Below are 54,914 nucleotides of genomic sequence, written 5' to 3' on the forward strand. Positions count from 1 at the left end.
GGGTACTGCGGGACGTCGTCCAGCTCCTGGTCCAGTCGCTGCTGATCGTCCTCCTCGGCACCGCCTTCGGGCTGCGCGCACCCCTCGCGGGCGTCCTGATCGCCTTCGTCTTCGTCGCCCTGCTGGGCGCCTCCCTGGCCTCGCTGTCGCACGCGTTCGCCATGCGCGTCCACACGGCACAGGAGTTCGCCCCCGTCGTCAACTCCCTCAACATGCCCGCGATGCTGCTGTCCGGCATCCTGCTGCCGATGTCCCTCGCGCCGGGCTGGCTCGACGCCATCTCCCACTTCGTGCCGTTCCGCTACGTCGTCGACGGCATCCGCGCGGCGTTCGTCGGGCACTACGGCGACGCGGCCCTCCTCCAGGGCACGCTGGCCTCGGTCCTGCTCGCCGCCGTCTGCATGACGGCCGGTCTGCGGCTGTTCGGCAAGACCGACTCCTGACCGCCGCTCCCCGGGCCCTCTACCCTCGGACCATGGTCAACCTGACGCGGATCTACACCCGCACCGGAGACACCGGCACCACGGCCCTCGGCGACTTCAGCCGCACCGCGAAGACCGACACCCGCATCGCCGCCTACGCCGACGCGAACGAGGCGAACGCCGCCATCGGCACGGCGCTCGCCCTCGGCGACCCGTCCGAGGACGTCCGCACCGTCCTCGTCCGGGTGCAGAACGACCTGTTCGACGTGGGCGCCGACCTCTCCACCCCCGTCACCGAGGACCCGGCCACGCCGCCACTGCGCGTCACCCAGACGTACATCGACCGCCTCGAAGCCGACTGCGACCGGTTCCTGTCGGAACTCGAACCGCTCCGCAGCTTCATCCTCCCCGGCGGCACCCCCGCCGCCGCGCTCCTGCACCAGGCGTGCACCGTCGTCCGCCGCGCCGAACGCTCCACCTGGGCCGCGCTCGGCGAACACGGCGAGACGATGAACCCGCTCACCGCCACCTACCTCAACCGCCTGTCCGACCTGCTGTTCATCCTCGCCCGCGTCGCCAACAAGGAGACCGGCGACATCCTGTGGGTCCCCGGCGAGAACCGCTAGGCGGGCCCCCGGTTCTCCGCCGCGCGCTCCGGCGGGCGCTTGGGCCAGATCGAGTACGTGGCCGCGACGATCCCGTGAAGCACCACCACCCGCAGCGCGGTCACCCGGGACGCCTCCAGACGCTCCCGCCCGTCCACATCCCCGACCAGCCACAACATCAGCTGGAGCACGCCCGCCGCGACCAGCCCGCCCACCAGCGTCATCGCCCAGACGCGCCACTCGTGCCGCGCCCGCCCCGCCCCGTACCTCGGCGGCTTCGGCGGGCGCGGACCGCCCCCGAGGCGGTGCGCGGCGTGCCCGTCCGCCCAGCGGACCAGGTAGTGCCCGTACGCCACGGTGAAGCCGAGGTACAGCGCGGCCAGGCCGTGCGCCCATGACGCCTCGCCGCCCGACCGCAGATCGACGACCGTCACCGCCAGCAGCGCCGCGTCCACCAGCGGCACGCACAGCAGCAGCACCTTGCCCAGCCGCCGCATACGCAGCACGTACCGCGCCACCAGACCGCCGCCGAGCACGACCCAGAACGCGACCTCCGCCGCCACGATCAGCCCGAACCCCATCGGCCCCCGCCCTTCCACAACCAGGACTCCCCCGTCCCGTCCACCCTCCCCGCCACGCCACCCGCCCCCCTCGTCGCCGGTGACGATTCCCACTACACCTTTCGATGTACTCCCGGCCGCACGCCCGCCACGCCATGCTGAGATGAACACCATGCCGGGACCACCGCGCCGCCCCCACCGCACCGACGCGCTCATAGCCGCCACCGGCATGGCCGCCGGTCTCGTCATGTGGTCCCTCGGCCTCTACTCCAGCCCCGCCCTCGCACAGGACCGCGGCGACTGGGCGCTCCTCCCCCTCGCCGCCATGTGCACCGCTGAACTCCTGCGCCGCGTCTGGCAGCCCGGCGCCCTGCTGCTGGCCTGCGCCGCGTTCGCCGCCGACCAGGCGACCGGCTCCCTGCTGGTGACCGTCGCCATGTTCACCGACCTCTGCTACGCGGCGGTGATGTACGGGCCGCCGCGCGTCGCCCGCGTCGTCCCCCCGGCGTTCATCGCCGTCAGCATCGGCAGCACCGCACTGCTCCTCGCCCTGCTGCGCGACGCCCAGGCGCTGCTGCTCGGCGCGATGATCGGCCTGCTCACGGTCGGCTCCGCGTTCACCGGCCTCATCACCCGCGCCCACCGCGACGCCGCCGCGGCCGAACGGCTCCGCGCCGAGCAGACGCGGCTGCTCGCCGAGATCGACCGCGCCCAGGCCGTCACCGCCGAACGCTCCCGCGTGGCACGTGAACTGCACGACGTCGTCGCCAACCACCTCTCCGCCATCGCCCTCCACTCCACGGCCGCCCTCTCCCTGCGCGAACCGGACACCACCCGGCGCGCCCTGCGCGTCATCCGCGAGAACTCCACGCAGGGCCTCACCGAGATGCGCCGCCTCATCGGCCTCCTGCGCGACGGCAGCCCGGAGACCCCGGCGCCCACGCCCAGCCTCGACGGCCTCGGCGCCCTCGTCACACAGGCGGACGAGGCCGGCGCCGCCCGCGGCCTGCGCTTCACCGCCGACGACCGCCGCACCGGCACCCCGCTGCCCGCCCCCGTCGAGCTGGCCGCGTACCGCATCGTGCAGGAGTCCCTCGCCAACGCCGTGAAGCACGGCGCCCCCGGCCCCGCCGCCGTCCACCTCGACCTGCGCGACGACACGCTGCACATCGCCGTCACCAGCCCGCACAGCCAACGGCCCGCCCCCGCCGTCCCCGGCACCGGCAGCGGCCTCACCGGGATGCGGGAACGGGCCGCGCTGCTCGGCGGCGACCTGACGGCCGGGCCCCACGGCGGCGTGTGGCACGTACGCGCCGCGCTGCCCCTCGAACCTCCCCTCCCGTCCCAGCACCAGCACCAGCACCAGCACCAGCCGGAGAGGACCGCCCGCCCATGACCCTCCGCGTGCTCGTCGCCGACGACCAGGCCGCCGTACGCCAGGGCATCGTCCTCATCCTGGGCTCCGCCCCCGGCATCGAGGTCGTCGGCGAGGCCGCCGACGGCGAGGAAGCCGTGCGCCTCGCCCGCGCCCTGCGCCCCGACCTGGTCCTCATGGACGTCCGGATGCCGCGCCTCGACGGCGTCTCCGCGACCGCCGCCGTCACCCGCGAGCAACTGGCCGAGGTCCTGGTGCTGACGACGTTCGACTTCGACGCGTACGTCTTCGGCGCCCTGCGCGCGGGCGCCGGGGGCTTCCTGCTGAAGGACAGCGACGCGGACACCCTCGTCGCCGCCGTCCGCACCGTCGCGGCGGGCGAGGGCACGATCGCGCCCGCCGTCACCCGGCGGCTGATCGCCGAGTTCGCCCGCACCGCCCCCCGTACGCCCTCCCCCGCCGCCGCGCGGCTGTCCGCGCTGACCCCGCGGGAACGCGAGGTGCTCGCCCACATCGGCGCGGGCCTGTCCAACGGGCAGATCGCCCGCCGCATCGGCGCCGCCGAGGCCACCGTGAAGACCCACGTCAGCCGCCTCCTGGCCAAGCTCGACCTGCGCAGCCGCGTCCAGGCGGCCGTGCTGGCACAGGAGTCGGGCATCACCCCGGAAACCTTCTGACGCGGCGTCCCCGGACGGCCCAGCACCACGCGCCGAGCGACCCCGGCGTCCCCAGACTGAGGCCATGGCAGAACACTCGAAACGGCACGGCCCGTCCGGCACGGCCGAGCGCGTACGCGGCCCCGAAGGCGCCGCACGCCGTGCCAGCCGCCGCCTCGAACGCCTCACCGGCCACCCCGTGGACGGCGTCTCCGGCGTCTCCGCCGAGGAGCACGGCTGGCGCGTGGCACTCGACGTCCTCGAAGTCCCCCGCATCCCGGACACCACCAGCCTGATGGCCACCTACGAGGTGGACCTCGACCGGCACGGGAAACTCCTGCGCTTCCGCAGGGTGCGCCGCTACCGGCGCGCCGCGTCCGACGACTGACGCACCCCCGCCCCCCGCGAAGGAGCACCCGCATGACCGTCACCACCGCCTACCCCGCCGCCTACCCCGACGGCGTCGCCTGCTCGCCCCGCTCGGGGACGCTGTACGACGTCATCGACATCATCCTCGACCGGGGCATGGTCATCGACGTCTTCGTCCGCGTCTCACTCGTCGGCATCGAGATCCTGCGCGTGGACGTCCGCGTCGTCATAGCCAGCGTGGACACCTACCTCTACTTCGCCGAGGTCTGCAACCGCATCGACCTGGAGTCGGACGACCGCGCGCAGTCCCTGCCCAACATAAGGGGCGGCGCGCAGGCCCCCCACCCGCCGACAGCCCGTCAGCAGGCGGCCAAGAGCCTGAAGAAGAAGGCGAAGAAGGCGAAGGAAGCCCTCAAGCCCAGCCACCACCGGCCGCACCGGCACCACCACGACGAGGACGACGGTAAGAGATGAGCCCGCTGTACGTGTACGGCTTCGTCCGCCCGGGACACCCCGTCCCCGCCCTGGCACAGGGCGTCGGCGACCCCCCGGCGCGCGTCCGCGTCGTGGGCGACGGCACGCTCGCCGCCGCCGTCAGCAAGGCGCCGCCCGACCTGCTGGCACGACGCCGCGACCTCACCGCGCACCGGGAGGTCCTGCTCGCCCTCGCGGCGGACGGCCCCGTCCTGCCGATGCGCTTCGGCGTGGTCGCGCCCGATCGCGCCACGCTCCGGGAACGGCTCGCGGAGTCCCCGGAGACCCACCTCCGGACGCTCGAACGGCTCGACGGGCGGCTGGAGATGAACTGCAAGGTCTTCCCCGTCGAGGCCGCGCTCGCGGGCCTCCTGCGCGCGGACGCCACGCTGCGCGCGCTCCGCGACCAGGCGCGCCGCCGCCCGGGGTACGAGACCAGCGTCCGCCTCGGCGAGGCCGCCACCGACGCGCTGCGGCGCCACGCCACGACGGCCGCCGCCGGTGCGGTACGGGCCCTCGCCGCGTACGCGGAGGCCGTCGCGCCGGGACCCGAGGTGCCCGGCTGTGTCGGGAACACGTCGTTCCTCGTGCCGCGCGCCGCCGTCGCCGGCTTCAGGACCGAGGCGGCCCGCCACACGGCGGCGCTCGCGGACCGGGCCGAACTGCGCGTCACCGGCCCGCTGCCCTGCTTCAGCTTCGTCACCCCCGGCGCGGCACCCGCCGCCACCGCGGCGGCGGCCATGGGGCAGGCCTGACATGGGCCTGCTCTCCGGACTGATCCTGCTGCCGCTGGCCCCCGTGCGTGGCACGGCCTGGGTGGCCGAGCGGATCGCCGAGGCGGCGGACAAGGAGACCAGCGATCCGGCACCCGTCCTGGCCCGGCTCACCGAGCTGCACCGGGCGCTCGACGAGGGCGTGCTCGGCGAGGAGGAGTTCGAGCGCGAGGAGGAGGCCCTGCTGATCGAGCTGCGCCGCCGCCGCGAGGCCGCCACGCCACCCGCCGCACGACCGGTCCACACCCACCCACCGAGCAGGAAGGTCCCCGACTGATGGACTCCCACAAGGCGGCCGTCGCGGCGGGCATCGCGGGCGGCTATCTGCTGGGCCGCCGCCACAAGGCGAAGCTCGCCCTGGTCGTCGCCACCTATGTCGCCGGACGCCGCTTCCGCCTCAGCCCCACGGGGCTGGCCGTCGCGGGGCTGCGCAGGATCCAGGACAACCCGCAGTTCGCGGAGGCCACGGAGCGGCTGCGCGGCCAGGTGCTCGACGCCGGCCGTACAGCGGCCCAGGAGCGCATCAGCGCGCTCACCGACACCCTCCGCGAGAGGACCGAGGCGCTCGGCGGCGCCCTCGGCAGCGGCGACGGCGCAGACGACGAGGACCGGGAGGAGGAGCAGGGCGCCGGGCCGGAGCGGCACGACAGCCACCGGCACCGCGACCGCTCCCACCGCAGGCGCGCCCAGGCGGACGACGAGGACGACGCAGCGGATGCAGAGGAGGAGGACGAGGCCCCGGAGGACCGCGAGGAGCCGCCGCAGCGCAAGCAGCGGAAGAAGGCCGCCGCGGCCAAGGCGGCCCACACGAAGAAGGCGGCCGGCGCCCGCAAGCGCGCCGCGCGCTCCACGTCCCGGTCCCAGCGCGAGAGGTGACGGACATGGCGAAGAGAGACACGGCCGGGCAGGACGGCGGAAGCGGCGCGCAGGACGCGCTCGCCCAGAGCCTGGAGCGGCTCGGCAACGAGGTCACCGGCTTCCTCACGGCCCAGATCCACCGGCTCGCGGACGCCGCCCAGGCCAGGCTGGGCGACGTGGCCGGCCAGGTCGGCGGGGACGCGCTTGACCCCAAGAACCTGCCGAAGACCGGCGCGAAGCTCCTCGGCGGCAAGGCCAAGGACTCGGCGGTCGGCTCCGTGAAGAAGGCCGTCCCGGGTATGGGCGGCGGTGATGGCGACGGTGACGGCGGTGACGGCGGAGGCGACGGCGGCAAGAAGCAGGGCGGCAAGGCCGGCGGCAAGTTCACCAGCATCATCGAGACCATCGACATCGGCGTCCCGCTGAACGAGGCCTACCGCCACTGGACCTCGTACGAGGACTTCAGCGACTTCATGAAGGGCGTCCAGGGCGTCGAGCGGCCCGACGAGACGACGAGCGACTGGAAGTTCAAGGTCGGCCCGTCGAACCGGAGCTGGAAGGCCACCGTCCAGGAACAGGTCCCCTACGAGAAGATCGAGTGGACCTCCGAGGGCGCCCAGGGCAGCAGCCGGGGCGTCGTCACGTTCCACGAGCTGGCGCCGAAGCTGACGCGGATCGTGGTCGTCGTCCAGTACTACCCGTCCGGGTTCTTCGAGAAGACGGCCAACCTCTGGCGCGCCGCCGGCCGCCGCCTGCGCCTCGACCTCAAGAACTTCCAGCGCCACGTGACGCTGGAGGCGGACGAGGTGCCCGAGGGCTGGCTCGGCGAGATCCGCGAGGCCGAGGTCGTCCAGGACCACGAGTCGGAGGACGAGGAGACCGAGGACGACGAGGACGACGAGGACGACGAGGACGACGACGAGGAAGAAGAGGAAGGTGACGAGCGGTGACCCTGCCCGTGGAGCCCGTGGACACCTGCGAGACGTTCACCCACCGCCCCTCAGGACCGTCCAACCTCGCCGACATCCTGGAGCGCATCCTCGACAAGGGCATCGTCATCGCCGGTGACGTCAAGATCGACCTGCTCGACATCGAGCTGCTGACGATCCGGCTGCGCCTGTTCATCTCCTCCGTGGACACCGCGCGGAAGGCCGGCATCAACTGGTGGGAGACCGAGCCCTCGCTGTCCACCACGGCCAACCGCGACGCCCTCGTCGACGAGAACCGCCTGCTGCGCGAACGCATCGCCGACCTCGAACGGGACCGCATCGCCGAACACGAACGGGACACCCTGGACCACACATGACGACCTCCCCCACCTCCCCCGCACCCCACACCACCGCCCCCCGGCACGGCTCCGCCACCTGCGTCTTCGCCGTCTGCCCCCGCGCCTCCGCGGACGCCCTGGCCGACGCCCTGGCCTCCGTGTCCGGGCACGTGACGGCCTCAGGACCGGTCCGCGCGCTCGCCGCGGGACCGCTTGCGGCCGTGGTGCAGGACGTGCCCGCCGAGGCCTTCACCCCCGAGGCCCTGCGCGAACGCCTCGCCGACCGCGACGCCCTCGAACGGTACGCGCGGGCGCACGACGAGGTCGTCGCCGCCACGGCCGCGACCGCCCCGGCCATCCCCCTCCCCCTCGCCACGCTCTACCTGGCGGACGCGCGCGCCCGCGACGCGCTCACCGCCGACGCGCGGCGCTTCCTGACCGTCCTCGACCGCGTCACCGGCCGCGACGAGTGGGGCGTCAAACTCACGCTCACCGCCCCCGCCGCCACACCGCCGCCGGAGCCCACCCCGGCGGCCCAGGCGGCGACCGGCCGCGCGTACCTCGACCGCCTGCGCGGCCGCCAGCACGCCCGGGACGACCGGCGCCAGGCCGCGTACGACGCCGCCCGGCACGTCCGCGAGCGCCTGCGCCCCCTCGCCGCCGCGTCACGCGACCTGCGTCTCCAGGAGACGGGCACGCAACCGCAGGTGGCGAACACCGCGTACCTCGTGGACCGCTCCCGCGCCGACGCGTTCGCCGCCGCCGTCGCCGCCCTCCGCTCCGCTCCGGAGACCGCCGGACGGGTGCGCGTCGAGCTGACCGGCCCCTGGGCGCCCTACTCCTTCACCGGTGAGGACCATGACGAGAACCCTGGCTGACGCCACCACGCCCGCCTCCGGCGTGCCCACCCCGCCGGAACCCGCACCCTGGGCCGGCCCCGACGGGCCCTACGGCCCGATCGGCGTCCCGCTCGTGGACCTGCTCGACCGGGTCCTCGGCTGCGGCGTCGTCATCAGCGGGGACCTGGTGATCGCCATCGCCGAGGTCCCCCTCGTCCGGCTGTCCCTGCACGCGCTGCTGGCGACGGTGTCCGAACGGGTCCCGTCGCCCTGGGCCGACAGCGGGCCGCTGTGAGCGGCCTGCGCGCCGGCCTGCCGGACGGCACGGCCCTCGCGGCGGCGCCCGGCGCGCCCGCCCGGGTGGACATCGACGGCGAGAGCGTCGGCCGCGACCTGGCGGCGCTCGTGCTGACCGTCGTGGAGCTGCTGCGGCAGCTCATGGAACGGCAGGCGGTCCGCCGCGCCGACTCGGGCGAGCTGACGGACGAGCAGGTGGAACGCGTCGGGACCACCCTGATGCTGCTCGACCGGCGGATGGGCGAGCTGCGTGACCAGTTCGGCCTGAAACCCGAGGACCTCAACCTCGACCTCGGGCCCCTCGGCTCCCTGCTGCCCCGCGACTGAGCCCCCGGAGAACGCACGCGCCCTGGGAACGCACGCGCCCCTGGGAACGAGAAAGGCCCGGCTCAGGCGACGTTCACCCGTTGTCCGGGTGGCGCCGCCTCCAGCCAGGCCAGGAAGCCGGTGAGCGCGTCCTCGCTCATCGCCAGCTCGATGTCCCAGTCGTCATGGCGACAGCTGAGCACCACCGCCCCGGGCAGCAGCGCCAGCTCCTCCTCGCCCTCCGGCCGCCGCCGCTCGCGTACCTGGATGCGGTCGCGCTCCAGCGTCCGGCGCGGGCGCGGCGCGTAGGAGAACACGCGGAACCACTCGATGTGGTCCCCGTTGTAGCGGGCGACGCCGTAGCGCCAGCCCTTGCCCGCGGGCAGTCCGGCGCGTGCGGCGAACCGCGCGCTACAGTCGAACGTGCCGCCGGACCGCTGGATCAGCCGCCGCCGCAGTCCGAAGCCGAAGAGCCCGAGGACCGCGAGGACCAGCACCGCGCCGACGGACACGAGCAGGACGACAACCATGGGTCAACGACCTCCTCGCCTCGTACCGCCGTGTCTCGCGCCGGATACCCCTGGGTGTGCCTGGTGATGCGTCAGCGGTCCGCCGAGACAGCACGCAGGCGGACGTCGGCACGCCGCTCGGCCTCGGCGTCCTCCTCCGACCTCGCCTGCTCCAGGGCACGCTGGGCACGCTCGACGTCGATCTCGTCGGACAGCTCGGCGATCTCGGCGAGCAGCGACAGCTTACCGTCCGTGTACGACAGGAAACCGCCGTGGACGGCCACGGTGACCGTGCCCGCGCCGCTCTCACCCGCCGTGCGGATGGTCACGGGGCCCGACTTCAGGACGGCGAGCACCGGCTGGTGCCCCGGCATGATGCCGATGTCGCCCGCGGTGGTCCGCGCGACGACCAGGCTCGCCTCACCGGACCAGACCCGGCGGTCGGCGGCGACCAACTCGACGTGCAGCTCAGCCACGATGGCTCCCTCACTTCCGGATATCCGCCTGGATATCGCCGGCTAGTCGAAGAATAGATGGGGCTCGCGGACATCCGCGGGGCGGGGGCACCCCTGGGGGTGAACCCCCGCCCCGGGGTCCGGGCAGGCCGGCCGCCCGGCGTCAGGAGACGCCGAGCGCCTTCGCCTTGGCCTTCAGGTCGTCCAGGCCACCGCACATGAAGAACGCCTGCTCGGGGAAGTGGTCGTACTCCCCGTCCGCGATGGCGTTGAACGCGGCGATGGACTCGTCCAGCGGCACGTCCGAGCCGTCGAGGCCGGTGAACTGCTTCGCCGCGTGGGTGTTCTGCGACAGGAAGCGCTCGATACGGCGGGCGCGGCTGACGGTGAGCTTGTCCTCCTCGCCCAGCTCGTCCATGCCGAGGATGGCGATGATGTCCTGGAGGTCCTTGTACTTCTGGAGGATGTTCTTGACGCGCGAGGCGCAGTCGTAGTGGTCCTGCGAGACGTAGCGCGGGTCCAGGATGCGGGACGTGGAGTCCAGCGGGTCCACGGCCGGGTAGATGCCCTTCTCCGAGATCGGACGGGAGAGCACCGTCGTCGCGTCGAGGTGGGCGAACGTGGTGGCCGGGGCCGGGTCCGTCAGGTCGTCGGCGGGCACGTAGATCGCCTGCATCGAGGTGATCGAGTGGCCGCGGGTCGAGGTGATGCGCTCCTGGAGCACACCCATCTCGTCCGCCAGGTTCGGCTGGTAGCCCACCGCGGAGGGCATGCGGCCCAGCAGCGTGGACACCTCGGAGCCGGCCTGCGTGAAGCGGAAGATGTTGTCGATGAAGAACAGCACGTCCTGCTTCTGCACATCGCGGAAGTACTCCGCCATGGTCAGACCGGCCAGGGCGACGCGCAGGCGGGTGCCCGGCGGCTCGTCCATCTGGCCGAAGACGAGGGCGGTCTGCGGGAGCACGCCGGACTCGGCCATCTCCTCGATCAGGTCGTTGCCCTCACGGGTGCGCTCGCCCACACCGGCGAACACGGAGACGCCCTCGTGCAGCTTCGCCACACGCATGATCATCTCCTGGATGAGCACGGTCTTGCCCACCCCGGCGCCGCCGAACAGGCCGATCTTGCCGCCCCTGACGTAGGGGGTCAGCAGGTCGATGACCTTCAGACCGGTCTCGAACATCTCGGTCTTCGACTCAAGCTGGTCGAACGCGGGCGCCTGCCGGTGGATCTCCCACCGGTCGGTGATCTCCGCCTCGGCCTCGGGCTCGTTGAGGATGCGGCCCAGGGTGTTGAAGACGCGGCCCTTGGTCACGTCGCCGACCGGCACCGTGATGCCCTTGCCGGTGTCGGTGACGGGCGCCTGGCGGACCAGGCCGTCGTTGGGCTCCAGGGCGATGGTACGGACCATGCCGTCGCCCAGGTGCTGCGCGACCTCAAGGGTCAGCGTCTTCCTCGCGCCCGCCTGCGCCGGGTCGGCGATGTCGACGGTCAGCGCGTTGTAGATCTCGGGCATGGAGTCCACCGGGAACTCCACGTCCACCACGGGCCCCCTGACCCGCGCGATACGGCCCGTGGCCGTGGCCTGCGTGGGGGCCGACTCGGCAGCAGTAGTCATGATCAGCGTTCACTTCCCGCGGTCGCGTCGGCCAAGGCGCTCGCGCCACCGACGATCTCGGTGATTTCCTGGGTGATTTCGGCCTGGCGGGCCGCGTTCGCAAGCCGGGTGAGGGACCGGATGAGGTCCTCGGCGTTGTCGGTCGCGGACTTCATCGCCCGGCGGGTGGCGGCGTGCTTGGAGGCCGCCGCCTGGAGCAGGGCGTTGTAGATCCGGCTCTCGACGTAGCGCGGCAGCAGCGCGTCCAGCACCTGCTCGGCCGACGGCTCGAACTCGTAGAGCGGCGCAGGCTGGTTGCCGCGCTCGAAGACCTCGGCCGACTCCTCGGCCGTCGACTTCAGGGTCAGCGGCAGCATCCTGGCCTCGACCGGCGACTGCGTCATCATCGAGACGAACTCGGTGAAGACGATGTGCAGCTCGTCGACGCCGCCCTCGTCGGTGTCCCGCTGGACCGCCTCGATGAGCGGCGCCGCCACGGCCTTGGCGTCCGCGTACGTCGGGCTGTCCGTGAAACCGGTCCACGACTGGACGACCGGCCGCTCGCGGAAGCCGTAGTACGAGACGCCCTTGCGGCCGACGACGTACGCGTCCACCTGCTTGCCCTGGGCGACCAGCTCGCTCGTCAGGTGCTCGCCCGCCTTGATGGCGTTGGCGGAGTAGCCGCCGGCCAGGCCGCGGTCGGACGTGATCAGCAGCACCGCCGCCCGCCGGGGCCGCTCGGCCTCGGTGGTCAGCGGGTGCTTGACGTCCGCGCCGCGCGCCACGGCCGTGACGGCCTTGGTCAGCTCGTCGGCGTACGGAGCCGACGCGGCCACCTTGCGCTGCGCCTTGACGATGCGCGAGGCCGCGATCATCTCCATGGCGCGGGTGATCTTCTTGGTGGCCGTGACGGACTTGATCCGCCGCTTGTAAACGCGAAGCTGAGCGCCCATGGGTCAGTCCTCGCCCAGCAGCCGGCCGTCCGCCGTCTGGAACTGCTGCTTGAACTGGTTGACCGCCGAGCGGACGGCGTCGAGCGTCTCGTCCGACATCTTGCCGCCCTCCCGGATGGAGGTCATGAGGTCCTTGTGGTCACGGCCCAGGTAGTCCAGCAGCTCGCGCTCGAAGCGGCGGATCTCGCCGACCGGGATGTCGTCCATCAGGCCGCTGGTACCGGACCAGACGGAGACGACCTGGTTCTCGGTCGAGAACGGGCTGTACTGGTCCTGCTTCAGCAGCTCGACCATGCGCTGACCGCGCGCCAGCGCGGACTTGGACGCGGCGTCCAGGTCGGAACCGAAGGCGGCGAACGCCTCCAGCTCGCGGTACTGGGCGAGGTCCACACGCAGCGAACCGGTGATCTGCCGGATCGCCCTGTGCTGCGCGGAGCCGCCGACACGGGAGACGGAGATACCGACGTTCAGCGCCGGGCGCTGGCCCGCGTTGAACAGGTCGGACTCCAGGAAGCACTGGCCGTCGGTGATGGAGATGACGTTGGTCGGGATGAACGCCGACACGTCGTTGGCCTTCGTCTCGACGATCGGCAGGCCGGTCATCGAGCCGCCGCCCATCTCGTCGGAGAGCTTGGCGCAGCGCTCCAGGAGGCGGGAGTGCAGGTAGAAGACGTCGCCCGGGTACGCCTCGCGGCCCGGCGGGCGGCGGAGCAGCAGGGAGACGGCGCGGTAGGCGTCGGCCTGCTTCGACAGGTCGTCGAAGACGATCAGGACGTGCTTGCCCTGGTACATCCAGTGCTGGCCGATGGCCGAGCCCGTGTAGGGCGCGATGTACTTGAAGCCGGCCGGGTCGGACGCGGGGGCGGCCACGATGGTGGTGTAGTCCATCGCGCCGGCCTCCTCCAGCGCGCCGCGCACGGACGCGATGGTGGAGCCCTTCTGGCCGATCGCCACGTAGATGCAGCGGACCTGCTTGTTCGGGTCGCCGGAGCGCCAGTTGTCGCGCTGGTTGATGATCGTGTCCACCGCGAGGGCGGTCTTGCCGGTCTGCCGGTCGCCGATGATCAGCTGGCGCTGGCCGCGGCCGATCGGCGTCATGGTGTCCACGGCCTTGTAGCCGGTCTCCATGGGCTCGTGCACCGACTTGCGCTGCATGACCGAGGGGGCCTGGAGTTCGAGGGCGCGGCGGCCCTCCGACTCGATCTCGCCGCGGCCGTCGATCGGGTTGCCCAGCGGGTCGACGACACGGCCGAGGTACTTGTCGCCGACGCCGACGGACAGCACCTCACCGGTGCGGCGCACCGGCTGGCCCTCCTCGATCCCGCTGAACTCACCGAGGACCACGGTGCCGATCTCGCGCTCCTCAAGGTTGAGGGCGAGGCCGAGGGTGCCGTCCTCGAACTCCAGCAGTTCGTTCGCCATGGCCGAGGGCAGCCCCTCGACCAGCGCGATGCCGTCACCGGCAACGCTGACCGTCCCGACCTCTTCCCGCGAGGCCGCGTCCGGCGTGTACGACTGGACAAAGTTCTCCAGTGCGTCCCGGATCTCATCCGGCCGGATCGTGAGCTCCGCCATCTGGGTTCCCTGCTCTCCTTGTTGGGCCCGTACGTTCGTCCGTCTACGGCCCAACCGGGCCGCTGGTCCTGCAATCTTGTTCTGGCTTCTCGGCGCCGCGCGCGTGACGCTCGCGGCGCGCTCCGCCCGCGCGGTCAGCCGGCGAGGCGCCGGCTGACGTCCTCCAGGCGGTCGGCGACGGTGCCGTGGATGACCTCGTCCCCGACCCGGACCGAGATCCCGCCGACGACGGCCGGGTCCACGTCCAGGTTGAGCTGGATGGGCCGGCCGTACAGCCGGGCCAGGGCGCCGCCCAGGCGTTCCCGCTGCTGGTCGCTCAGCGGCACCGCCGTGGTGACGACCGCGACCGACCGGCCGCGGCGCGCCGCCGCCAGCGTGGACAGCGCGTCGAGCCCTGCCTCCAGGCTACGGCCTCGCGGCCGTTCCACCAGGCGCACGACCAGCCGCTGCGTCACCTCGTGGGTACGGCCGCCGAGCAGGTCGGAGACCAGCCCGGCCCTGGCCGCCACGGCGCCCGGCTCGTTGTTCCGCGCGGCGAGCGAGGCCCGCAGCTGCGGCGAGGTGGCGACGATCCGCGCGAAGCGGAACAGCTCGTCCTCCACCGCGTCCAGGCCGCCGGCCCGCTCCGCGGCGATGAGGTCGGCGCTGTCCGCCAGCTCCTCCACCGCGTCCACCAGGTCGCGGGAGGCCGACCAGCGGGACCTGACCATGCCGGAGACCAGGTCGACGGCCTCTCCCGAGACCTGCCCGGTCAGCAGCCGCGCGACCAGGCCGGCCTTCTGCTCGCCCTGCTGGGCGGGGTCGGTCAGCACCCGGCGCAGCCCGACCTCGCGGTCGAACAGGCCGGTGACCGAGGCCAGGTCGCCTGCGAGGGCGGCGGCGTCGACAGACGTGTTGTCGGCCAGGGCGTCGAGCCGTTCCCTGGCCGCCTCCAGCGCCTCGCGGCTCGCTCCGTTCATGGAGGTCACGCTTCCCTTCCGGACTGGCTGGGGACGCCGGCCTCGGCGCGGTTCTCCAGCTCGTCCAGGAAGCGGTCGATCGTCCTGCTCTGGCGGGCGTGGTCCTCCAGGGACTCACCGACGAGCCGGCCGGCGAGATCGACGGCGAGCTTGCCGACGTCCTGCCGCAGCTGCTCGGCGGCCTGCTTGCGGTCCGCCTCGATCTGGGCGTGGCCGGCGGCGATGATCTCCTCGCGCTGCCGCTGGCCCTCGGCGCGCATCTCCGCGATGAGCGCCGCGCCCTGCTCCTTGGCCTCCTGGCGCAGCCGGCCGGCCTCGTGGCGGGCCTCGGCGAGCTGCTCCCGGTAGCTCTCCAGCGTCTGGCGGGCCTCGGCCTGGGTGGCCTCGGCCTTCTCCATGCCGCCTTCGATGGCCTCGCGACGCTCCTCCAGCGTCTTGTTGATGCTGGGGAGGAGCTTCTTGTAGAAGACGAAGAAGATGACCGCGAAGCAGAAGAGCCCGATGAAGACCTCGGGCCACACCGGCAACAGCGGGCTCTGCGGTCCCTCGCTCTCCGCGAACAACATGGTGGTTGACCTCTCGTCGGTTGGGGCGGGTGGTGCTGGGATCAGATGGCGAACGCCAGCACGAAGCCCATCAGCGCCAGCGCCTCGATGACGGCGAAGCCGAGCAGCATGTTGGTACGGATGAGACCGGCGGCCTCGGGCTGGCGGGCCATGGCCTGCACGCCGTTGCCGAACACGATGCCGACGCCCACACCGGGGCCGATGGCCGCGAGACCGAAGCCGATGGTGTTGACGCTGCCTTCGACGGCGGCAAGGGTTTCGAAAGCGGACATGTCGGTGGTTCCTTCTCTGTGGTGGGCCGGTGGGGGGTTGGCCCACCGGTGGGTCGTGCGGTCGGGAAGGTCTTGCTGGCTCTCAGTGCGCCTCTTCGAGCGCCTGGGAGAGGTATGTGGCGGTCAGGACGGTGAAGACGTACGCCTGGAGCGCCTGGATGAACAGCTCGAAGACGGTCAGCACGAGTGCCAGGACCAGCGCGGGGATCGCGTAGAGCGTGCCGACGACGGTGCCCAGCATGTACCAGCTGGCCGTGATGAACAGCAGCAGCAGGAGGTGGCCGGCGAACATGTTGGCGAAGAGCCGGACGGCCAGCGTGAACGGCCGCAGGAACACGTTCGAGATGAACTCGATCGGCGTGAGGACGACGTAGATGCCCTTGGGCAGGCCGCTGGGGACGCAGAGGTTCCGCAGGCCGCCGGCGAAGCCGTTGGTCCTGAAGGTGACCGTCATGTAGACGACCCACACCGTCACCGCGAGCGCGGCCGGGAAGGCGATCGCCGAGGTGACGGGGAACTGGGCGAACGGGATGACCGCCCAGACGTTCATCACCCAGACGAAGAAGAACAGCGAGACGAGCAGCGGGACGTACGGTTCGCCCTTCTTGCCGATGATCTCGCGGGAGATGCCCCGGTGGACGAAGTCGTAGCCCGCCTCGGCGACCATCTGGAGCTTGCCGGGAACGACCTTCGGCTTGGCGAACGCGGTCCAGAAGAAGGCCAGGATCGCGACCGTGCCGAGCAGCGCCAGCAGCATGATCTTGTTGAACTCGATCGGACCGATGCTGAACAGCGGGTCGAAGATGAACGACCACACCGACGGAGCGGGGAAGCCGCAGTCCTGGAACAGATGGCAATCGGTCTCGAAGGCGAGCAGCTGATCGTTACTCACCGTGAGCTCCCTCGGCGTGACGCATGAATACGGCTACCTCGATGTGTCGGCGTGGCAGCGTGCCACGGGACGGCACTGGACTGGGTGTGGCGGAAGGCGGGCCGGTCAGCGTGCGCACGGCTGTCCCGCACAGCCCGTGCCGCGACGCCCCGGCTTCCGGCGACGGACGATAGCAGCCCGCGACGACACCGGTTATCCACCCCTCGCCCCGGCTCATCGCCGGCCGCCGGGTGGCGCCGTGCCCGACTCCGGCACGACGTAGGGCGTCTTGGACGTGACATGCGCCCGGACCGTGCCGCCGAGCCAGGCGGCGATGCCCACCACGACGCCCGCCGCGAAGGCCCGTCCGTCGAGGAACGAGGCGTCGCGCAGCAGGAGAAGGAGGACGAGCAGCAGCCCCATCTGGGTCGTGTAGATCAACAGGGCCGCGCCCATGAAGAGTTCGGGCCAGCGGTCTCCGACGGCGCTGAGCGAGACCATGCCGAGCGCGAAGAAACCGGCGGCCACCAGGACGCCGAGCGCGACCCCGACGGCGCCGTCCGTGGCGGCCGTCACCGCGCCGACGGCAACGGCGAGCACACCTACCGCGGCAGTGGGGATCGCGGCGCCGCGGATGATCCGGGCGTCGTTGGACTGCATGGAAGTGTTTCTCCGGCGGGGCTTCGGGGACGTGTCGTCTTCGACATTGGCGGTGTCCGGCGGGCTCGGGCGGTCGTGCCGGGGACGGTGCGCGATCCGCCGTGGGGGCCGGTTCGCGCGGGGCGTGACCGCCGCGCCTGACGGGCGTGTTCTGAGTCCGGCGGTGGGCTGCGGCGCCGGGCTTTCGTGAACGCTATCACAAACTATTTGATGAGGTCTTTACCCAGTTCGTGTGGAGGAGATCACACGGGAGGAGTATTCACGGCGTTGCGCCGCTGACGCTGTGGGTGACATCTGTTAAGAGCGGGTGTCGATCTTCCGGCGGTCGGCGAAACGCTTGCGGTCACCGACCGCCGTGGCGCCGTGGGGGCCCGCGTGCGGGGGGCGCGGCTGCTCCCTCGCGGCCATTCCCGCGTCCGTGGACGACGGCCCGGCACCGGGGCCCTCCCCCGGCCCGCCAGGCGCCTCGGCGGGCCGCTGCGCGGTGCCGTGGCCCGTTCCCGCCGGTACGGCCGCCTCCGCCGACTGCCGTTGGGCGGCGAGCCGTTCCTGGCGCCGGATGCGGTAGCGCGGCGGCACCACGCGCTCGGCCCACGGGGGCACGCGCGGGGTGAAGCGCGGCAGCAGCAGCACGATGAGCCCCAGCGCGCTGAGCGCCAGCACGGTCGGCACGATCCAGGCGCTCAGCGACTGCACCGAGTACGCGACGGCGCCGAACCCGATCAGCGCCGACCAGAAGTACATGATCAGCACGGCGCGGGTCTGCGAGTGCCCGATCTCCAGCAGCCGGTGGTGCAGGTGCCCGCGGTCGGCGGAGAACGGCGAACGCCCGTTCCAGGTGCGGCGGACGATCGCCATCACCAGGTCGGCGAACGGGACGGCGATGATCGTCAGCGGCAGCAGCAGCGGGATGTAGACCGGGATCAGCTCCTGGACCGTCGTCGACTCGGACTGTGTGAACAGGTTCACGGCGTCCGGGTCCACCTGGCCCGTGATCGACACGGCGCCCGCCGCCAGCACCAGGCCGAGCAGCATCGAGCCGGAGTCGCCCATGAAGATGCGCGCCGGATGCAGGTTGTGCGGCAGGAAGCCGGCGCACATGCCGATCAGCACGGCGGCGAAGAGCGTGCCGGGCGCCGCCGCCTCGATGCCGTAGCCGTACCAGATGCGGTAGCTGTACAGGAAGAACGCCGCCGCCGCGATGCCCACCATGCCGCCCGCGAGGCCGTCGAGGCCGTCCACGAAGTTCACCGCGTTGATCGTGATCACGACCAGCGCGACGGTCAGCAGCGTGCCCTGGAGCGGGGTGAGCGCGACGACGCCGACGGTCGGGATCGGCAGCCACAGGATCGTGAGGCCCTGGAGGACCATGACGCCCGCCGCGACCATCTGGAGGCCGAGCTTCAGCAGCGCGTCCACGCCGTACCGGTCGTCCAGGACGCCGATCACCCAGATCAGGGCGGCACCGGACAGCAGCGCGCGCGGCTCGTCCGACAGCCGGAAGACCTCGCCGACGTTCTCCAGCTGCGACGCCGCGAGCAGACCGGCGCACAGGCCGCCGAACATGGCGATGCCGCCGAGACGCGGCGTCGGCTCGCGGTGGACGTCGCGGGCCCTGATCGCCGGCATCGCGCCCCAGGCGATGGCGAACTTCCGCACCGGACCGGTCAGCAGGTAGGTGACGGCCGCCGCGACGCAGAGCGTCAACAGGTATTCGCGCACAGAAAGCCCCGATGGTCTCGCTGGACTGCCGCGCAACACCCTCTCACGTTTCAGTCCCTCCTTCGCCGCCCCGCTGTCCGCTCCCTGCCCGTCCGTCCCCTCTGTCCCCCACCCGTCTCCGGCGCGGTCATCCGGGGCCGGGTCAGCGCAGGGCGTGCCTGGCCTGCGCGCGGCGCGGCGGGACGCCGGTCAGGGCCGTCACGACCGGTTCGAGCGCCGTGCGGATCTCCTCGCCGACGCTGCGGAAGTACGGCAGCGGCGCGCCGTACGGGTCCTGCACCTCGTCCGCCTCGGCCGTGGGCGCGAGCAGCCAGCCGCGCAGGGCGGCGGCGGCCCGCGCGAGGGCGCGGGCGCGTTCCACCAGGCCCTCGGGCGACTCGGCGGCCGGCAGCGTCGCCATGTCGATGGCGCGCACGAGGCGCGTGAACTCCTTGAGCGTGAACGTCCGCAGCCCCGCCGAGTGCCCCATCGAGATGACCTGCGCGCGGTGGTCCCGGGTGGCGGTCAGGACGAGGTCGGCCTGGACGACGTGCTCGTCCAGCAGCTCGCGGCCGGTGAAGCCGCCCGGGTCGGCGCCGTACTCGGCCAGCAGCTGCGCGGCGTGCTCCTCCATGGGCGCGCCCTCGTGCCCCCATGTGCCGGCGCTCTCCACGACGAGGCCGCGCGCGAACGGGCCGAGCCGCTCGTCGAGCGCCTGGCGGGTGAGGCGTTCGGTGATCGGGGAGCGGCAGACGTTGCCGGTGCTGACGTGGAGGATGCGGAAGACGCGTGCCGGGGTGCCGGCCGCCTCGGCCGCCCGTATGCCGGTGGCCGCGTGGCTCCCCGGCGGCGGAGGGGGTGGGGGCGGCGGAGGTGGAGGCGGGCTCAACGGGACGTCTCCAGATCGGGAACGACCTTCCGCAGCTCCTCCTCGCTCACCGCCCCGGCGCGCAGCAGCACCGGTACGCGACCGGTGACGTCGACGATGGACGACGGCACGGCGTCCGGCGTCGGCCCGCCGTCGAGGTAGACGGAGACCGCGTCGCCGAGCATCTCCCTGGCGGCGTCGCAGGTCTGCGGCGGGGCGTGGCCGGTGAGGTTGGCGCTGGAGACGGCCATCGGGCCGAACTCCTTCAGCAGCTCGATCGCGACCGGGTGCAGCGGCATGCGGACGGCGACCGTGCCGCGCGTCTCGCCCAGGTCCCAGGCCAGCGACGGCTGGTGGCGCGCGACGAGGGTGAGCGCGCCTGGCCAGAAGGCGTCGACCAGTTCCCAGGCGCGCTCGCCGAAGTCGGTGACGAGGCCGTGCAGCGTGGTGGGCGAGCCGATGAGGACGGGCGAGGGCATGCTCCGGCCGCGGCCCTTGGCGGCCAGCAGGTCGCCGACGGCGCCGGGCGAGAAGGCGTCGGCGCCGATGCCGTAGACCGTGTCGGTCGGCAGGACGACCAGTTCGCCGCGGCGGGCGGCGGAGGCGGCCTCGCGCAGGCCGTTCTTGCGATCGACGGCGACGGAGCAGTCGTAACGACGTGCCATGGGTGAAGTGTCTCCTCTCACCGTTGCCGGGTTTACCGCGCGACCCGGCGGGCGGTGGCGAACCTGGGCCTGTTGTTGAGGTCGGGATGGTCGGCGGCGTCGGCCCAGCCGCGGTCCTCGGTGAAGATCCACGGCACCTGGCCGCCCTGGGTGTCGGCGTGCTCGACCACGACCATGCCGCCGGGGCGCAGGAGCCGGTGGGCGGCCCGTTCGAGGCCCCGGATGACGTCGAGGCCGTCCTCGCCGGAGAAGAGCGCGAGCTGGGGGTCGTAGTCCCTGGCCTCGGGCGCCACGTACTCCCACTCGGTGAGGGGGATGTACGGCGGGTTGGAGATCACCAGGTCGGCCTGGCCGGTCAGTTCGGGCAGGGCGGTGCGCGCGTCCCCGTGGTGGAGGACGACGCGGCTGCCCTCCGCGTTGCGCCTGGCCCACTCCAGCGCCGCCTCGTCCAGCTCGACGGCGTGGACGCGGGAGCGCGGCACCTCCTGGGCGAGCGCGAGGGCGATGGCGCCCGAGCCCGTGCACAGGTCGATGATCAGCGGTTCGGCGACGTCCATGGCGCGGACGGCGTCTATGGCCCAGCCGACGACCGACTCGGTCTCCGGGCGCGGGACGAACACCCCGGGGCCCACCTGGAGTTCGAGGTAGCGGAAGAACGCGCGCCCCGTGATGTGCTGGAGCGGCTCGCGCGCCTCGCGCCGCGCGACGGCCTCCCAGTACCTGGCGTCGAACTCGGCGTCGGGCACGGTGTGCAGCTTCGCGCGCTCGGTGCCGTGCACGTAGGCGGCCAGCTCCTCCGCGTCGAAGCGCGGCGAGGGCACGCCCGCGTCGGCCAGCCGCTGGGTGGCGCGGGCGACCTCGGCCAGCAGCACGGACCGTGACGGGGGCTGGGACGGCGGCGGGGACGGGGACGATGCGGTCACGGAGCCCACCCTACGCACCCGCCGTCACTGCGCCGCCGCCAGCTTCGCCGCGGCGTCGGCGTCCACGCAGGCCTGGATGACGGCGTCGAGGTCGCCGTCGAGCACGTGGTCGAGGTTGTACGCCTTGAAGCCGACGCGGTGGTCGGAGATGCGGTTCTCCGGGTAGTTGTACGTGCGCACGCGCTCGGAGCGGTCCACGGTGCGGACCTGGCTGCGGCGTGCGTCGGACGCCTCGCGGTCCGCCTCCTCCTGCGCGGCGGCCAGCAGGCGGGCGCGGAGGATGCGCAGGGCCTGCTCGCGGTTCTGGAGCTGGCTCTTCTCGTTCTGGCAGGACACGACGATGCCGGTCGGCAGGTGTGTGATGCGCACGGCGGAGTCGGTGGTGTTCACGGACTGGCCGCCGGGTCCTGACGAGCGGTAGACGTCGATGCGGAGATCGTTCGGGTTGACGTCGATGTCCACGTCCTCGGCCTCCGGGAGCACGAGCACGCCCGCCGCCGAGGTGTGGATGCGGCCCTGCGACTCGGTGGCCGGGACGCGCTGCACACGGTGGACGCCGCCCTCGTACTTCAGCCGCGCCCAGACGCCCTGGCCGGGCTCGGGGGTGCCCCGGGACTTCACGGCCACGGAGACGTCCTTGTAGCCGCCGAGGTCCGACTCGTTCCCGTCGAGGATCTCGGTGCGCCAGCCGACGCGTTCCGCGTACCGCAGGTACATCCGCAGGAGGTCGCCGGCGAAGAGGGCCGACTCGTCGCCGCCCTCGCCCGCCTTGATCTCCAGGATGACGTCCTTGTCGTCGCTCGGGTCGCGCGGGACGAGCAGGAGGCGCAGCTCGTCGGTCAGCTCCTCGCGGCGCGCGGTCAGCTCCTTGACCTCGGCGGCGAAATCCGGGTCCTCGGCGGCCAGTTCGCGGGCGGCCTCGATGTCGTCGCCGCAGGACTTCCAGGCCCGGTAGGCGGTGATGACCGGGGTCAGCTCGGCGTAGCGCTTGCCGAGGCGCCGGGCGGCGGCCTGGTCGGCGTGCACCCCCGGGTCGGCGAGCTTCCGTTCGAGGTCGGCGTGTTCGCCGATGAGTTCCTCGACCGCCTCGAACATCGTGCGTGCTCCTGGGCTCGTGTGGGTGCGTCTCGTGGGGGTGCGTCTCGCGGGGCCCGCGCGGGCGGGGACGCGAACGGCGCCGGTCCGGCCGCTCACGAGGGGAGCGGCCGGGCCCGGCGCCGTCGGGGTCGCTACTTGCGGGCGGACCCGGCGTTCTTGCCGAAGCGCGCCTCGAAGCGGGCGACGCGGCCGCCGGTGTCGAGGATCTTCTGCTTGCCGGTGTAGAACGGGTGGCACTCGGAGCACATGTCGGCGCGGATGCTGCCGCCGTCGATGGTGCTGCGGGTGGTGAACGTGGCGCCGCAGGTGCAGCTGACCTGGGTCTCGCCGTACGCCGGGTGGATGTCGCGCTTCACGGTCTCTCCTTGGTTCGGGAGGGCTCCGGGTCGGTACGCGGGCGCGTGCCGTGAACCGGGGCCGACGCTCCAGTCTGCCAGGACTGTTCCCGGCAGCCAAAACGGGGTACGCGCCTGAGCTATTCCCCCGCGTCCAGGGCCGCCCGCGGCTCCCCCGTACCCGCCCTGACGCTCTGGACGGTCCCCTCGCGCGCCGCCGAGTCCCGCAGCGCGGACTCGGGCACGGGCCGGTCGTCGCGCAGCGCGCCCCACACCGCGCGCGCCTGCCGTTCCATGGGCACCACGCGGTTGGGGTCGAGCGGGTCGTACGTGACGGGCAGCGTCGCCATCTCCAGGTCGTCCGAGCCGATGCCCTGGAACGTCCTGCCGAGCGCCGCCAGCTCGGAGACCGAGCCGAGGTCCTTGTCGGTGGTGACGGTCGAGGTGGCGGTGTCGGCGAGGTCGTAGAGCCGCTTCGGGTCGGTGACCAGGCCGAGGCCGCTGACCTGGTCGGCGAGCGCCTGGAGGAACGTGTGCTGGAGCTGGATGCGGCTGAGGTCGCTGCCGTCCCCGACCGCCTTGCGGGTGCGGACGAGCGCGAGAGCCTGCTCGCCGTCGAGGGTGTGCGTCCCGGCCGGGAGGTCCAGCTTGCTGTCGCGGTCGTCGATGGCCTGGGTCGTCGTGATCTCGACGCCGCCCAGCGTGTCGATGAGGCGGGCGAAGCCCTTGAAGTCCACTTCGAGGTAGTGGTCCATGCGCAGGCCGGTCAGCTCCTCGACGGTCTTCACCGCGCACGCGGGGCCACCGACCGTGTACGCCTCGTTGAACATCGAGCGGGGCCGGGCGGGTGCGGTGCCGCCGCCGGTGCGTTCGCAGGAGGGACGGCTGACGAGGGTGTCGCGCGGTATCGACACGACGGTGGCGGCGTCCCCGGCGGCGTTCACGTGGACGACCATCGCGGTGTCGGCGCGGGCGCCCGGCTCGTTGCCGTAGGAGCCGTTCGCGCCCGCCCGGGAGTCGGAGCCGAGGACGAGGAGGTCCATCGACCCGTTGGGGCTGTCCTCGGGGCGGTCGGCGCCGAGCGCGGAGTCGATGTCGATCTGCGAGATGTTGCCGTCCAGCTTGACCCACAGCGCGGTGACGCCCGCGCCGCTGACCAGCAGCAGCCCGGCGAGGGCCAGCAGCACCGCGCGCAGGACCCGGCTCCGGCGGCTGCGCGGCGTACCGCGGCGCCGGCGGCGCGGGAGGCGCTGCCGCCTGCGGGTGCCCGGTCCGTCCGGTTCGCCACTCATTCATCCATGCTGCCCCCGTGGGGCGGGGGGCGCTCGTCGATCTTCCGGGGCGCGCGGCACGGCACGCGTACGCCCCCGGTCCGCGCGGGGCCGGGGGCGTACGGGTGGTGCGGGGTGGAACGGGGTGGTGCGGGTCAGTCGCCGCTCGGCGTCGGCGTCGTCTTCTGGATCTGGAGCAGGAACTCGGCGTTGCTCTTGGTCTTCTTCATCTTGTCCAGGAGCAGTTCGATGGCCTGCTGCTGGTCCAGCGCGTGCAGGACGCGGCGCAGCTTCCAGACGATGGCCAGTTCCTCGCTGCCGAGGAGGATCTCCTCCTTGCGCGTGCCGGACGCGTCGACGTCCACGGCGGGGAAGATGCGCTTGTCGGAGAGCTTCCGGTCGAGCTTGAGCTCCATGTTGCCGGTGCCCTTGAACTCCTCGAAGATCACCTCGTCCATGCGCGAGCCGGTCTCGACCAGCGCGGTGGCCAGGATGGTCAGCGAGCCGCCGTCCTCGATGTTGCGCGCGGCGCCGAAGAACTTCTTCGGCGGGTAGAGCGCGGCGGAGTCGACGCCACCGGACAGGATGCGGCCCGAGGCGGGCGCGGCCTGGTTGTAGGCGCGGCCGAGACGGGTGATGTTGTCCAGCAGCAGGACCACGTCGTGGCCCAGCTCCACGAGGCGCTTGGCGCGCTCGATGGCCAGTTCCGCGATGGTGGTGTGGTCCTCCGAGGGCCGGTCGAAGGTCGAGGAGATGACCTCGCCCTTGACCGCGCGCTGCATGTCGGTGACCTCTTCGGGACGCTCGTCCACGAGGACGACCATCAGGTGGCACTCGGGGTTGTTGTGCGTGATCGAGTTGGCGATCGACTGCATGATCGTGGTCTTGCCGGTGCGCGGCGGGGCCACGATCAGGCCGCGCTGGCCCTTGCCGATGGGCGCGACGAGGTCGATGATGCGCGGGATCAGGGCGCCCGGGTCGTTCTCCAGGCGCAGGCGCTCCTGCGGGTACAGCGGCGTCAGCTTGTTGAACTCGGGACGGCCGCGGCCCTGTTCGGCCGACGTGCCGTTGACCGAGTCGAGGCGGACCAGCGCGTTGAACTTCTCGCGGCGCTCGCCGTCCTTGGGCTGGCGGACCGCGCCGGTGACGTGGTCGCCCTTGCGCAGGCCGTTCTTGCGGACCTGGGCGAGCGAGACGTACACGTCGTTCGGACCCGGCAGGTAGCCGGAGGTGCGGACGAACGCGTAGTTGTCGAGGATGTCGAGGATGCCCGCGACGGGGATCAGGACGTCGTCGTCGGTGATCTGCGGCTCGACGACCTCGTCACGGCCGCGCCGCCCGCGGCGGTCGCGGTACCGTCCGCGGCGTCCGCGGCGGCCGCCGTCGAAGTCGTCGTCACGGTCGTCGTCGCGGCGCCTGTCGCGGTCCCTGTCACGCTCGCGGTTGCCGTCGCGGTCACGGTCGCGGTTGCGGCCCTGGCCCTGGGCGTTCTGGCCGCCCTGGTTGTTGTTCTGGTTGTTGTTCTGGTTGTTGTGCTGACCGCCCTGGCCGCCCTGGCCGCCCTGGCCCTGCGCGCCGCTCTTGTCGCGGCGGCCACGGTCGCGGTCGCGGTCACGCTTGGGCTGGCGCTCCTGCTGGCCGTCGCCCTGGCCCTTGCCACCCTGCTCGGCGGCGGGGGCCGGCTCGGCGCGGTCCGCGGTCTCGGGGGCGGCGGTCGCGGCCTTGGCCTCGCCCTGCCCCGGGATGTCGATCTGCTGCGCGGCACCGGACTCCTCACCGGTGCGGGCGCGGGAGGTGGCGCGGCGCCTGGGCTTCTCGGCGGCCTCGGCGGCGGGTCCCGCCTCACCCGCCGGCGACGGCGCGCCGCCGGCCTGCTTCTCCTTGATGACCTCGATCAGCTGGCTCTTGCGCATCCGCGCCGTGCCCCTGATCCCCAGCTTCGCCGCGACCTGCTGCAACTCGGCAAGCACCATGCCCTCAAGGCCGGTGCCGGCGCGCCGGCGCCGGGGCGCGGCGGAGGCGGCAGGAGCGTCCGTGGCGGACGCGGTGGCAGCACCGGCGCTCTTGCCGGCGGTGTCGGCACTCACGCCCATCAGATCGGTGGTGTCGCTCACTAAGGGTCCTTCCCTGGAGCGGACGTCGGCCTGTCTGGCTCGGCGACCGGTCGTGCTGTCCGGCTGCGGCCCTGTGCGGTGGACCGGCCGGTGCGGTAGATCCCGCCCGCTCACTGCGCGCGGCGGAGGATTCGATTCATGAGTGGTGCGCGGGGTCGCGGACTGCTTCCGCCGCACCGGACTCCGGAGCGTGCTCGGCGCTACCAGGCAGGCTGCTCAGGCAGATGAGTGGAGGCTCCCGGAGGAAGAGGTGGCCCCAGAAAGGTGACCCCGGAATTCCGCACCGGACCCGTCGGGTGGTAGGTGCGGACTTGAGATTAACACTACCGGACGTCGCGTTCATTCCCCCTCTCGACGACTTTTCGGCGGCGGGCCCGCCGCGGGGTCACCGGCCCTGCCCGGCCAGCGGGAGGACGCTGGCGCCCGCCGTGTCCAGGTCCAGCCGGTTCGCCGTCCAGCCGTCACCGGCCAGCCGGGCGGTCTTGTCGGCCTGGCCCTCGTCGGCCAGCGCCAGCACGGTGGGGCCCGCGCCGGAGATCACGGCGGGCACGCCGTCCGAGCGCAGCCGGTGCACGAGGGCGGCGCTCTCCGGCATCGCCGGGGCGCGGTACTCCTGGTGCAGCCGGTCCTCGGTGGCGGGCAGCAGCAGCTCGGGGCGCCTGGTCATGGCCTCGACGAGCAGCGCGGCGCGGCCCGCGTTCGCCGCCGCGTCCACGTGCGGGACGGTGCGGGGCAGCAGCCCCCTGGCGGTCTCGGTCGCCAGCGGCCGTGACGGGACGAAGACGACGGGGACGACACCGGGCGCCGGGTCCATGCGCACGGCCCGCACCGCGCCGCCCTCGCCCCAGGCGAGCGTGAAGCCGCCGAGGAGGCAGGCGGCGACGTTGTCGGGGTGGCCCTCGATCTCGGCGGCCAGCTCCAGCAGCGCCGCGTCGTCGATCCGGCTCTCGCCGCCCGTGGTCACCGCGCGGGCCGCGACCAGACCGGCGCAGATGGCCGCCGAGGAGGAGCCGAGGCCGCGCCCGTGCGGGATGCGGTTGGCGCAGACCACCTCAAGGCCGCGCGGCTGCCCGCCGAGCGCGTCGAACGCGGTGCGCAGCGAGCGGACCAGGAGGTTGCCCTCGTCGCGCGCGACGGTGTCCGCGCCCTCGCCCGCGATGTCCACGTCGAGGCCGCTGTCGGCCACCCGGACGACCACGTCGTCGTACAGGCCGAGGGCGAGGCCCAGCGCGTCGAAGCCGGGGCCGAGGTTGGCGCTGGTCGCGGGGACGCGCACCCGTACGGCGGCGGCGCGGAAGGCGGGATGGGCCATCGCTGGATGACTCTCCTTGCTGAGACGTGCGGCCTTGCTGAGACGTGCGGCGCGCCCCCTGGACGTGGCGCGCACGGCGGCGGCGACACGCGGGACGTGCGGCGCGGGGGGAGCCCCGCCACGCGGGCACGGCACGGGCGGCGCACCGCCCGGGGGACGAAGGCCAGCGTATCGAAGGAAGGTTCAGACGCGATACAGGGCTGCCAGGTGTCGTCCCGCCACGCCCCCGGTCAGGCCAGGCCGAGGCGTTCCGCGGCGGCGTCCGCGTCCACCGGGACGGTGACGGGGCGGGGGGCGCCGGCCACGGCCCAGTCGGGGTCCTTCAGCCCGTTGCCGGTGACCGTGCAGACGATCCGCTGCCCCGGATCGACGAGGCCCAGCTCGTGCGCCTTGAGCAGTCCGGCGACGGACGCGGCGGAGGCGGGCTCGACGAAAACGCCCTCCTGCGCGGCCAACAGCCGGTAGGCGGACAGGATCTGACGGTCAGTCACCTCGTCGATGAAGCCGCCGGACTCGTCGCGCGCCCGCTCGGCGAGCGTCCAGGACGCGGGGTTGCCGATGCGGATGGCGGTGGCGATCGTCGTGGGGTCCTTGACCGGCTCGCCGCGGACGAGGGGGGCGGAGCCGGAGGCCTGGAAGCCCCACATGCGGGGGGTGCGGCCGGCGGGCCCGTCGGCCGCGTACTCCCCGTAGCCCTTCCAGTACGCGGTGATGTTGCCCGCGTTGCCGACCGGCAGGACATGGATGTCGGGGGCGTCGCCGAGCATGTCCACGATCTCGAACGCGGCGGTCTTCTGGCCCTCGATGCGCACCGGGTTGACAGAGTTGACAAGTGCCACCGGGTACTTCTCGGACAGGCCGCGGGCCAGCGTCAGGCAGTCGTCGAAGTTGCCGTCCACCTGGAGGATGCGCGAGCCGTGCACGAGCGCCTGGCCCATCTTGCCCAGCGCGATCTTGCCCTGCGGCACGAGGACGGCGCACACCATCCCGGCACGCACCGCGTACGCGGCGGCGGAGGCGGAGGTGTTGCCCGTCGAGGCGCAGATGACGGCGCGGGCGCCCTCCTCCTTGGCCTTGGAGATCGCCATGGTCATGCCGCGGTCCTTGAAGGAGCCGGTCGGGTTCGCGCCCTCGACCTTGAGGTGCACCTCGCAGCCGGTGCGCTCGGAGAGCACCTGGGCGGGCACGAGCGGCGTACCACCCTCACGCAGAGTCACCACCGGAGTGCCGGCCGTGACCGGGAGCCGGTCGCGGTACTCCTCGATGACGCCCCGCCACTGGCGGCTGGTGGCGGAGATGGCGGGTGAGTTCATGACGATCGTGCCCTTCGTGTTGGCTGCGCCGCGCACGGCGCTACTCCCCTTCGACGCGCATGATGCTCGCGACGCCGTGCACCGTGTCCAGTTTCCGCAGCTCCTCGACGGTCGCCGAGAGCGCGGCATCGGGAGCCCGGTGCGTGACGACGACGAGCTGCGCCTCGCCGTCCTTGCCGGTCTGCCGCACCGTGTCGATGGACACGCCCTGATCCGCGAAGACCATGGCGCACTGGGCGAGCACGCCCGGTTTGTCGGCCACGTCGAGACTGATGTGGTAGCGCGTGACGACCTCGCCCATGGGGCCGACCGGCAGCGCCGCGTACGCCGACTCGCCGGGGCCGCGGCCGCCGCTGAGCCGGTTGCGGCAGGCCGCCACCAGGTCGCCGAGCACAGCCGACGCGGTGGGCACGCCGCCCGCGCCGGGACCGTAGAACATCAGCTGGCCCGCCGCGTCCGCCTCGACGAAGACGGCGTTGTACGCCTCGCGCACCGACGCGAGCGGGTGCGTCAGCGGGATCATCGCCGGGTGGACACGCGCGGTGACGGACCGGCCGTCCTCGGCCCGTTCGCAGATCGCCAGCAGCTTGACCGTGCAGCCCATCTTGCGGGCGCTCGCGATGTCGGCGGCCGTGACCTCGGTGATGCCCTCGCGGTGCACGTCGTCGAGCGAGACGCGGCTGTGGAACGCGATGCCGGCCAGGATCGCGGCCTTCGCGGCGGCGTCGAAGCCCTCCACGTCGGCGGTCGGGTCGGCCTCGGCGTACCCGAGGGCGGTGGCCTCCTGGAGCGCCTCGCCGTAGCTCGCGCCGCTGGACTCCATGCGGTCGAGGATGAAGTTGGTGGTGCCGTTCACGATGCCGAGGACGCGGTTCACGTTGTCGCCCGCGAGGGACTCGCGCAGCGGGCGCAGCAGCGGGATCGCCCCGGCGACGGCGGCCTCGAACCAGAGGTCGGCGCGGTGCGCGGCCGCGGCGGCGTGCAGGGTCGGGCCGTCCTGGGCGAGGAGCGCCTTGTTCGCGGTGACGACGCCGGCGCCGTGCTCGAACGCGCTGGTGAGCAGCGTCCTGGCCGGTTCGATCCCGCCGATCAGCTCGACCACGACGTCGATGTCGCCGCGCGCCACGAGGCCCGCCGCGTCGGTCGTGACCAGCTCCGGCGCGACACCGCCGCGCACCCGGTCGGGGCGGCGTACGGCGACCCCGGCCAGTTCGACCGGCGCGCCGATGCGGGCGGCGAGGTCGGCGGCGTGCGTCGTCATCAGGCGGGCGACCTGGGAGCCGACGACCCCACAACCCAGCAGCGCCACCTTCAGCGGACGGCTTCGCACCATGCGACCTCGCCTTTCAGCTTCTTCTCCGGCCCCCGCGGGGCCCTTCCAGTCTCACGCACCGGGCGCGGCCCCCCGCCGCACGTTCACTATGCGGACTGGGGGGCGCGCGGCCCGTTCAGCCGACGTCGAGCCCGAGGAGGTCGTCCTCCGTCTCGCGGCGGACGATGACGCGGGCCTCCCCGTCCTGCACCGCGACCACGGGCGGGCGGGGCGTGTGGTTGTAGTTGCTCGCCATCGAGCGGCAGTACGCGCCGGTGGCGGGGACGGCGATCAGGTCGCCGGGCGCCAGGTCGGCGGGCAGCCAGGCGTCGCGTACGACGATGTCGCCGCTCTCGCAGTGCTTGCCGACGACGCGCACCAGCATCGGCTCGGCGCCGGAGGCGCGGGAGACGAGGGCGACGGAGTACTCGGCGTCGTAGAGGGCGGTGCGGATGTTGTCGGACATGCCGCCGTCGACGCTGACGTACGTCCGCAGGCCGGGGAGCGGCTTCACGGTGCCGACCTCGTACAGCAGGAACGCGCCGGGACCGACGATCGCCCGGCCCGGCTCGACCGACAGCCGGGGCACGGCGAGGCGGGCCGCCTCGCACTCGCGGGCCAGGATGTCGCCGAGGGTCTTGGCGATCTGGTGCGGCTCGGCGGGGTCGTCGGCGGAGGTGTAGGCGATGCCGAGGCCGCCGCCGAGGTCCACCTCGGGCAGTTCGACGCCGTGCTCGTCGCGGATGGCGGCGAGCAGGCCGACGACGCGGCGCGCGGACACCTCGAAGCCCGCCATGTCGAAGATCTGCGAGCCGATGTGCGAGTGCAGCCCGGCCGGCTCCAGGGTCCCGGGGTGCGCGAGGACGCGGCGTACGGCCTCGGCGGCGGTGCCGTCGGCGAGGGCGAGGCCGAACTTCTGGTCCTCGTGCGCCGTCGCGATGAACTCGTGCGTGTGCGCCTCGACGCCGACCGTGACGCGGATCAGCACCCGCTGCCGTACGCCGTGCCGCTCGGCGGCGGCGGCCACGCGGTCGATCTCCTGGAGGGAGTCGAGCACGATGTGGCCGACGCCGGCGGCGACGGCGCGGTCGATCTCGGCGAGCGACTTGTTGTTGCCGTGCAGCGCGATGCGCTCCGGGGGGAACTGCGCGGCCAGCGCGGTGGCCAGCTCGCCGCCCGAGCAGACGTCGAGGTTGAGCCCCTCCTCGCGCAGCCAGCGGACGACGGCGCGCGACAGGAACGCCTTGCCCGCGTAGTACACGTCGGCGCCGGTGCCGAACGCCTCGCGCCAGGCGCGGCAGCGCGCGCGGAAGTCGGCCTCGTCCAGGACGTACGCGGGGGTGCCCTGCTCGGCCGCCAGGCGGCGCACGCCGATGCCGCCGACGCGGACCTCGCCGTCGTCGCCGCGCGCGACGGTCAGGGACCAGACGCGGGGGTCGAGGCGGTTCAGGTCGGCGGGCGGCGCGGCGTAGTGCCCCTCGGGCAGGACATCGGCGTGACGGGGCCCGGCGGGGTGGGCGGAACGGCTCATGGGTCTTCTCTCTCACATGTCACATGTGGTCGGGCGCGCTGATGCCCAGCTGGCGCAGGCCGTCGGCGAGCACCGTCCCGGTGGCCTGGGCGAGGGCCAGCCGGGCGCGGTGGACGGCCGAGGGTTTCTCGTCGCCGGCGGGCAGGGCGGCGTGGCCGTGACCGGTGGCGGCGGAGGCGCGGGCGACCCGGTCGAGCCAGCGGGCGGGGCGGGCGGGGGGCCGTTCCCCGAGGAGCGTGAGCAGGGCACGTTCGGCGGGGGCGTACGCGGTGGCGTCGGGCGCGGGCGTGACGCCGAGGGCGCGGGCGCCGTGCGTGACGGCGCGGGCGCGGGCGTGGGCGTACCGGACGCGGAAGAGGGGGTTCGTGTCGCGCTGGACGAGCAGGGCGGGCCCTGGCGCGGTGCCCGTCGCCTCGGCCCAGCGCGCGGCGTCGCGGGCCGGGTCCTCGGGCAGCGGGGCGGGGCGGGGGCGGGCGAGAAGGTCGGCGAGGAGGCCGCCCTCGTCGTCCACGGCGATGGTGAGGAACGCGCCGCCGGTGACCTCCACGGCCCGCACACCCGCGACGTCGAGCAGCCCGTCCCGCAGGACGCGGGCCACCTCGGCGGCGGGGCGCCCGGCGGGTCCCGCGAGGCGCAGCGCGATGGGGGTGGCCCAGCCCGTACGGCCGTGGGGCGCGCGCCGGAGCGCGACCCAGTCGTCCCCGGCCACGACGCCGAGGCCGTCGCGCGCGGTGCGCAGGACGGCGGCGGAGAGCTGGGCGGGGGTCACGGAGCAAGCGTACGAGAGGCCGGGCGGCCCTCGGCGCACAGCGTCCGCACCAGGCCGACCAGCTCGGCGGGCTCGAACGGCTTGGCCAGCACCGCGTCCACCCCGCCCGCGCACGCCCCCGCGCCCGTGCTGGCGCTCACGACGACGAGGGGGATGGCGAGGGTCCGCGGATCGAGCCGGAGGCGGTCGACGGTGCGCAGGCCGTCGAGCCGGGGCATGGCGAGGTCGAGGGTGATCACGTCGGGCCGGAAGGCGTGGACGGCCTCCAGGCACTGGGCGCCGTCGGCGGCGGTCATCACCTCGAAGCCGTCGAGTTCGAGGTTGACCCTGATCAGCTGCCGGATCACCTGACTGTCGTCGACGACAAGGACCCGCCCGGAAGCGCCTGGCACACAGCCAGGGTAAGCGCGTACCCCGCCCCCCGTCCGGGCTTTGGCGCACTTCTACCCGGTGGTAGCGCACCCCGCGCGCCCGTGCGGAAACCGGGGTGCGGACCCATCGCACCGAGCTGGTAAGGTTCTTCCCGTCGCCCGAGGGCGACGGAAGCGCCCCCGTAGCTCAGGGGATAGAGCAACGGCCTCCGGAGCCGTGTGCGCAGGTTCGAATCCTGCCGGGGGCACCCAAGCCCAGGCGCCGAAAAAGCTGTCTGACCAGCTGCGACGGGCAGAAGAACGCAGTGCCGTTGTACGCAGCGGAGTGCCGCTGGAAGCAGCTCCAGGACACGGCTCGCGGGACATACGCGGGATCGGATATAGCTGACACTTCGGATATCACCAGAAATAGCAGACACCCTCGGATGAATACCCGAGGGTGTCTACTGTGACCTCTGTCACATGGCTTTGGGCTTGTGTCCGGCGTATCCGGCGTGCAGGTCGATGTACTCCCCCAGCAGGCGCTCGATGCGCTGGTTGACCACGGCGTGACGTCCGTGAAGGCACTTGGCGTACCGAGTCAGCAGGACTTCCACCGTGTTGCCGGCGCGTTCGGCCACCTCCGTCGGGTCAGCTCCGGCGTTCAGCCAGGTCGAGAGCGCGGAGTGCCGCAGGTCGTACGGGCGGCCCGCGAGGGGGCTGTCGGCAAGGCCCGGCGGGAGCGCCAGTTCCCGGGCCTCGGACCAGACCCGCGAGTAGGTGGAGGACCCGACCAGGCCGCCGCGCTCGTTGAAGAAGATCCTGCCGTCGTCGGCCGCGCCGAACGTGTCGGTGCTCCAGCGGAGCATCGACACCAGCACCGGCGGCAGGGGCACCGGGCGGACCTCTTCCGGGTCACGGTTCTTCAGACCCCGGTCGTCGTGCACGGAACCGGTCCGCGTCCACTTCTTCCCCGCCGTCGGACGCGTCCGGTGGAGGTAGGCCATACCCCAGCCCTCGGCGGGCAGTTCGCAATCCTGGACCGCCAGGCCCACCGCTTCGGCCGGGCGCATGCCCGCGTAGTACATGCAGCCGTACATGGCCACCAGACGTCGCCCTCTGGCCCGCTGATAGCCACCGACGTAGGAGACCGCGTCGACGAGGTTCCGGACCTGGAGCGGGTTGGCGACGACACGGGGATCGACGACAGCGATGCGCGACGGCTTCTGCCAGGTGACCGCGTGGACCGGGTTTGCCTCGAACACCTTGCGCTCCACCGCGTAGCCGAGCGCGTTCACCAGAATCTTGCGCTTGCGCTTCACCGTCTCGCTGGCCGCCGCCGAGCCGTCCAGCTTGAGCCGGAGAGAATCCAGCACCCGCCGCATGACATCAACTTGCGCGAGATCAGCCAGGGGCGGCGAGTTCTCCGCCACCCAGGCGATCACCGCCTTCATCTCCGGCGGGACGTCCCGTTCGGACGGTCCCGGAAGGACGAACGCCCAGTCTCTCAGAGCCCGTTGCAGCACTTCCTCCGCTGGACGTCCCGGCCCTTTGGGCAGCAAAGCCTTAGTGACGGCGGTGAGGCCCTCATTGATATCATCACGATAATTAGGTGCCGCATGCGGCCACTTCATACGCAAGTATTCCAGCGCGAAAGCGAACCATGTGACAGCGGGCGGCTTCTCCTCCATGGAAGGTGGAAATCCGGTCTCCGTGTCGAATTGTTCACCATTTTCCAACGCTGCAAGCAGTCGTGAGTGAAACCTCTCCGCGAGCCGTTTGCTGCGCCGCGTTCGTGATACCTCCCGACCACCCACAGTCCATCGAACTTCGTAGGTATCTTTCCCGGCGCGCGTTTTGAGCCTGATAGACCATATGCTGACATCCGTCGTCTTCACAGGCCGTACTTCTCTCTGCCTTCCAGCCACGACTCGAAGGCGCTTCGCCACACGCGCAACTCGCCGTTCGGCAGCTTCAACGCAGCGGGCCCGACACCCAGCTCGCGCCATCTGTAGAAGGTTCGGCGCGAAGTTCCCTTCAACTCGGCCAAGACCTCCGGCACGGTCATCAATTCATCATCCCGACCATTCTTTCTCACCGGCAACCTCCGTCGAATATTCCGGCACGGAAAGAAGACAAAAAAATCGGGACTACCTGCCGCAGCACGTCAGGAACAACGAAGAAACGCAAAACGATTCCTTACCGGTGAGGGGTAAGCCCATTTTCGGCACGCCCTGAAGGCGGCGTCTGCCATCCGCCTCCGGGCAGCCGACGCGGACCCCTCCATGGTTAGGAGATTCGACGGTTTCTCGAACCGGCGACCATCAGCTACATTGCGCTGCCTCGACTACGGCCTCGGGGAACATCGGTTCAGCGGTTAAACACTAAGCCGGTGATCATGGCGCCTAGCACAGGTGACGGGCCTGGCGGCGAGGTTCGGCGGAAAATTCCTGAGCGGCTCCGGGCGCCGATAGCTTCGCGCTCATGCCAGTGGAGTTCATGACCGACGAACAGGCGGCGTCGTACGGCAAGTTCAACGAGGAGCCGACCCAGCCGCAGCTGGAGCGGTTCTTCTTCCTGGACGACGAGGACCGCAAGCTGATCGCGAAGCGGCGCTGGGACCACAGTCGGCTCGGATCGCTCTCCAGATGTGCACGGTGCGCTACATCGGCCGGTTTCTCCCGGACGACCCACTGGACGTGCCGTGGGTCGTGGTCGAGCACCTGGCCGAGCAGCTCGGCATCGAGGACGTCTCGTGCGTGAAGCGGTACACCGAGCGCAAGCCGAGGGCGTACGAGCACGCGTGGGAGATCCGGGACGCCTATGAGTACCACGAGTCGAGGATGCGGAGTGGTCGCGGCGGTTCCGCACCTTCCTGCACGGGCGGGCGTGGACGCACGCAGAGGGGGCGGTGGCGCTGTTCAACCAGGCGGTGGGCTGGCTGCGTCGTCACCGGGTACTGCTGCCCGGGGTGTCTGTGCTGGCCCGGCAGGTGTCGGAGGCGCGGAAGGTCACGGAGAAGCGGCTGCACGCTACGGTCGCGGGGGCCGCGCGGCGGGCGGACCCGGCACTGCCCGGGGAGCTGGTGGCGACGCTGAAGACGCCGGAGGCTCGCGGTTCTCGGAGCTGGAGCGGCTGCGCCGGCCGCCGGCGCCCGCTGCGCGACCCGGACACACCGGAGCTGGACGAGGACGACGACGGCACCGTGCAGGAATGAGCGGTGGCGGCTCTACCCCTGGTCCGCGCGGGCGCGGGTACCGGGGAGCGGCAGCAGACGGGGGACCGCCCGGACGTACACGATCATGCCGATGACCTCGACGAGGGTCTGGGTGACCACGACAACCGCGGCGACGGCGAGGGTGTCGGGCAGGGCGAGGGCGAGGGGGAGGACGACGAGGGAGTTGCGGGTCGCGCCGGTGAACACGATGGCCCGCCCGTCGGGGGCGGTAAGGCGGAAGAGGCGGGCGACGCCGAGCCCGGCGAAGGCCATCACGAGCAGGAACAGGACGTAGAAGGGCACCACCTTGGCCACGTCCGTCAGGCTGTCGCCGAGCTTGGGGACCTGGGAGGCCACCACGGTCATCAGGGTCGCGGCCATCAGCGGGACCATGGTGGTGCCCATCGCGTCGGCAACCTTCTGCCCGGCCGTCCTGCGGGCGGCCCACGCCTGGGTGAGCCAGGCCAGGGCGAGCGGGATGACGATCAGGATCAGGAACGCTTCGAGGAACGGCCCCGCCTCCACGACGTCGGCCAGGCCCGATCCCATGAACAGCAGCAGGAAGACGGGCAGCAGGATCATCTGGGCCAGCAGGAGCAGCGGGGTCGCGGCCAGGAGGCGCTGGCTGCTGCCTCCGGCGAGGCCGGAGAAGACGATGACGTAGTCGACGCACGGGGCCAGCAGGACCAGCAGCACGCCCAGGCGGACGGCTTGGTCGGCGGGCAGGAACGGGAACATGGCAGCGACGACCAGCGGCACGACCACGAAGTTGACCACCAGTGTGGCGGTCAGGAACCGGCCCGCGCGCAGCGAGCGGAGCAGGTCGGCGGCGGGTACCTGGAGGAAGGTGACGTAGAGCAGGACGGCGAGCACCGGGTTGATGGCGTGCTCCAGGCCGGGACCTGCGCCGGGGGCTACCCAGCCGACCAGGCCGCCGGCTGCCAGGGCGCCGATGTAGACCGCGACTTGATGGCGTTCCATGGCTTCGACCAGGCCGGATGACTGCGACAACGGACGTGCTCCTTGCTCAGGGACGGGCGAGACGGGGGAAGGACCGGGCCGCGCAGGCCCCGCGCCCGGGAAGTGGACGGCATCCGGTCAGGCCGGAGGCTCGGCGGGAACGCGGCTGAGGAAGGCGCACTGCGGGTCGCAGCGGTCCTCGCGGTCGGGCAGCTCGTCCAAGTGCTCCACGGCTTGGTGGAGGGAGGCGGTGAACGCGGCCAGCTCTGCCGCCCGCCGCTCGGCCTCCTCGATCCGGGCTACGACCCGCTCGCGCAGGTCGGCCTTCACCTCCTGGCAGGCCCGCGCTTGCCACACCCCGAGCAGCTCGGCGATCTCCTCCAGCGGCAGGCCCAGGTGCTTGGCCGCCGAGATGAACGCGAGGCGGTCGACCGCGTCCTGCCCGTACAGGCGGTAGCCGGCCGGGGTCCGCTCGGCGGGCAGCAGACCGGCGGTCTCGTAGAACCGCAGGGTGGTCGCCGGGACACCGCTGCGTGCCGCGAGCTGGGAGATCCGCATCGTGCTCATCCCCCGACCGTAAACCTTCCACCTGACTCGAAGGTCAAGCCCTCTCGCTCCGACCCGTGATCTTCGACGGCTCGCCCGACACCTTGCAGCCGCACCCGTCTTCGCCTGCGGTCTTCGGCCCGCAGGAACAGGAGCCGCGGCGCTGTCCAAGCCACCAGGTCCCGGCGGCGAGCACGGCCAGGACGACCGCGAGCGCAGGCAGCCAGCCCACCAGCGCCCCGGCCCCCGCGCCGAGGGCCCCGGCCGTGATCAGGACCGGGAGCGCGCAGCACGCCACGCAGGCCAGCGCGGCCAGGCCGCCCAGGGCCTTCGGGGCGCGGTGGGGGCGCGGGTCGGCAGCAGGGTCCGGCATGGCGGTTCTCCTCGGCGAGGCCGGTGAAGGGAATGGGGCAGCAGGCACTTCCGGCGCACACGGTCAGGTCGTCGCACCCGGCCTCGACGGCAGCGGTCAGGGCAGTGCGGATGGTGGTGGGGTCGGCGAGCTTCGCCGCGGCCCGCTCCTGGAGCCCGGCAACGGGACGGCCGTGCCGGTGACGGCCCGCCTCCAGCAGCTCGGCGACCTCCTCCAGCGTGAACCCGAGCCGCTGCGCCGCCTTGATCACCCGCAGCGCTGTCACCGCGTCCTCGCCGTACAGGCGGTGCCCGCCGTTGCTGCGCTCCGGCTCGGCCAGCAGCCCGCGCCGCTCGTAGTAGCGCAGCGTCTGGACGTTCACCCCGGCCGCCTCGGCGACCTGCCCGCTGCGCAGCCCCGCGCTCACCGCCGGCCACCGGCCACCGGCGGTGGCGGTCCGGGCCGCCAGGGCGTCCAGGACCGCGGCGTGCTCCTGATCCACCTCGATGTCCAGACCGATCAGGTCCCCGCCCGGGGTGACGGTGAAGGTGAAAAACGGGCAGCAGCCGCCCTCCCGCCCGGCCAGATCCCGCACCCGTTCCTCGACGCCGGGGCCGTCCGCGAGGTCCAGGCGCAGCCGCAGCGGGCTGGGCCGCGACACCGCGGTCAGCCGCTCGGCGAACAGCCCGTCCCACTCCGCGACCCGCAGGGGTCGCTCCTCGGTGGGCAGCCTGCAGGACTGCGGCACCCAAGCGGCGAAGTGACGACATAACCTGTCGGCAGACGGCCAGTCACGCCTCGTCCGTTGCCGATGGCGCGTCGAGGCCCGCCAGGTTGGTGGCCGCAGCGTCCAGCAGGTCGGAGGAGAGACCGGCTTCGTCGAACAGAACCGCGGCCTCGCGTAGTTCGTGGTGCCAGCGCCACGCTTTGGCGCGGAGCACTTCGGTGAAGCCGGGATCGGTCAGATCAGGGCTGGGCATCTTCCGTGCCTCCTCAAGCACGTACTCCGTGAGAGCGTGCTGGTCGGCGAGGGCATGCGTCAGCGCGGCCTGCATGCGAGCGGTCCGCTGGAAAGCAAGGTAGGCAAGTTTCAGGGCGGATGCCTGGCCGGCGGGCCCTGGCAACGGGCGTACTTCGACCGAGGTGGTGTGGAAGACCTGCTGAAGCAGGGTTGCAGAGCCGGGATCTGTGCCGGTGGAGCAGTACATTCGGGCTACCCGGTGCCGTTCTCGGTCAGGGCCGAAGATACTCGCGTCGCCCACGCGCGCGTCCGGGAGTAGTGCAGTGATGCGCCCGAGCCGGGACAGTGCGATGGGGTTTGCGTCGATGTAGCGACCGGTGAAGTGGTGTTGGGCGACCGCTTCGGCCACGTCTTCCGCTACATGGGCGGGACAGACGGACAGCACCGCGTCCGAGGCCGCCAGGGCGTCCGCCAGTGAAGCCGCCTCCAGTCCGGCTCGCTTCGCCCGTTCCCGCGACGCCAGGCTGCGTCCGGACGGCACCCAGAAGACGCGGGTACCCGCGCGAACAGCCTCGGCGCCGATCGCCGCGCCCATCTCGCCTGGGTGGAGGAGGGTGATGGTCGTCAAGAGGTCGTTCCGGGGAGTGCACGAGCCGTGTGGTGAAGAGCGATGGCGTCCCGGAGACCTGTGCTCAGTGGGCTGTTCGCCGCTTGACTCTGGCCGAGCACTCGGGCGAAGCGGGTCGTCCCGCGGGCGACGCTTTCGATGCGCCGCTGAGAGGAGATACCAAGCACGATGTGGATCTGCTCCGCCGCTCCCTCCAGGTCCCCTCGAAGGAGACGCGCCTGGGCGATGTCGAGTCGTGCCAGGCAGAGTTCGCCGAGGCGTCGCCGCTCGGGGCTTTCGGCGTCGAACAGTGCGAGCGCGTTCTGGGCGAGCGACTCGGCTTCCCGGATGCTGGCTTGGGAGTCTGCGGCCCAAAGCTTGGTCGTGCTGGCATGGGTGAGCTGCTTAGCCATCGGAAAGGCCATCATTCCGGCCGTGACGTCGTCAGGAGTGGCCGTCTCGCGGTAGCGGTCCGCGCGGCGCATCGCCTGCTCGGCCGCCTCGGTGCGGCCCATCTGTGCGTGGGCGCGCGCGGCGATGCTGACGAGCCGGATGTGCGCCGTGCCTTCCTCGGGCACGAAATGCTCACCCAGTTCCGCGAAACGGACCGCGCGAGCCGGATCGCCCTCCCAGTACGCCATGAGTGCTTGCAGGCCGCGAATCCAAGCCCGCAAGCCGTTGTGGCCTGCCAGTTCGCCGCACAGATAAGACGTCCGGGCTTGTGTCTCTGCGGCGTCGTACCGACCCATGTCGAAAGACGCGTTGGCCAGAACCGCGCACAACACCCCGGCGGCGAGGTAGAGGTCGCGAGTACGTTCGGGTGGCTGGCGGCCTTCCAAGAGCTGGAAGGTCTGGTCCCTCAAGGAGCGGACTTCCTGGAAGGTTGGTTCGACAGGCCTGTTGGGATAGGTGAGCAGAATCCGGCGGATGTCGGATTGGAGTTGTTCGAGAGTGTGAGGGCCGATGTTGGTCTGCTCGGCTGCGGCCATGAATGCTGCGGATTCGCTGGCTGCGGACGACACGGCGTCCACCTCCTGGCGCTCGTCGTGCGGTCCTGCCTGCGCGACGGTTGTCACCCCGGCCTCCCCGTCAGGACCTTCGAACAGTCTAGCGGCCGGCATGTTGAACATGTGGCCGAGGATCTTTGCAGCGGCTCCGCGGGGGACACCGACCTCTCCTGCGCACCAGCGGTAGTACGTGCGCTCAGAGATTGAAAGGTTCCGATACCGCGGCTCCCGCGTGGCGTCGAAGAGTTCGGCCGCCGCCTTCTCGTAGGCACGCTGAAAGTCGCGGAACTCCGTCCAGCCCCGCTCGCGCAGGATTGCGCTGAACACGGTCATCGTCAGCCCCTCTCGATCCGCACCGAACGCTACCCACCGGATACCCGCCTCGAAGCCCGTGAGCTGCGCAGGGACACGAAGTGGCAGTGAAGTGGCCCGCAGTGGCAGTAAGTGGCGTCGGAGACGGATGGTTCCGGCGGGCCAGAGTCTGGATGCTGGCACCTCGTTCACGCGATCCGCCTGAGCAATCACGCTCAGCGATCCACCGAGGAGTCGGTCATGCCCATCCCCGGCCCGCCGTCCGGCCAAACCGACGCGCGCCACGTCCTGCTGGCGGGTGAGCGGTCGTGAAACCAGTTCGGTCTTCGAGTCGTGCACGCGGCTCCGGGGACGGCCACCGTCCGCTGGCGCCCGAGTCACCCGCAGATGCTGCGGACGTCTACATGCCCTCCCACTCAGCGACGATCGTGCACACAGCGAGCGCCGCCTCCGTAGCACGCTGCACGGTTCGGAGCTGCCTGCGGGCATGGCGCTTGGACGAGAAGGAGTTGGCGGATGACGCCTGTCTGGTTGCCACGGAGTTGGTAGCCAACGCCGTACAACACGGTGCTCCGCTTCCCTCGCGGCGGGCCGCTCCCGGTGGCGCGGGGCTTCTGGTCCTGGTGCTCAGCGTGGAGGCGGAACGTCTGGTGATCGCCGTCGAGGACGGGGCGCCGCAGCGCCTGCCCGTCGAGCGACGACCTGGTGACGAGGACGAGCACGGCCGTGGGCTGACGTTGGTCGCAGCGCTCGCCGCCGAGCGCGGGGTCGAGCAACCGAGCGGGCGGAGGGTCAAGCGTGTGTGGGCCGCGCTGCCTCTCGCACCTTCGATTACTTCATGATTCTTCTCAACTTCTAGGATTTGCATGTTCTTATGGCGTATGTCATTGGATGGGCGACCTGTCACAGTGCTCGGCCGGTTGGACTGGGTCTCGGTGCGGTTGCCGCAGCGCTTGGCTCTGGAGGCGCTGACGGCGATGGACAGCGCTCGTGTCGGACCGGTGTCGCTGTGCTCGACGCACCGGCAGGTGTGCGTCCCGGTTCTCTCCGCTCACGCGGTGGAGCTGTCCGCGGGGCGGTGGAAGGTCGGTCCTTCGATGGCCTGCCCGGACGGTGTGCCGTGTCCCGCGCCGGTGTGGCTGGTACCCGAGGGCTGCCCGACGGGGAGGTTGACCGACGCGCGGCTGCTGCGTGAAGCGCTCGCCGCCGTCCGCAGGCTGTGGGAGACCGATGCTCGTACGCGGGTCCCCCGTCAGCAGCAGCCCGTGCACGTCGTCACCGCGGGCAGCTTCCATGGCCAGTGAGCGGTACACGGAACTCAAGTTCCTCACCGTCACCGAAGTGGCGGATTGGCTGCGTGTGTCCAGAATGACCGTCTACCGGATGATTGAGGGTGGCGAGCTTGAGGCGTACCGGTACGGAAGAAACGTCCGGGTGTCCGAGCAAGCTGTCGTGAACCTGTTGCGCCGCAGCGCGATGGACGGGGATGTCGCTGATGGCCAGGCGTGAGCGGCGTGGGGAGTTGGTGCGGCAGCGGGATGAGCTGCTCGTGCGTGTGCGGGGGTTGGAGCTTGCGGCGGCCCGGTCGGAGTCGCGGTGGCGTGCTGTGGGGGACGCGGTGCGGCACCTGGCCGAGGTGGGCGTTCCGGCGGTGGCGATGGGCGGGGACGCGCCTCCCGCTGCTGGTCGTGTGTTGTTGGGGGATGAGGTCGCCGGGCTGCTGGACGGCGTGCTGAAGGCGGTGCGTGAACACACCGGCGAGGTCGAGGAGTCGCTGCGGCGGCTGACCGCGCTGATGGGCACGCGGGTGCAGGGGTCGGCGCACCGGATTCAGGAGCAGGCCGAGGCGTTGCACGCGCGGTTCGAGGACGTGGCCGGTGTGGCGGAGGCCGCGCTGCTCGTCGATCACGAGTCGGCGCAGCAGGCGAGGCAGGCCCAGAGTGTGCGGGTGCTGGCGGGGGCGTATCCGGGGCAGCAGTGGCCGGAGCCGATGGCGCTGGCGGAGACCGTGCGGGCGGCGTCCGGGCGGGTTGCGGACTTCCGGCGGGTTCAGGTCACGGGCAGCACGACGGTCGGTGTGGCGGCGGCGGTGGTCGAGCCCGTGGTGCATCTGGTCGCCGAACTCCTGGCCAACGCCACCGCGTGCTCGGCACCGGATCTGCCGGTCATGGTCCAGGTGTTGTCGGTGCAGCGCGGCGCGGTGATCGCGGTCGACGACTGCGGCGTCGGCATGACCGAGGCCCAGCTGGTAATCGCGAACCGCCGGGTCTCGGGCCGGCGGCTGGATCTGCTGGAGGTGAGCGAGCACGGGCAGACCGGGCTGGCGGTCGTCGGGGAACTGGCCGTGCGCTACGGGCTCGTCGTTCGGTTGGAGGAGTCCGCGCTGGGCGGGGTGCGGGCGCTGGTGCGCGTTCCGCAGGAACTCGTGGTGCACGTGCCGGGGCGCACCCTGCCGACCCCGCGGGAACGCGAACCGGCCGGGCCCCTTCACGTTCCCCCGGAAGTGGGCGGCGGGACGACGGAGGGCGGTCTGCCCCGGCGAGGCCGCGGCGTCGCCGCGCCGCGGACGCCCCCGGCCTTCAGCGGGGCGGGCGTCGAGCGTACGCCGAGCGAGGACGGTGCCTGGCTGGCCAGCTATCTCGGCGCCGGAGAACGACCCGAAGCGACGGACAGAGAGGAAGAGTCGTGAGCAGGCAGGTGGACTGGAAGATCGAGCGGCTGATGGCCGTGCCGCGGGTGCGGCATGTCGTGGTCGCCACGGCGGACGGCCTGGTGGCCGCCCACTCGTCGGACCTGGAGCGGGAGGGAGCGGAGAAGCTGGCCGCCGCGTGCGCGGGGCTGCACTCCATGTCCGCGACGGTGCCGGACGCGATCGGCGAGGAGCTGGTCGGCATGCGGCAGCTCATGGTGGACCTGGGCGGCATGCTGCTGTTCGTCCGGACGGCGGCCGAGGACACCCGGCTGGCCGTCGTGACGGACCCGCAGGTCGATCCGGCCGTGATCGGCACCGAGATGGGCGTGTGGGTGCGGCAGATGGGCGACGCCCTGGCGGTCGCCCGGCGCACCAGGACCGCCGCGCCGTGACCAGGCCGGGAGCCGAGGGGCCGATCCGCCCCTACGTGCTGACCGGCGGGCAGGCCACGGCCGGGCGGGCGCTGCGCCCCGAGACGCTGCTGACGGCCGTGCCCGACCAGCCGCTTCCGGCGTACGCACCGCTGGAGCAGCAGGACATGGTGCGGCTGTGCCGGGGGGTTCTGTCGCTGGCGGAGGCGTCCGCGTACCTGGGGCTGCCCGTGCACCTGGTGCGGATCGTGGCGTCGCAGCTGATCAGCCGCGGTCACCTGACCTGGCGCGCTCCCGCGCCGGAGGGCCCCGATGTCCAGACTCTCAGAGAGGTACTCGATGGACTCCGCCGTCTCGTCGCCTGAGCCGGTGTACGTGCCCGCTTCCATTCGCCGGCCGGTGAAGATTCTGGTCACGGGCGGGTTCGGGGTGGGGAAGACCACGCTGGTCGGCTCGGTCTCGGAGATCCGGCCGCTGCGGACCGAGGCGGTCATGACCCAGGCGAGCGCCGAGGTGGACAGCCTCGCGCTGCTGCCGGGCAAAACCCGCACCACGGTCGGGATGGACTTCGGCCGCCGCGCGCTGAACGACGAGCTGATGCTCTACCTGTTCGGCGCGCCGGGCCAGCGGCGGTTCTGGGGCCTGTGGGAGGGCCTGTCCGTGGGCGCGGTGGGCGCGCTGGTCCTGGTGGACACGCGGCGTCTGGCCGAGTCCTTCGATGTCCTCGACCAGCTCGACACGCGCGACGAGCAGCTTCCCGTCACGGTCGCGCACAACCGCTTCCCCGGCTCGCGCGCGTACCCGGACGCCGAGATCCGTGACGCCCTCGGTCTGCCCGGCCACGTGCCCGTCGTCGAGTGCGACGCGCTGCGCGACCCGGCGTCCTGCGTGCACGCCCTGATCACCCTGGTCACCCACGCCCTCGAACTCCGTGGAGCCACCCCATGAACCCCATCCCGAGACAGGTGCGCGACCCGGGCCGCACCGACGGCCTGCTGCTGCTGTCCGACATCACCGCCGCTCCCGACCCGCACGTCCACTACCGGCAGTTGCGCGCCCGGTACGGCAACGTCGCCCCCGTCGCGCTGGAGCCTGGCGTGCCCGCCTGGCTGGTCATGGGATACCGCGAACTCCTCACCCTCGTACGGCAGGAGCACGTGTTCAGCCGGGACGCGCGCAACTGGGCGGACTACCGCAGCCGGATCGTCCCGGCCGACTCGCCGCTGGGGCCGATGATGTTCCCCAGGGACAACGTTATCGGCGCCGACGGCGCCGAGCACCGCAGACTCCGCGCGCCGCTGGACCACGCGGTCGCCGGGATCGATCTGCGGGCGATGCGCCGGGCCGTCAAGGACGTCTGCGACGGGCTGATCGACGGCTTCGCCGCGCGCGGCCGGGCCGACCTTGTCACCGAGTACGCCCAGGCCGTTCCCCTGCTCGCGCTCGCCGGCCAGTTCGGACTGCACGGCGCCGCCGGGCACGAACTCCTGGCCGCGCTCGCCGCGCTGTTCGGCTCCGGCACGGACTCCCAGGCCGGCAACCGGTCGTTCGAGGAGATCCTGCGCAGCGTCCGGGACCAGCGGACCCACCGCCCCGGCGACGACCTGACCACAGCGCTCGCCACCCACCCCGCCCTGCGCACCCCCGACGAGGTGCTGCAGAGCATGGTCGTGATGATCTCCGCCGGGCAGGAGACCACCACCATCTGGATCGCCCGCACCCTCGCGCGGATGCTCACCGACGACCGGTTCGCCGCCCAGCTCCGTGGCGGACGCCTCGGCATCGACGACGCCCTCGACGCCGTCCTCCAGGACGAGCCACCGATGACGCACATGCCCGCCCGCTACGCCCTGGCCGACACCGAACTCGGCGGCCGACCCATCGCGGCCGGCGAGGTCCTGATCCTCGGCCTGGCCGCGACCGGCACCGACCCGGCCGTCCACACCGGCACCCCGTCCCCAGGAAGCCGAGCCCACCTGGCCTGGAGCGCGGGCCCGCACGGCTGCCCCGCCCGCGTACCGGCCCGTCTCATCGCCCACACCGCCGTCGAGACGGTCCTGCGGCGCCTGCCCGGCATCCACCTGACCGAGGACACCACGGCCATCTCTTACCGGCCTTCGCCCTGGACCCGCTTCCTCAGCCAGCTGCCGGTCCGCTTCCCCCCGAACCCGGGAGCCTGACATGCAGCCCTATCCCCTCGACCCGACCGCCGCCGACCACCACGGCGAAGCCGCCGCCCTGCGCGCCCTCGGCCCGGTCGTTCCCGTCGTGCTTCCCGGCGGCGTCCCGGCCTGGGCCGTCACCCGGCACGACCTGCTCACCTCCGTTCTCCACCACCCCGACATCTCCAAGAACCCCCGCCACTGGCGGGCCGTGCGCGAGCGGAAGCTGCCGGACGGATGGCCACTGACCGGCATGGTGATGGTGACCAACATGGTCACCGCCGACGGCGCCGACCATCGCCGCCTGCGGCGGCTGGTCACCACCACCCTCACCAGCGCCCGCGTCCGCGCGATGCGCCCCGAGATGACCGCCCTGGCGAACGCGCTCGCCCAAGCCCTGCCCAGCCACAGCGACACCGGCGTCGTCGATCTGCGGGCCCACTACGCCTACCCGCTGCCGATGCGCGTGATCTGCGACCTCGTCGGCGTCCCCGATCAGGATCGCCCCCGCCTGCGCGAACTGGTCGAAAGCATCTTCTCCTCCGTCGCCACACCCGACGAAGTCACCACGACCCAGCACGACATCCACCGCCTCCTCGGCCAGCTCGTCGCCGACCGCACCCGACACCCGGCCGACGACCTCACCTCCGCCCTGATCGCCGCCCGCGCCACCGACCCCACAGGACTCAGCGACGACGAACTCGCCGGCACCCTGTGGCTGCTGATCTCCGCCGGCCACGAGACCACCCTCAGCCTCATCACCAACGCCGTCCGCGCCCTGCTCACCCACCCCGCCCAGCTCGACTGGGTCCTCCACCACGCGCGAGAAGAACTCACCGTACGCGCCGCCGGGCAGCCCGTACGGACACACCACAGCGTCTGGGACGCCGTCATCGAGGAAACCCTCCGGTGGGACGCGCCGATCGGCAACTTCCTCGCCCGCTACCCCACCACCGACCTGACCCTCGCCGGAACCACCATCCCCGAAGGCGACGCAATCCTCGCCCCGTACTCCCTGGTCAACCGCGACCCCGACCAGCACGGCCCCACCGCCGACCTGTTCGACGTCACCCGCCCGCAGGCCCGCCACCTCGCGTTCGGCGGCGGCCCCCACTTCTGCCTCGGCGCCTCCCTCGCCCGCACCGAAGCCGCCATCGCACTGGACACCCTCTTCACCCACTGGCCCGGCATACGCCTCGCCGTCCCCGACCGCACCCTCACCCCCGTCCCCTCCCTCATCACCAACTCCGTCACCACCCTCCCCATCCACCTCGGCCCGGAACACCAGTGACCCTCAACCTGCTGACACTCGTGCACTTCAGCACCCGCAACCGCCTGCCCCATCTCGCCGCCGACACCGGCGTCCGGTTCGACGCGATCCGTCTCCCGCCCACCATCGGCGAAGCCGTCGCCGACCAGCTCCTCACAGACGCCGAAGCCCTTGCCCCAGAAGACGGCCCCGGCCTGATCACCACGGACACCCACCACCACTGGCTGTTCTTCATCCCGCCGCGCGTCCAGGTGACCTGGCCACCTCCCGCCATCCGCCTCGGCCCCGGCCACCGCATCCAACTCCCCACCCAGGTCGCCACCGGACGCGACGACCACGGGCTGCTGATACGCCACCGCCCCCGCACACCCGAAGCACTCACCCACCCCGGCCGACTGCTCCGCGCGCTCTCCACCGTTGCGTCCTCACCGCCCGCCACGCCGCTAGCCGACCGATCCGCCGCTGCCTTCTCCTCCCACCGCGACGCGCTCGGCCCGAGCCTCCAGCCATGACAGACGGCGACTTCAAGGAGCGCTACGAGACGCTGTGCGGTCTGCCGCGTGCGGAGATCGCCGCCCGGGTGCGGGAGTGGTTCCCGGAAGGTATTCGGGTCCACTGGTGGTGGGGCATGGTGGAGAGAGCGACGGCGCGGGTCCACCCGCTGCGTGGCCTGCCGCTGGAGGAGCGGGCGGATGGTCTGGCGCTGGGCGCCGCGTTCGTGACGGTGGTGCGCGGTGACGACGAGGCGAGCCGGGTCAGGGCGGGCCGCTGGGCACTGCGGTTCGCCGACCTCGCCGCCCGCCCGGGGCAGGAGGACGTGACCGTGCCCGAGGAGCTGACGCCCGACGGCGCCGTACGGCTCGCCCTCGACTCACTGCCCTGGCCACCGGAAGGAGCGCTACGGGAGAAAACACGCTGGGACGCGGAAGCGGAGGAAGACGGAACGCACACCCCCGGCGAGGCGGTGCCCCCCAGATCACCGACCGCCTACACCGAACTCCCCTGGACGCTGGCCAACCTGGAACCCGTCCTGCCCCACCTCACCGACCCCGGACTCAAGGCACGCGCCGAGACGTGGCTGCACCTCCGGCCGCTCAGGCGCAGCCCAGCCAACGCGGCCGTCGAGAAACATGACCTGCGGGCCCTGCGGGCGGCGCTCGACGCGGGGGCGGATGTCGAGGAGGCGCAGTTCGGCATCCCGCTGCTCGTACACGCGGTGGACGTCGAGAGCGACGGCGCCACGCAGCGCCGGACCCCCGTCCACGTCGACATGACCGCACTGCTCCTCGCACGCGGCGCCGACCCCACCCGCAGGGCCACGGAAGGCCCGCGCATGTCCGCCGAAGAACTCGCCGAACTCACCGGCCACTGGCTCGCCACGGAACTCTTCCGCGCGTGGCGTTGCATACAGCCGCCCTGAAACGACACGCGGGCTGTGCCCAACGAAAGGCTGAATCAGCGCCCTGGCCAGTGGGCCGCGTAGCGCGGCGAAGCAGAGATCGACATCATCACGGGTTCCCACCCACCAGAAGGAGACCACTCCCCTATGACCGACCAGCCCGACGAGGCCCGCGCCACCGAACTGAGGAACAAGGTCGTCGACGAACTCAAGGCGGAGGGCACCATCGCGTCGCCGCGAGTTGAGGCCGCGATGCGGAAGGTGCCCCGGCACTTGGCCGTACCCGAGACGGCGCTCGACGACGCCTACCACACCTACAACGCCGTGATCACGCTCAAAGACGGGCACGGGAACCACCTCAGCAGCGTGTCCGCTCCGCAGATCCAGGCGATCCAGCTGGAACAGGCGGGCATCCAGGAGGGCGACAACGTCCTGGAGATCGGCACCAACGGCCCCAACGCCGCCTACGCCGCCGAACTCGCCGGGCCCACCGGACACGTCACCACCGTCGACATCGACCCCGCGCCGGCTTCCCGTGCCCGCGAGTTTCTCGACGCCAACGGGTACCACCATGTGCAGGTCGTGGTCGCCGATGCGGAAGACGGCGTCCCCGATCACGCCCCCTACGACGTGATCCTCGTGACCGTCGGCGCCTGGGACATCCCCCCGGCCTGGACCGAGCAGCTCACCGAGAACGGCCGGCTCATCGTCCCCCTGCGCATCAACGGCCTGACCCGCAGCTACCGGTTCGTGCGGGACGGCGACGCGCTGGTGGCCACCAGCGCCCTCCCGTGCGGCTTCGTCCCCATGCAGGGCGTCGGCGCCCACCACCAGCAGTCGATGCAGCTGCCCGGCGCTCCGGGCGTCACCCTGAACTTCGACGACGACCCGCCCGCCGATCCCTCGCTGCTGGCTGGAGTCCTCGACACCCCCCGCGCCGAGACGTGGACCGGGGTCAGCGTCGCCGGCCAGGAGCCCATCAGCACCCTCCAGATGTTCCTGGCGGCCCACGTCCCCACGTACTGCAACATGGCCATCGATCCGGAACACGCCACCGGCAGGATCGGCCCCACCGGGCTGCCGTTCTCCATGGTCGCCATCGACGGCCCGAACTTCGGATACGCCGTCGTACGCCGCGACCAGGAGCGGCAGACCGCCGAGTTCGGGTTCCACACCTTCGGACCCGATCGCCTCGGCTTCGCCGAACGCCTGGCCGACACCGTCCGCACCTGGGGCGAGCACTACCGCAGCGGCCCCGACCCACGCGTCACCATCCACCCAGCGGGCACCCCGGCCGATCGGCTCCCCGGCCGGGTGGTCGACAAGACGCACAGCCGCGTCTCGATCTCCTGGCCAAGTCCATGATTCCAACGGGCCACCGCTCCAGGGGATCTGTGCGGCTGATCTTGTCCGGTCATGGCGCCGCGGCTGTTGTCAGAGGTCGATGCGCGCGACCTTACGCCCGGCCTTGAGGTACAACTTGGCACCGTCCGGTGCACCTTCCTGGTCAATGACTTCGCCGAGGGTGTGCTGGACGGACGCTTCTGACAGAAGCCTGGTCTGCTGCTCTCCGTCTGATTCCCGGATCAGACGGAGGCCGTTCTGCAGAGCCACCCGGCGCACGGCAGACATGCTGGGGGCGAAGTCCAGCGTGCTGCTGATCAGCGTCCCGAGCGTCTCCCCCGCGTGTTCCTCCAGGGAGACGACGGGAAGGTTCTTCGTATCCCCGAAGGAGCGCGTGGAGAAACGGGCCGTGAACTCTGCACGAGCTGCCGCAGCGGCGTCCAGGCCGTGGAGGGCGGCTACCACCTCTCCGGCGAGGATCTGCTTGACCGCCATCGGGTGCGCCGTCCCCTCCCCCAGACGCTTGGTGACGACGCGGATCTCGTCGTCCGTCCATTCGGTGAGCAGCCGGAGGTACGGCTCGGTCAGGTGGTCAGGGATGGACATGAGGCGGCCGTAGACCTCGTCGCCGGACGACGTCAGGCCGACGTAGTTGCCTTTGCTTTTGCTCATCTTGGCGCCCGTGCCGTCGGTGCCTTCGATGAGCGGGGTGGTGATGACAATCTCGGGGACCCGGTCCGAGATCTCCATGACCTTGCGACACATCTGGAGGTTGAGAAGCTGATCAACTCCACCGAGTTCGACATCGGCGTCGATGGCTACAGAGTCCCAGGCCATGACGACGGAATAGACGAACTCGGCGACAGACAATCCGTGGCCTTCGGCGAGTCGGGTTCGGAAATCCTCCCGTTGGAGAGACATGGAGGCCGGCACCCGGGCGAGGACCTCGATGAGTTCCGGGAGGGTGACCTTGTCCAACCACTCGCCGTTGAAGCGCAGGTCGGCGCGCTCGAAGTCGATGAACGGCGTGACCTGCTGCTGGTAGCCGCTGAGGTTACGCGCGATGTCCTGATCGGTGAGAGGCGGACGCTCCGAAGAGCGTCCGGACGGATCGCCGATCTTGGCTGTGACGTCGCCGATGATGAAGACCACGTGGTGGCCCATCCGCTGGAACCGGCTGGCGATGATGATCGGCACCGCGTGACCGAGGTGCACGTCTGGCGACGTCGGGTCGATGCCGTACTTCACGACGAAGGACCGACCTGCCGCCCGTGCTGCCTCGATCTTCTCGGCGAGGGCCGCGGCCGAGGGAATCATGTTGATCGCACGCCCTTCGACCAGGGCGGCCTGCTCCTGGGGGGAGAGGTCGGAAAGGTCGAGAGCGCGCCGTGCTGTTGTCTCGCCGAGCAACTGCGCGACCGTATAGTCCGCCCCCAGGTCCGCCTCATCAAGGAGGTGCATGACATGGGTGACGGACTCACTCAAACGGCTCATGGCGCGTAAACGCTCCTGCGTCGGACAACTGGCCTGACCAGTACGGGATCGGAAGCCCGTATTTTATCATCGCCACCACCGCTGCATCATTGGAATGATGAGGGAGAAGCCCCTTGTTCTTGAGGTGTTGCCAGCCGTACCAACGGCCGTCCAGCGATCACACTGGACAGGGCGCGGCGCCACGAGTCCAATGGGGCACGGGCACGAAGCGTGTCCATGAGCATTCCCAGCATCAGCAGCATCGCGGACAGACGCTTCTTCCGCTGCACAGCGGATTCCACCCTGTGAGCGGCAGCGAGTGAGCGAAACTTCCAAGAGGCTCGGCGGAGCTGGCGGGCGCTCGCCCAAGGGGGAGGCTCGCGGCTCATTCTTCGAAGACGGTCCGAGAGCGCGGAGCACACCTCAGCTCGATAGTCCTGGGAAACACCCGGCGTACTGCGGTCGGTCATACTGCGGGGGTGGACCCGGTAGAAGGTCAGCGGGTCCTGGAGGCCGACGCCCCGGCCGACGTCACGCAGCGTATGGAAGAAGATCTCGTTGCTCACCGGAAGCAAGCCGAGGGCGGCTTGGCGGTGGATCACCAAGGTGCTCGTGTTCCCACCCGGATGTGGCCCTTCCAGCAGCGGGTTCCCCTGTGAGTCGACCACGGTTTCCCAGTGTTGGAGGAACAGCGTCTCCCCCGCCATCGCGTTGGCGCATATACGGAGTTTCGACGGGTAGAACCAGTCGTCGGCGTCAAGCAGCGCCACCCAGTCCCCCGTACTGGCGAGAAAAGCGTCGGTCAGTGTCTGCCCGAAACCTCGTCGATCTCTGCGAATTATCTTGATCTCTCCCTTGCGGCGTTGGCACACCTCTTCGGTCTCATCGCTGGAACCGTCGTCGATGACGATTACTTCATGGAGGACGAAGCCACCTGGTTCCTGTTCCAGACAGCTGCTTATGGCGCGGTCGAGATAGCGGCCGTAGTTGTGACACAGAATCACGCATGAGATACGCGGAAGCCTGCTCACCAATCGCCTCCATACACGTGGATGTATCGCTCGAGGATCAGGTGGTGTTCCTGGGCCCTGTAGTCGAGAAACTGGCGGTCCAGGCGGCGGGGCCCGCAGGTGAGCCGTGCGGACGCGTTCTCCAGCGCGGCCAAGAACTTTTCACCGAAGAGGTTGGGGTGTCCCTGCGACCAGTCGAACCACTCGGGCTCCTCAACGAGTCCTCTGTGCTGCGCGTACTGCTCGGGCAGGTGGCCCGTGCGGGAGCAGACCGGGAGCAGGTTCAGGTCGAAGGCCAACTCCAGCTGCCCGGAATGGCTACCCCAGAGGTAGGGGAGCAGTAGCGCGTCCGAAGCCAGGCCGGCTCGGACCACTTCCTCGTCCGTGGGGTACGGACGCATGGTCAGGTGGATACGCGGATCGCGCCAGGCCGCGTCGAGAAGCTGGGCAGCCTGGCTGCCCGCGGCGAAGTCGGCGGGGCTGAACGCACGCAGCAGAATACGGAGAGTGCTGTGGGGATCGGTGGTCCCCAGACTCCAGTTGACCAAGGTGGACAGTTGGTCTCGACTGGCTCGTCCGGCTCCGAACATGAGGTAGCGCGACGAGTTGCTCACCTCACGTTCCGCGCCGGCCAGTGTCTGCGGCGCGGCCACGTATCCGTGCGGGATGACCGCTGCATCCGGTCGTTCCCCGAGTACCCCGGCCAAGTGGTTCACGGAGCCTTCGGTGAGGCAGACCCATCTGACTTCGGGAGCGTGGAGCAACCGGAGCCGCGCGGTGAAGTCTTCGACGCTGCCCACCATCGGCCGGGTGTCGTGGGCAGTGAAGACCACGCCGACTCCCTCTTGTACGCATGCGTCGATGAGACGTTCGAGAGTGATGAGGTCTTCAGAATCCACGTGATGCAAGTGCAGGACGTCGAGCCACGTGAGGGGACGGTGCTCGAGCAGCCAGGTGGCGTTGACCGTCGCAGGCACCGTGTCGCCGCCAGGAATCACGGTCTCGTTGAGGATGCTGAGCCGAGAGTCCCGCAACTTCCACGCGTACGGAGTGCGGGCTGGTAGGTGAACGACACGCGTTCTCTCCGACCGGGCCGCCGTCACCGCAGTGTCCCCTCCGCCCCTTCTGCCCCGAGGAGAAGGAGCTGGGTGGACAGGCCGTTCGAAAGATCGTCGCTGCGCGTCAGTCCGGCATAGTGAATTGTGAACTTGGATGCCTTGAGCAGTGCCTGGAACTCGTCGCTCGCCCATTCCCGGACGTGGCTGGGGTTGCGGGGCGGGCCCGGGGCGTCGTAACCGCTGCGGCGCTCACGCGCCGGGGTGGACACCACGGCCGCACCGCTGCCTTCCGCGAGCAGGCCACGGATCAACGACAAGGCCGGCCCCGGGTTCATGAGGTGTTCGATGACGTCGGAGCACACGACGATGGACCGGCGCACGAGGGAGGGGGTGATGGGCAGCCGTTCGGCCGACTCAAGATCGGCCTCGATCCACTCACCGAAGGCGTGGTTCTCACGACACCAAGCCAGGTTGTCCCCGAAGTCCACACCGATGAAAGACCAGGCGGGGTGTTCCCTGGCCAGGGACGCCAGCTTGCTGGCCCGTCCACAGCCGATGTCTATCAGGACATCGCGGCCGAGTTCTCGGGCACGGGCGGCGGCATAGGGGTAGACGTCGGGCTGCCAGGTGACGGTGTCGTCCGTGTCGTCGAGGAAGTACTCCACCTTGTCGCGGCTGCGGTAGCCAAGCCGGATGAAGTGGGACTCGGCTTCGCCGATCGGCTGTTGCGAGGAGGGTGCACCAGTATTCATGGAAGTTCCTGCCTACTTCGGCCAGTGGGAGAACAACGAGATCAGCCGCTCGACCAACTGCTCACGTACGCGGTGCCACTCTGAGCCTCCGGAGCTACGCGCGGCCGAGGCCCGGTCGTACTCGCTCCCCTCGATGTCGGGCAGACACGCGTACATCTGGAGCAGAGCCGAGCCGTCATCGTTGGGGGCGTTGTCGCTGTCCGCTGTGATCAGGGCACGGATGTCCTCGGCGCGCATGGTGGCGTCTATCCCCGAGCCGGGAATGCTCTTGCTCATCTTCGGCAGGCCGCCGAGGCCCGGAATCATTTTCGTGTAGATGCCGGACAGTCGTTCCGCCGGCAGGCCCAGGCGCTGCGCGCCTCGTCGAGCAAAGGCGACGTACTTGTGCTCGTCAACTCCGAGCGAGACCAGGACATGACGGTCTTCGCGGAGAAGGTGCACGAAGTCGGCGGCCATGAGCAGCATGGCCTGCTTCATCCCGAAGCTGAGATGGTCGAAGACTCCGTGGTTGCGGTAGAGGCCGGCGAGGTCCTCCTCCGCCCAGTGGAAGTCGTCGTCGTCCAGGTGGCGCGAGAGCAGGAAGGCGGTGGCCATGACGCCGGTCTGGCCCTCCTGCCTCCGCAGCACGCCGTGCTCGGCGT

63 protein-coding genes, 1 tRNA gene and 1 pseudogene (2 of these 65 only partly in view) are annotated in these 54,914 nt (G+C 71.5%); 28 read left to right on the forward strand and 37 right to left on the reverse strand.

The window, feature by feature from the left end; genetic code table 11:
* Nucleotides 1-443: the 3' portion of an ABC transporter permease gene (locus tag ACL02R_RS16730; protein ID WP_412797713.1), read on the forward strand. It extends 313 nt beyond the left edge of the window; the window shows 443 of its 756 coding nt (coding positions 314-756); its start codon lies beyond the left edge, outside the window; the stop codon is at nt 441-443.
* 32 nt (nt 444-475) lie between these two features.
* Nucleotides 476-1,048, forward strand: a complete 573-nt coding sequence (locus ACL02R_RS16735) for a cob(I)yrinic acid a,c-diamide adenosyltransferase (protein ID WP_398846707.1) — start codon at nt 476-478, stop codon at nt 1,046-1,048.
* Here ACL02R_RS16735 and ACL02R_RS16740 read toward each other — a convergent pair.
* Entirely contained in the window at nt 1,045-1,608 is a 564-nt protein-coding gene (locus tag ACL02R_RS16740) for a hypothetical protein (RefSeq protein WP_412797714.1), read from the reverse strand. The genes ACL02R_RS16735 and ACL02R_RS16740 overlap by 4 nt on opposite strands.
* Nucleotides 1,609-1,759: 151 nt before the next feature.
* Here ACL02R_RS16740 and ACL02R_RS16745 point away from each other — a divergent pair, with 151 nt between their 5' ends.
* The 12 genes from ACL02R_RS16745 (at nt 1,760) to ACL02R_RS16800 (ending at nt 8,822) form a co-directional block, all read left to right on the forward strand.
* Complete coding sequence (locus ACL02R_RS16745) at nt 1,760-2,983, forward strand: sensor histidine kinase (protein ID WP_412797715.1); 1,224 nt, start codon at nt 1,760-1,762, stop codon at nt 2,981-2,983.
* A complete protein-coding gene (locus ACL02R_RS16750) occupies nt 2,980-3,639 on the forward strand; it encodes a response regulator (protein WP_412797716.1) in 660 nt (219 codons plus the stop codon). Before ACL02R_RS16745 ends, ACL02R_RS16750 begins: the two co-directional genes overlap by 4 nt.
* A gap of 64 nt (nt 3,640-3,703) precedes the next feature.
* On the forward strand, nt 3,704-4,006 hold the full coding sequence (locus ACL02R_RS16755) for a gas vesicle protein (protein WP_362965466.1): 303 nt from the start codon (nt 3,704-3,706) through the stop codon (nt 4,004-4,006).
* Between the two features lie 32 nt (nt 4,007-4,038).
* Nucleotides 4,039-4,461, forward strand: a complete 423-nt coding sequence (gvpJ, locus tag ACL02R_RS16760) for a gas vesicle protein GvpJ (RefSeq protein WP_412797717.1) — start codon at nt 4,039-4,041, stop codon at nt 4,459-4,461.
* Nucleotides 4,458-5,216: a GvpL/GvpF family gas vesicle protein gene (locus ACL02R_RS16765; RefSeq protein ID WP_412797718.1), complete on the forward strand. Its 759-nt coding sequence runs from the start codon at nt 4,458-4,460 to the stop codon at nt 5,214-5,216. Before gvpJ (ACL02R_RS16760) ends, ACL02R_RS16765 begins: the two co-directional genes overlap by 4 nt.
* 1 nt (nt 5,217) lies before the next feature.
* Nucleotides 5,218-5,511, forward strand: coding sequence for a gas vesicle protein GvpG (locus ACL02R_RS16770; protein WP_412797719.1), 294 nt, complete (start codon nt 5,218-5,220; stop codon nt 5,509-5,511).
* Nucleotides 5,511-6,110, forward strand: a complete 600-nt coding sequence (locus ACL02R_RS16775; RefSeq protein ID WP_412797720.1) for a hypothetical protein — start codon at nt 5,511-5,513, stop codon at nt 6,108-6,110. Before ACL02R_RS16770 ends, ACL02R_RS16775 begins: the two co-directional genes overlap by 1 nt.
* A 5-nt stretch (nt 6,111-6,115) precedes the next feature.
* On the forward strand, nt 6,116-7,042 hold the full coding sequence (locus tag ACL02R_RS16780; protein WP_412797721.1) for an SRPBCC family protein: 927 nt from the start codon (nt 6,116-6,118) through the stop codon (nt 7,040-7,042).
* Between the two features lie 2 nt (nt 7,043-7,044).
* Nucleotides 7,045-7,398, forward strand: coding sequence for a gas vesicle protein GvpJ (gene gvpJ, locus ACL02R_RS16785; RefSeq protein ID WP_412797783.1), 354 nt, complete (start codon nt 7,045-7,047; stop codon nt 7,396-7,398).
* Entirely contained in the window at nt 7,395-8,237 is an 843-nt protein-coding gene (locus tag ACL02R_RS16790) for a GvpL/GvpF family gas vesicle protein (RefSeq protein ID WP_412797722.1), read from the forward strand. Before gvpJ (ACL02R_RS16785) ends, ACL02R_RS16790 begins: the two co-directional genes overlap by 4 nt.
* Nucleotides 8,218-8,493: a gas vesicle protein gene (locus tag ACL02R_RS16795; RefSeq protein WP_412797723.1), complete on the forward strand. Its 276-nt coding sequence runs from the start codon at nt 8,218-8,220 to the stop codon at nt 8,491-8,493. Before ACL02R_RS16790 ends, ACL02R_RS16795 begins: the two co-directional genes overlap by 20 nt.
* Nucleotides 8,494-8,558: 65 nt before the next feature.
* Nucleotides 8,559-8,822, forward strand: coding sequence for a gas vesicle protein K (locus ACL02R_RS16800; RefSeq protein ID WP_412797784.1), 264 nt, complete (start codon nt 8,559-8,561; stop codon nt 8,820-8,822).
* Between the two features lie 62 nt (nt 8,823-8,884).
* Here the strand turns inward: ACL02R_RS16800 and ACL02R_RS16805 are convergent, their stop codons facing one another.
* From ACL02R_RS16805 to ACL02R_RS16920, 24 genes are all read right to left on the reverse strand, one after another.
* Complete coding sequence (locus ACL02R_RS16805) at nt 8,885-9,331, reverse strand: DUF2550 domain-containing protein (protein WP_412797724.1); 447 nt, start codon at nt 9,329-9,331, stop codon at nt 8,885-8,887.
* A gap of 71 nt (nt 9,332-9,402) precedes the next feature.
* A complete protein-coding gene (locus ACL02R_RS16810) occupies nt 9,403-9,786 on the reverse strand; it encodes a F0F1 ATP synthase subunit epsilon (protein ID WP_412797725.1) in 384 nt (127 codons plus the stop codon).
* 142 nt (nt 9,787-9,928) lie between these two features.
* Nucleotides 9,929-11,383 carry a F0F1 ATP synthase subunit beta gene (atpD, locus tag ACL02R_RS16815; protein ID WP_412797726.1) on the reverse strand — a complete coding sequence of 485 codons (1,455 nt, stop codon included), beginning with the start codon at nt 11,381-11,383 and terminating at the stop codon, nt 9,929-9,931.
* A gap of 2 nt (nt 11,384-11,385) precedes the next feature.
* Complete coding sequence (locus ACL02R_RS16820; RefSeq protein ID WP_412797727.1) at nt 11,386-12,315, reverse strand: F0F1 ATP synthase subunit gamma; 930 nt, start codon at nt 12,313-12,315, stop codon at nt 11,386-11,388.
* A 3-nt stretch (nt 12,316-12,318) separates the two neighbouring features.
* Entirely contained in the window at nt 12,319-13,890 is a 1,572-nt protein-coding gene (gene atpA, locus ACL02R_RS16825; RefSeq protein WP_412797728.1) for a F0F1 ATP synthase subunit alpha, read from the reverse strand.
* A gap of 134 nt (nt 13,891-14,024) precedes the next feature.
* Nucleotides 14,025-14,849: a F0F1 ATP synthase subunit delta gene (locus tag ACL02R_RS16830; RefSeq protein WP_412797729.1), complete on the reverse strand. Its 825-nt coding sequence runs from the start codon at nt 14,847-14,849 to the stop codon at nt 14,025-14,027.
* Nucleotides 14,850-14,854: 5 nt separating this feature from the next.
* The gene (locus ACL02R_RS16835; protein WP_412797730.1) at nt 14,855-15,415 is read right to left on the reverse strand and encodes a F0F1 ATP synthase subunit B; all 561 of its coding nucleotides are present in this window, start codon (nt 15,413-15,415) and stop codon (nt 14,855-14,857) included.
* A 41-nt stretch (nt 15,416-15,456) separates the two neighbouring features.
* Nucleotides 15,457-15,687: an ATP synthase F0 subunit C gene (atpE, locus tag ACL02R_RS16840; protein WP_052848131.1), complete on the reverse strand. Its 231-nt coding sequence runs from the start codon at nt 15,685-15,687 to the stop codon at nt 15,457-15,459.
* A gap of 82 nt (nt 15,688-15,769) precedes the next feature.
* Nucleotides 15,770-16,579: a F0F1 ATP synthase subunit A gene (gene atpB, locus ACL02R_RS16845; protein ID WP_412797731.1), complete on the reverse strand. Its 810-nt coding sequence runs from the start codon at nt 16,577-16,579 to the stop codon at nt 15,770-15,772.
* 213 nt (nt 16,580-16,792) lie between these two features.
* A complete protein-coding gene (locus tag ACL02R_RS16850; protein WP_412797732.1) occupies nt 16,793-17,218 on the reverse strand; it encodes a hypothetical protein in 426 nt (141 codons plus the stop codon).
* A 297-nt stretch (nt 17,219-17,515) separates the two neighbouring features.
* Nucleotides 17,516-18,940 carry an MraY family glycosyltransferase gene (locus ACL02R_RS16855; protein WP_412797733.1) on the reverse strand — a complete coding sequence of 475 codons (1,425 nt, stop codon included), beginning with the start codon at nt 18,938-18,940 and terminating at the stop codon, nt 17,516-17,518.
* A 142-nt stretch (nt 18,941-19,082) separates the two neighbouring features.
* Nucleotides 19,083-19,742 carry a protein-tyrosine-phosphatase gene (locus ACL02R_RS16860; protein ID WP_412797785.1) on the reverse strand — a complete coding sequence of 220 codons (660 nt, stop codon included), beginning with the start codon at nt 19,740-19,742 and terminating at the stop codon, nt 19,083-19,085.
* A 62-nt stretch (nt 19,743-19,804) separates the two neighbouring features.
* Nucleotides 19,805-20,452: an L-threonylcarbamoyladenylate synthase gene (locus ACL02R_RS16865; RefSeq protein WP_412797734.1), complete on the reverse strand. Its 648-nt coding sequence runs from the start codon at nt 20,450-20,452 to the stop codon at nt 19,805-19,807.
* A gap of 32 nt (nt 20,453-20,484) precedes the next feature.
* On the reverse strand, nt 20,485-21,375 hold the full coding sequence (gene prmC / locus ACL02R_RS16870; protein ID WP_412797735.1) for a peptide chain release factor N(5)-glutamine methyltransferase: 891 nt from the start codon (nt 21,373-21,375) through the stop codon (nt 20,485-20,487).
* A gap of 24 nt (nt 21,376-21,399) precedes the next feature.
* Nucleotides 21,400-22,470 carry a peptide chain release factor 1 gene (gene prfA, locus ACL02R_RS16875; protein WP_412797736.1) on the reverse strand — a complete coding sequence of 357 codons (1,071 nt, stop codon included), beginning with the start codon at nt 22,468-22,470 and terminating at the stop codon, nt 21,400-21,402.
* A 134-nt stretch (nt 22,471-22,604) separates the two neighbouring features.
* Entirely contained in the window at nt 22,605-22,829 is a 225-nt protein-coding gene (rpmE, locus tag ACL02R_RS16880; protein WP_362965508.1) for a 50S ribosomal protein L31, read from the reverse strand.
* A 119-nt stretch (nt 22,830-22,948) separates the two neighbouring features.
* The gene (locus ACL02R_RS16885; RefSeq protein ID WP_412797737.1) at nt 22,949-24,100 is read right to left on the reverse strand and encodes an LCP family protein; all 1,152 of its coding nucleotides are present in this window, start codon (nt 24,098-24,100) and stop codon (nt 22,949-22,951) included.
* A 134-nt stretch (nt 24,101-24,234) separates the two neighbouring features.
* Nucleotides 24,235-26,193, reverse strand: coding sequence for a transcription termination factor Rho (rho, locus tag ACL02R_RS16890; protein WP_412797738.1), 1,959 nt, complete (start codon nt 26,191-26,193; stop codon nt 24,235-24,237).
* A gap of 385 nt (nt 26,194-26,578) precedes the next feature.
* Nucleotides 26,579-27,505: a homoserine kinase gene (gene thrB, locus ACL02R_RS16895; protein ID WP_412797739.1), complete on the reverse strand. Its 927-nt coding sequence runs from the start codon at nt 27,503-27,505 to the stop codon at nt 26,579-26,581.
* Nucleotides 27,506-27,735: 230 nt separating this feature from the next.
* On the reverse strand, nt 27,736-28,818 hold the full coding sequence (thrC, locus tag ACL02R_RS16900; protein ID WP_412797786.1) for a threonine synthase: 1,083 nt from the start codon (nt 28,816-28,818) through the stop codon (nt 27,736-27,738).
* A gap of 40 nt (nt 28,819-28,858) precedes the next feature.
* Nucleotides 28,859-30,151 (reverse strand): homoserine dehydrogenase, encoded by a 1,293-nt coding sequence (locus ACL02R_RS16905; RefSeq protein ID WP_412797740.1) that lies wholly within the window; start codon nt 30,149-30,151, stop codon nt 28,859-28,861.
* Between the two features lie 115 nt (nt 30,152-30,266).
* A complete protein-coding gene (gene lysA / locus ACL02R_RS16910) occupies nt 30,267-31,661 on the reverse strand; it encodes a diaminopimelate decarboxylase (protein WP_412797741.1) in 1,395 nt (464 codons plus the stop codon).
* Between the two features lie 19 nt (nt 31,662-31,680).
* Nucleotides 31,681-32,430 (reverse strand): DALR anticodon-binding domain-containing protein, encoded by a 750-nt coding sequence (locus tag ACL02R_RS16915; RefSeq protein ID WP_412797742.1) that lies wholly within the window; start codon nt 32,428-32,430, stop codon nt 31,681-31,683.
* A complete protein-coding gene (locus tag ACL02R_RS16920) occupies nt 32,427-32,822 on the reverse strand; it encodes a response regulator (protein WP_412797743.1) in 396 nt (131 codons plus the stop codon). The genes ACL02R_RS16915 and ACL02R_RS16920 overlap by 4 nt, the downstream gene beginning before the upstream one ends.
* A 155-nt stretch (nt 32,823-32,977) precedes the next feature.
* On the opposite strand from ACL02R_RS16920, the gene ACL02R_RS16925 reads away from it, so the two are divergent.
* Nucleotides 32,978-33,049, forward strand: a tRNA-Arg gene (locus ACL02R_RS16925).
* A gap of 210 nt (nt 33,050-33,259) precedes the next feature.
* On the opposite strand, the gene ACL02R_RS16930 is transcribed toward ACL02R_RS16925, so the two are convergent.
* Together ACL02R_RS16930 and ACL02R_RS16935 are read right to left on the reverse strand one after the other, a co-directional pair.
* Nucleotides 33,260-34,678, reverse strand: a complete 1,419-nt coding sequence (locus ACL02R_RS16930) for a tyrosine-type recombinase/integrase (RefSeq protein WP_412797744.1) — start codon at nt 34,676-34,678, stop codon at nt 33,260-33,262.
* The gene (locus ACL02R_RS16935; protein WP_412797745.1) at nt 34,675-34,848 is read right to left on the reverse strand and encodes a helix-turn-helix transcriptional regulator; all 174 of its coding nucleotides are present in this window, start codon (nt 34,846-34,848) and stop codon (nt 34,675-34,677) included. Before ACL02R_RS16935 ends, ACL02R_RS16930 begins: the two co-directional genes overlap by 4 nt.
* Before the next feature lie 416 nt (nt 34,849-35,264).
* Here ACL02R_RS16935 and ACL02R_RS16940 point away from each other — a divergent pair.
* Nucleotides 35,265-35,930 (forward strand): annotated as a pseudogene (locus ACL02R_RS16940) (DUF4158 domain-containing protein); the annotation flags it as partial.
* 79 nt (nt 35,931-36,009) lie between these two features.
* Here ACL02R_RS16940 and ACL02R_RS16945 read toward each other — a convergent pair.
* From ACL02R_RS16945 to ACL02R_RS16965, 5 genes are all read right to left on the reverse strand, one after another.
* A complete protein-coding gene (locus ACL02R_RS16945) occupies nt 36,010-36,978 on the reverse strand; it encodes an arsenic resistance protein (protein ID WP_412797787.1) in 969 nt (322 codons plus the stop codon).
* A gap of 117 nt (nt 36,979-37,095) precedes the next feature.
* Nucleotides 37,096-37,524 carry a MerR family transcriptional regulator gene (locus ACL02R_RS16950; RefSeq protein WP_412797746.1) on the reverse strand — a complete coding sequence of 143 codons (429 nt, stop codon included), beginning with the start codon at nt 37,522-37,524 and terminating at the stop codon, nt 37,096-37,098.
* Nucleotides 37,521-38,603 (reverse strand): MerR family transcriptional regulator, encoded by a 1,083-nt coding sequence (locus tag ACL02R_RS16955; protein WP_412797747.1) that lies wholly within the window; start codon nt 38,601-38,603, stop codon nt 37,521-37,523. Before ACL02R_RS16955 ends, ACL02R_RS16950 begins: the two co-directional genes overlap by 4 nt.
* A 43-nt stretch (nt 38,604-38,646) precedes the next feature.
* Nucleotides 38,647-39,444 carry a DUF1932 domain-containing protein gene (locus ACL02R_RS16960; RefSeq protein ID WP_412797748.1) on the reverse strand — a complete coding sequence of 266 codons (798 nt, stop codon included), beginning with the start codon at nt 39,442-39,444 and terminating at the stop codon, nt 38,647-38,649.
* A complete protein-coding gene (locus ACL02R_RS16965; RefSeq protein ID WP_412797749.1) occupies nt 39,441-40,763 on the reverse strand; it encodes a hypothetical protein in 1,323 nt (440 codons plus the stop codon). The genes ACL02R_RS16960 and ACL02R_RS16965 overlap by 4 nt, the downstream gene beginning before the upstream one ends.
* Before the next feature lie 383 nt (nt 40,764-41,146).
* Between ACL02R_RS16965 and ACL02R_RS16970 the strand changes: the two genes are divergently transcribed.
* The 12 genes from ACL02R_RS16970 (at nt 41,147) to fxlM (ending at nt 50,001) form a co-directional block, all read left to right on the forward strand.
* The gene (locus tag ACL02R_RS16970; protein WP_412797750.1) at nt 41,147-41,584 is read left to right on the forward strand and encodes an ATP-binding protein; all 438 of its coding nucleotides are present in this window, start codon (nt 41,147-41,149) and stop codon (nt 41,582-41,584) included.
* Nucleotides 41,585-41,911: 327 nt separating this feature from the next.
* Entirely contained in the window at nt 41,912-42,046 is a 135-nt protein-coding gene (locus tag ACL02R_RS16975; RefSeq protein WP_412797751.1) for a hypothetical protein, read from the forward strand.
* The gene (locus ACL02R_RS16980; protein ID WP_412797752.1) at nt 42,036-42,251 is read left to right on the forward strand and encodes a helix-turn-helix domain-containing protein; all 216 of its coding nucleotides are present in this window, start codon (nt 42,036-42,038) and stop codon (nt 42,249-42,251) included. The genes ACL02R_RS16975 and ACL02R_RS16980 overlap by 11 nt, the downstream gene beginning before the upstream one ends.
* The gene (locus tag ACL02R_RS16985; RefSeq protein WP_412797753.1) at nt 42,229-43,431 is read left to right on the forward strand and encodes a sensor histidine kinase; all 1,203 of its coding nucleotides are present in this window, start codon (nt 42,229-42,231) and stop codon (nt 43,429-43,431) included. The genes ACL02R_RS16980 and ACL02R_RS16985 overlap by 23 nt, the downstream gene beginning before the upstream one ends.
* Nucleotides 43,428-43,826 carry a roadblock/LC7 domain-containing protein gene (locus ACL02R_RS16990; protein WP_412797754.1) on the forward strand — a complete coding sequence of 133 codons (399 nt, stop codon included), beginning with the start codon at nt 43,428-43,430 and terminating at the stop codon, nt 43,824-43,826. The genes ACL02R_RS16985 and ACL02R_RS16990 overlap by 4 nt, the downstream gene beginning before the upstream one ends.
* A complete protein-coding gene (locus ACL02R_RS16995) occupies nt 43,823-44,170 on the forward strand; it encodes a DUF742 domain-containing protein (RefSeq protein WP_362968398.1) in 348 nt (115 codons plus the stop codon). The genes ACL02R_RS16990 and ACL02R_RS16995 overlap by 4 nt, the downstream gene beginning before the upstream one ends.
* Nucleotides 44,145-44,753: a GTP-binding protein gene (locus ACL02R_RS17000; protein WP_412797788.1), complete on the forward strand. Its 609-nt coding sequence runs from the start codon at nt 44,145-44,147 to the stop codon at nt 44,751-44,753. The genes ACL02R_RS16995 and ACL02R_RS17000 overlap by 26 nt, the downstream gene beginning before the upstream one ends.
* Entirely contained in the window at nt 44,750-45,985 is a 1,236-nt protein-coding gene (locus tag ACL02R_RS17005; protein WP_412797755.1) for a cytochrome P450, read from the forward strand. Before ACL02R_RS17000 ends, ACL02R_RS17005 begins: the two co-directional genes overlap by 4 nt.
* Before the next feature lies 1 nt (nt 45,986).
* Nucleotides 45,987-47,258 (forward strand): cytochrome P450 family protein, encoded by a 1,272-nt coding sequence (locus ACL02R_RS17010; protein ID WP_412797756.1) that lies wholly within the window; start codon nt 45,987-45,989, stop codon nt 47,256-47,258.
* Complete coding sequence (locus tag ACL02R_RS17015; RefSeq protein ID WP_412797757.1) at nt 47,255-47,749, forward strand: hypothetical protein; 495 nt, start codon at nt 47,255-47,257, stop codon at nt 47,747-47,749. The genes ACL02R_RS17010 and ACL02R_RS17015 overlap by 4 nt, the downstream gene beginning before the upstream one ends.
* Nucleotides 47,746-48,657: a hypothetical protein gene (locus ACL02R_RS17020; protein ID WP_412797758.1), complete on the forward strand. Its 912-nt coding sequence runs from the start codon at nt 47,746-47,748 to the stop codon at nt 48,655-48,657. The genes ACL02R_RS17015 and ACL02R_RS17020 overlap by 4 nt, the downstream gene beginning before the upstream one ends.
* 126 nt (nt 48,658-48,783) lie before the next feature.
* Nucleotides 48,784-50,001 carry a methyltransferase, FxLD system gene (gene fxlM / locus ACL02R_RS17025; RefSeq protein WP_412797759.1) on the forward strand — a complete coding sequence of 406 codons (1,218 nt, stop codon included), beginning with the start codon at nt 48,784-48,786 and terminating at the stop codon, nt 49,999-50,001.
* A gap of 69 nt (nt 50,002-50,070) precedes the next feature.
* On the opposite strand, the gene tyrS is transcribed toward fxlM, so the two are convergent.
* From tyrS to ACL02R_RS17050, 5 genes are all read right to left on the reverse strand, one after another.
* Complete coding sequence (gene tyrS / locus ACL02R_RS17030; RefSeq protein ID WP_412797760.1) at nt 50,071-51,474, reverse strand: tyrosine--tRNA ligase; 1,404 nt, start codon at nt 51,472-51,474, stop codon at nt 50,071-50,073.
* Between the two features lie 86 nt (nt 51,475-51,560).
* Entirely contained in the window at nt 51,561-52,484 is a 924-nt protein-coding gene (locus tag ACL02R_RS17035; protein WP_412797761.1) for a glycosyltransferase family 2 protein, read from the reverse strand.
* Nucleotides 52,481-53,461: a hypothetical protein gene (locus tag ACL02R_RS17040; RefSeq protein ID WP_412797762.1), complete on the reverse strand. Its 981-nt coding sequence runs from the start codon at nt 53,459-53,461 to the stop codon at nt 52,481-52,483. Before ACL02R_RS17040 ends, ACL02R_RS17035 begins: the two co-directional genes overlap by 4 nt.
* 101 nt (nt 53,462-53,562) lie before the next feature.
* Nucleotides 53,563-54,273 (reverse strand): class I SAM-dependent methyltransferase, encoded by a 711-nt coding sequence (locus ACL02R_RS17045; RefSeq protein WP_412797763.1) that lies wholly within the window; start codon nt 54,271-54,273, stop codon nt 53,563-53,565.
* A 12-nt stretch (nt 54,274-54,285) separates the two neighbouring features.
* On the reverse strand, nt 54,286-54,914 hold the 3' portion of the coding sequence (locus tag ACL02R_RS17050; protein WP_412797764.1) for a hypothetical protein. It continues 388 nt past the right edge of the window; only the last 629 of its 1,017 coding nucleotides appear in the window; the start codon falls outside the window, past its right edge; it ends in the stop codon at nt 54,286-54,288.

Origin of the sequence: Streptomyces sp. MS19, from assembly GCF_047200595.1 — a bacterium.
Classification (GTDB): Bacteria; Actinomycetota; Actinomycetes; order Streptomycetales; family Streptomycetaceae; genus Streptomyces.

Coding starts and splice junctions, on each gene's coding strand:
- ACL02R_RS16735 (WP_398846707.1), top strand. CDS start 476: ATGGTCAACCTGACGCGGATCTACACCCGCACCGGAGACACCGGCACC.
- ACL02R_RS16740 (WP_412797714.1), bottom strand. CDS start 1,608: ATGGGGTTCGGGCTGATCGTGGCGGCGGAGGTCGCGTTCTGGGTCGTG.
- ACL02R_RS16745 (WP_412797715.1), top strand. CDS start 1,760: ATGCCGGGACCACCGCGCCGCCCCCACCGCACCGACGCGCTCATAGCC.
- ACL02R_RS16750 (WP_412797716.1), top strand. CDS start 2,980: ATGACCCTCCGCGTGCTCGTCGCCGACGACCAGGCCGCCGTACGCCAG.
- ACL02R_RS16755 (WP_362965466.1), top strand. CDS start 3,704: ATGGCAGAACACTCGAAACGGCACGGCCCGTCCGGCACGGCCGAGCGC.
- gvpJ (WP_412797717.1), top strand. CDS start 4,039: ATGACCGTCACCACCGCCTACCCCGCCGCCTACCCCGACGGCGTCGCC.
- ACL02R_RS16765 (WP_412797718.1), top strand. CDS start 4,458: ATGAGCCCGCTGTACGTGTACGGCTTCGTCCGCCCGGGACACCCCGTC.
- ACL02R_RS16770 (WP_412797719.1), top strand. CDS start 5,218: ATGGGCCTGCTCTCCGGACTGATCCTGCTGCCGCTGGCCCCCGTGCGT.
- ACL02R_RS16775 (WP_412797720.1), top strand. CDS start 5,511: ATGGACTCCCACAAGGCGGCCGTCGCGGCGGGCATCGCGGGCGGCTAT.
- ACL02R_RS16780 (WP_412797721.1), top strand. CDS start 6,116: ATGGCGAAGAGAGACACGGCCGGGCAGGACGGCGGAAGCGGCGCGCAG.
- ACL02R_RS16790 (WP_412797722.1), top strand. CDS start 7,395: ATGACGACCTCCCCCACCTCCCCCGCACCCCACACCACCGCCCCCCGG.
- ACL02R_RS16795 (WP_412797723.1), top strand. CDS start 8,218: ATGACGAGAACCCTGGCTGACGCCACCACGCCCGCCTCCGGCGTGCCC.
- ACL02R_RS16805 (WP_412797724.1), bottom strand. CDS start 9,331: ATGGTTGTCGTCCTGCTCGTGTCCGTCGGCGCGGTGCTGGTCCTCGCG.
- atpD (WP_412797726.1), bottom strand. CDS start 11,383: ATGACTACTGCTGCCGAGTCGGCCCCCACGCAGGCCACGGCCACGGGC.
- ACL02R_RS16820 (WP_412797727.1), bottom strand. CDS start 12,315: ATGGGCGCTCAGCTTCGCGTTTACAAGCGGCGGATCAAGTCCGTCACG.
- atpA (WP_412797728.1), bottom strand. CDS start 13,890: ATGGCGGAGCTCACGATCCGGCCGGATGAGATCCGGGACGCACTGGAG.
- ACL02R_RS16830 (WP_412797729.1), bottom strand. CDS start 14,849: ATGAACGGAGCGAGCCGCGAGGCGCTGGAGGCGGCCAGGGAACGGCTC.
- ACL02R_RS16835 (WP_412797730.1), bottom strand. CDS start 15,415: ATGTTGTTCGCGGAGAGCGAGGGACCGCAGAGCCCGCTGTTGCCGGTG.
- atpE (WP_052848131.1), bottom strand. CDS start 15,687: ATGTCCGCTTTCGAAACCCTTGCCGCCGTCGAAGGCAGCGTCAACACC.
- ACL02R_RS16850 (WP_412797732.1), bottom strand. CDS start 17,218: ATGCAGTCCAACGACGCCCGGATCATCCGCGGCGCCGCGATCCCCACT.
- ACL02R_RS16865 (WP_412797734.1), bottom strand. CDS start 20,452: ATGGCACGTCGTTACGACTGCTCCGTCGCCGTCGATCGCAAGAACGGC.
- prfA (WP_412797736.1), bottom strand. CDS start 22,470: ATGTTCGAGGCGGTCGAGGAACTCATCGGCGAACACGCCGACCTCGAA.
- ACL02R_RS16885 (WP_412797737.1), bottom strand. CDS start 24,100: ATGAGTGGCGAACCGGACGGACCGGGCACCCGCAGGCGGCAGCGCCTC.
- thrB (WP_412797739.1), bottom strand. CDS start 27,505: ATGGCCCATCCCGCCTTCCGCGCCGCCGCCGTACGGGTGCGCGTCCCC.
- thrC (WP_412797786.1), bottom strand. CDS start 28,818: ATGAACTCACCCGCCATCTCCGCCACCAGCCGCCAGTGGCGGGGCGTC.
- ACL02R_RS16905 (WP_412797740.1), bottom strand. CDS start 30,151: ATGGTGCGAAGCCGTCCGCTGAAGGTGGCGCTGCTGGGTTGTGGGGTC.
- lysA (WP_412797741.1), bottom strand. CDS start 31,661: ATGAGCCGTTCCGCCCACCCCGCCGGGCCCCGTCACGCCGATGTCCTG.
- ACL02R_RS16935 (WP_412797745.1), bottom strand. CDS start 34,848: ATGACCGTGCCGGAGGTCTTGGCCGAGTTGAAGGGAACTTCGCGCCGA.
- ACL02R_RS16945 (WP_412797787.1), bottom strand. CDS start 36,978: ATGGAACGCCATCAAGTCGCGGTCTACATCGGCGCCCTGGCAGCCGGC.
- ACL02R_RS16950 (WP_412797746.1), bottom strand. CDS start 37,524: ATGAGCACGATGCGGATCTCCCAGCTCGCGGCACGCAGCGGTGTCCCG.
- ACL02R_RS16965 (WP_412797749.1), bottom strand. CDS start 40,763: ATGACCGTGTTCAGCGCAATCCTGCGCGAGCGGGGCTGGACGGAGTTC.
- ACL02R_RS16970 (WP_412797750.1), top strand. CDS start 41,147: ATGCCCTCCCACTCAGCGACGATCGTGCACACAGCGAGCGCCGCCTCC.
- ACL02R_RS16980 (WP_412797752.1), top strand. CDS start 42,036: ATGGCCAGTGAGCGGTACACGGAACTCAAGTTCCTCACCGTCACCGAA.
- ACL02R_RS16985 (WP_412797753.1), top strand. CDS start 42,229: ATGTCGCTGATGGCCAGGCGTGAGCGGCGTGGGGAGTTGGTGCGGCAG.
- ACL02R_RS17000 (WP_412797788.1), top strand. CDS start 44,145: ATGGACTCCGCCGTCTCGTCGCCTGAGCCGGTGTACGTGCCCGCTTCC.
- ACL02R_RS17005 (WP_412797755.1), top strand. CDS start 44,750: ATGAACCCCATCCCGAGACAGGTGCGCGACCCGGGCCGCACCGACGGC.
- ACL02R_RS17010 (WP_412797756.1), top strand. CDS start 45,987: ATGCAGCCCTATCCCCTCGACCCGACCGCCGCCGACCACCACGGCGAA.
- ACL02R_RS17020 (WP_412797758.1), top strand. CDS start 47,746: ATGACAGACGGCGACTTCAAGGAGCGCTACGAGACGCTGTGCGGTCTG.
- fxlM (WP_412797759.1), top strand. CDS start 48,784: ATGACCGACCAGCCCGACGAGGCCCGCGCCACCGAACTGAGGAACAAG.
- tyrS (WP_412797760.1), bottom strand. CDS start 51,474: ATGAGCCGTTTGAGTGAGTCCGTCACCCATGTCATGCACCTCCTTGAT.
- ACL02R_RS17045 (WP_412797763.1), bottom strand. CDS start 54,273: ATGAATACTGGTGCACCCTCCTCGCAACAGCCGATCGGCGAAGCCGAG.